Consider the following 57,100-nt stretch of genomic DNA (forward strand, 5'->3'; position numbering starts at 1 on the left):
GGTGAGGCCATCAACGTCACGGAGGACCGCGCGGTCCTGCACACGGCGCTGCGGCTGCCGCGGGACGCCGACCTGGTCGTCGACGGCCAGGACGTGGTCGCCGACGTGCACGAGGTGCTCGACCGGGTCTACGCGTTCGCGCGCCAGGTGCGCTCCGGCGAGTGGACCGGCGCGACCGGCCTCCCGGTGCGCACGGTCGTCAACATCGGCATCGGCGGCTCCGACCTCGGGCCGGTGATGGCCTACGAGGCGCTGCGCCCCTACGTGCAGGACGGGATCGAGTGCCGCTTCATCAGCAACATCGACCCCACGGACGCCGCGACCACCCTCCAGGGCCTCGACCCGGCCACGACGATCTTCATCGTGGCCAGCAAGACCTTCGGCACCCTCGAGACGCTCACCAACGCCCGTCTGTGCCGCTCCTGGCTGCTGGAGGGGCTCGGCCCCGACGTGGACGCGGCCGACGCGGTGGCCCGCCACTTCGTGGCGGTCTCCACCGCGCTGGACAAGGTCGCCGAGTTCGGCATCGACCCCGAGAACGCCTTCGGCTTCTGGGACTGGGTGGGCGGTCGCTACTCGCTGGACTCCGCGATCGGCACCTCGCTGGTCGTCGCGATCGGCCCCGAGCGGTTCACCGAGCTGCTCGAGGGCATGCACGCCGTCGACGAGCACTTCCGCACCGCGGAGCCGCGCCGCAACGTGCCGCTCCTCATGGGGCTGCTCAACATCTGGTACGCCAGCTTCCTGGGCGCCGAGACCCATGCCGTGCTGCCCTACTCCCAGCTCCTGCACCGGTTCCCGGCCTACCTGCAGCAGCTGACGATGGAGTCCAACGGCAAGGGCGTGCGCTGGGACGGCGCCGAGGTCACCACCGACACCGGTGAGGTGTTCTGGGGCGAGCCCGGCACCAACGGCCAGCACGCCTTCTACCAGCTCCTGCACCAGGGGACCCGGCTGGTGCCGGCCGACTTCATCGCCGTCGCCAACCCGGCCCACGAGCTGCGCGACGGTGACCAGGACGTCCATGAGCTGCTGCTGGCCAACTTCTTCGCCCAGACCCGGGCGCTGGCGTTCGGCAAGACCGCTGAGGAGGTCCGTGCCGAGGGCACCGAGGAGTCGGTCGTCCCGGCGCGGGTCTTCGGCGGCGACCGGCCCACCACGTCGATCATGGCCCCGGCCCTGACGCCCTCGGTGCTGGGCCAGCTCGTGGCGCTCTACGAGCACATCACCTTCACCCAGGGTGTGGTCTGGGGCATCGACAGCTTCGACCAGTGGGGCGTCGAGCTCGGCAAGCAGCTGGCCCAGGAGGTCGGGCCGGCCGTCGCCGGGGACGCCGACAGCCTCGCCGAGCAGGACGCCTCGACCCGCTCCCTCATCGATTACTACCGCGCGCAGCGGCGTACGGCAGGAGGTTCCTGATGGCCACCGAACCCCTCATCGAGGTGCACGACGACGCAGCCACGCTGGCGACCGCGGTGGCCGGCGAGCTGCTCACCCGGCTCGCCGACGCCCAGTCGGCCGGTCGCGTCCCCCACGTGGTCCTGACCGGTGGTTCCATCGCCGGCGCGATCCACGCCGAGGTCGCCCGGCTCTCCTCGGGGACCGAGAGCCCGCCGGTGGACTGGACCCAGGTCGCGCTGTGGTGGGGCGACGACCGCTTCGTGCCCGCCGCCTCCGAGGACCGCAACGCGCTCCAGGCCAGGACCGCCTTCATCGAGGCGCTCGCGATCCCCGCCGCGCACGTCCACGAGGTGCCCTCCACCGACGACGTCGCCACCGCCGAGGAGGCGGCCCAGCGCTATGCGGACGCCCTGGTCGAGCACGGGGCCGACCAGTTCGAGGTGCTGATGCTGGGTGTCGGTCCCGACGGGCACGTGGCCTCGCTGTTCCCCGGCTTCGAGCAGCTCGACGTCCGCGACCGCGACGTCGCCGCCGTCCACGACTCCCCCAAGCCACCGCCCGACCGCGTCACGCTGACCTTCGCGGCCCTGGAGCGGGCCCGGAGCACGTGGTTCCTGGTCAGCGGCGAGGAGAAGGCCGAGGCCGTAGCCCGGGCCCTGTCCCCCGCGACCACGAGCGGCGCGGAGACGCCGGCCAGCGTCCCGCGCGGGCGTGAGGAGACCACCTGGTTCCTCGACCGCGCGGCCGCGTCCCGCCTCTGATCCGCGACTCGGCTGGCTTTTCCGGGCCAAGTCGCGAGCCGGCTGGTCTTTTCAGGCCGGGTCGCGGTTGTCCACAGGTGGCTTGGTTCCTGGGTTGAGGCAGAGCACTCCGGGCAGCCTCGCCGCATGGACATCGATGAAACGCTCGACGCCGGCACGCTCGACCCCGCCTGGGGTCTCCCGCTCGACCGGCCGTTCCTCAGCCGCGCGGCCACCGAGGCCGGCTGCTCGCGCCGCCAGCTGGACCAGCTCGTCGCCCTCGGACTGCTGCGCCGTCCGGTCAAGGGCGTGCTCGTGTGCGCCGACGTCACTGAAGACGTCGCTCTTCGGGCCGAGTCGCTGCGCCTCATCGCTCCACCGGACGCTGTGGTCACCGACCGGCACGCGGCCTGGCTGCACGGGGCTGAAGGAGCCCTGGCGCCCGGCGAGCACCTGGCGCTGCAACCCATCTCCGTCGTCCTCCCGCCCCGCCGCGGTCGGCTGCGCAACTCCATCACGGCCGGCGGTGAGCGGGACCTGGCCGAGCATGACGTCACGAGGATCCGCGGCCTGGCTGTCACCACCCGCTTGCGCACGGCTCACGACCTCGGGCGGCGCCGGTGGCCGGACGAGGCCCTGGCGGGCGTCGACGCCATGCACCGGCTGCCCGGCTTCGACCACGCCGCGTTCCTGGCCGGCATCGAGCGGTACGCCGGCCGGCGATGGATCCGCACCCTCCGGGAGGTCGGTCCCCTGGCAGACGGCCGCGCCGAGTCGCCGGCCGAGTCGATCCTCCGCTTGCGGTGCCTGGAGTGCGGGATCGACGTGGTGCCGCAGTTCGACCTGTGGGACGGCGACCACCACGTGGCACGCTTCGACCTCGCCGTTCCCGAGCTGCGCATCGCCTTCGAGTACGACGGCGAGGAGTGGCACTCCACCCCGGAGCAGCGCGAACACGACCGGCTCAGACGCGAGGCCGCCCGGCGGCTCGGCTGGCTGATCGTGGTGATCCGCAAGGAGCACCTGTTCGGCCAGAGCCGCACGGCCGAGACGAGGATTCGCGAGGGCTACGCAGAAGCACTCCGCCGGGCCGGTCGATCGCCGTACTGGCGCCTGGAGCCGTCTCGAGAAAACCGGCCGCATCGCGACCCGGCCTGAAAACCAGCCGGCTCGCGGAGGGTCAGAAGATCAGGTCGCCGGACTTGCGGCGGCTGCGGAGCAGCTTGAGGGCCTCGGCGAGGATGCTGGCCGCCTCCTCCTCGGAGCGACGCTCCTTCACGTAGGCCAGGTGCGTCTTGTACGGCTCCACCTTGCGCGCCGGCGGCGGGTTGTCGGCGTCCGTGCTCGCCGGGAGACCGCACTTGGGGCAGTCCCACGACTCGGGGGCCACCGCCTCGACCGCGAACGCGATCACCGAGTGGTGCTGACGGGCGCAGAAGTACGTCACGGTCTGGCGCGGGGCGGCATCGCCGCGCTCCGCCTCACCGATCGGTCCGGCACCGACCCGGCTGCCCCGGATCGCGCTTCCTCCACCAGCCACGAGCTCTCCTTCAAAGACGGTCGATCAGGGTGGGCGGATCAGTACGCGAGCACGAGCCCCATGGAGATCACGGTGGCGAACCAGACGACCCCGGTGCCGACGGTGAGCCGGTCGAGGTTCTTCTCGGCGATCGACGAGCCGCCGAGCGAGCTCGACACACCGCCACCGAACATGTCGGAGAGACCACCGCCGCGACCCTTGTGCAGGAGCACGAGAAGGATCATCGCGGAGCTGGTGAGGACGAGGATGATGGTGAGGAACGTTTCCACGGTCGCGAATCCTACGTCACGTCGCCGGAGGTCACAGGACCGGCATGTCGTAGAAGCGGCAGATGCCGCCGAACTCGTCGGCCTGCAGGCTCGCGCCGCCGACGAGCGCGCCGTCGACGTCGTCCTTGGCCATGATGCCGGCGATGTTGGCGGCCTTCACGGACCCGCCGTAGAGCACGCGCACCGCGTCCGCGGCCTCGTCGCCGTGCGAGGAGCGCACGGTCTCCCGGATGGCGGCACAGACCTCCTGGGCGTCCTCGGGGGTGGCCACCTCGCCGGTGCCGATCGCCCAGACGGGCTCGTAGGCGACGACCAGGCCCGCGACCTGCTCGGGTGTGAAGCCCGCCAGCGAGCCCTGGACCTGGGCGACGCAGTAGTCGACGTGCTCGCGCGCCTGGCGGGTCTCGAGGCCCTCGCCGACGCACACGATCGGAGTCATCCCCGCCGCCAGCGCGCGGTGCGCCTTCGCGTTGACGACCTCGTCGCTCTCGCCGTGGTGCTCACGGCGCTCGGAGTGGCCGACGACGACGTAGGAGCACCCGAGCTTGGCCAGCATGCCGGCCGAGATCTCGCCGGTGTAGGCGCCGGACTCGTGCACCGAGACGTCCTGGGCGCCGTAGCGCACCGAGAGCCGGTCACCGTCGACGATGGTCTGCACGGAGCGCAGGTCGGTGAACGGCGGCACCACGACCACCTCGACGCGGCGGTAGTCGTGCTTCTTGTCCGAGAGCGTCCACGCGAGCTTCTGGACCAGGACCACCGCTTCCTGGTGGTTCAGGTTCATCTTCCAGTTGCCCGCCATCAGCGGGGTGCGCCCGGGGGCGGGGGTCGTGCTGGCCATGGTCGTCAGTCCTCCAGGACGTCGATGCCGGGCAGGTCCTTGCCCTCGAGGTACTCGAGGGAGGCACCGCCACCGGTGGAGATGTGGCCGAAGTCGGCCTCATCGAAGCCGAGCGTGCGCACCGCGGCCGCGGAGTCGCCGCCGCCGACGACGGACAGGCCGTCGATGCCGGTCAGGGCGCTGGCGACGGCACGGGTGCCGTCGGCGAACTGCGGCACCTCGAACACGCCCATCGGGCCGTTCCAGAACACCGTCCGCGCGTCGGCCAGGGCCGCCGCGAAGTCGGCGCCGGAGGCCGGGCCGATGTCGAGACCGAGGCAGTCCGCCGGGATGTCGGTGGCCGGGACCACCCGCGGCTCGGGCTGGCGCCCGCCGCCGGGGAACGCGGTGTCGACCACGATGTCGCCCGGCAGCAGGATCTGCACGCCCGACGCCTCCGCGCGCTCGAGGTAGGCGCGGCAGACGTCGAGCTGGTCCTCCTCGAGCAGGCTCTTGCCGACCTCGTGGCCCTGGGCCTTGAGGAAGGTGAAGACCATCCCGCCGCCGATGAGCAGCTTGTCCGCCTTGTCGAGCAGGTTGTCGATGACCCCGAGCTTGTCGGACACCTTCGACCCGCCGAGGACGACGACGTAGGGCCGCTCCGGGGTCTCGGTCAGGCGACGCAGCACCTCGATCTCGGTGGCCACCAGCCCGCCCATGGCGTGCGGCAGCCGCTTCGCGACGTCGTACACCGAGGCCTGCTTGCGGTGGACGACACCGAACCCGTCGGAGACGAAGACGTCGGCGAGCTCCGCCAGCCGACCGGCGAAGGCCTCGCGCTCGGCGTCGACCTTGCTGGTCTCACCGGCGTTGAAGCGGACGTTCTCGAGGACCGCGACCTGGCCGTCCTCGAGACCGGCGACGGTCTCGTGGGCCGACTCGCCCACGGTGTCACGGGCGAAGGCCACGTCGGCACCGAGCAGCTGACCGAGCCGGGCCGCCACCGGGGCCAGCGAGTACGCCGGATCCGGCGCCCCCTGGGGACGACCCAGGTGGGCCGCGACCACCACCCGGGCGCCGGCCTCGGCCAGCGCCCGGATGGTGGGCAGGCTCGCCCGGATCCGGCCGTCGTCGGTGATGGTGGCGCCGTCGAGCGGGACGTTGAGGTCGGAGCGAACCAGGACCCGCTTCCCAGCGACGCCCTGCTCCAGCAGCTGCTCCAGGTTCGCGTGCGTCGTCACTGTCAGAGCGTCTCGCCGATGTAGTCGATCAGGTCGGCGAGGCGGTTGGAGTAGCCCCACTCGTTGTCGTACCAGCCGACGACCTTGACCTGGTTGCCGATGACCTTGGTCAGCGGGGCGTCGAAGATGCACGAGGCCGGGTCCGTGACGATGTCGGAGGACACCAGCGGGTCGGTCGAGTAGCGCAGGAACTTGCCGTCGGCGGCCTTCTCCATGACGGCGTTGACCTCCTCGACGGTGGTCTCACGGCCTGCCTCGAAGGTCAGGTCGGTGGCCGAGCCGGTGGGCACGGGCACGCGCAGCGCGTAGCCGTCGAGCTTGCCCTTGAGCTCGGGCAGCACCAGGCCGATGGCCTTGGCCGCACCGGTCGAGGTGGGCACCACGTTGATCGCGGCGGCGCGGGCGCGGCGCAGGTCGGAGTGGATGTTGTCCTGCAGGTTCTGGTCCGCGGTGTAGGCGTGCACCGTGGTCATCAGGCCCTTGACGATGCCGAACTCGTCGTTGAGCGCCTTGGCCATGGGGGCCAGGCAGTTCGTGGTGCAGGACGCGTTCGAGATCACGTGGTGCTGCGCGGGGTCGTACAGCTCGTGGTTGACGCCCATCACGACCGTGATGTCCTCGTTCTTGGCGGGCGCCGAGATGATGACCTTCTTGGCGCCGGCGTCGATGTGCGCGCGGGCCTTGGTGGCGTCGGTGAAGAACCCGGTGGACTCGACGACCACGTCGACGCCCAGGTCGCCCCAGCGCAGGTTGGCCGGGTCGCGCTCGGCGAAGGTCTTGATGACCTGGTCACCGACGTGGATCGCGTCCTCGGTCGCCGTCACGTCGGCGTCGAGACGGCCCAGGATCGAGTCGAACTTCAGCAGGGGCGCGAGCGCCTTGTTGTCGGTCAGGTCGTTGACGGCCACGATCTCGATGTCGAGGCCCGAGGCCCGGACGGCGCGGAAGAAGTTGCGGCCGATCCGGCCGAACCCGTTGATACCTACTCGAACGGTCACTGCTGCTCCTGCTCTGTGGGCTGACGGCTCCACCCCGGGACGGGGGTGGCGTGCAGGTCGACCCTATCGCCAACCCGCGGGTCGGCACCGACCCGTCCCGACGTACGTGCGGGTAACCCGCGTACGTCGACGCCTCAGGAGTCCTCGACCATCATCTCCGGCGTCAGCGACGACTCGGTGTCGGGGATGCCGAGGTCCTCGGCACGCTTGTCGGCCATCGCGAGCAGCCGGCGGATCCGCCCGGCGATCGCGTCCTTGGTCAGCACCGGCTCGTGCAGCTGGCCCAGCTCCTCGAGGGAGGCCTGCTTGTGCTCGAGCCGCAGCGTGCCGGCCATGCGGAGGTGGTCGGGCACGTCGTCGCCGAGGATCTCCATGGCCCGGTCGACCCGGGCGCCGGCGGCGACCGCGGCGCGGGCGGAGCGGCGCAGGTTGGCGTCGTCGAAGTTGGCCAGGCGGTTCGCGGTGGCCCGGACCTCACGGCGCATCCGGCGCTCCTCCCAGGCCATCAGCGACTCGTGGGCGCCGAGGCGGGTCAGCAGCTGGCCGATGGCGTCGCCGTCGCGGATCACGACCCGGTCCACGCCACGCACCTCGCGGGCCTTGGCCTGGATGCCGAGACGACGGGCGACTCCGACGAGTGCCAGCGCGGCCTCGGAACCGGGGCAGGTGACCTCGAGGGAGGACGAGCGACCCGGCTCGGTGAGCGAGCCGTGCGCCAGGAACGCACCCCGCCAGGCGGCGACCGAGTCGCAGCCGCTGCCGGCGACCACCGCGGGAGGCAGGCCGCGCACGGGGCGTCCGCGCTGGTCGAGCAGCCCGGTCTGGCGGGCCAGGGACTCGCCGTCCTTGACCACGCGCACCAGGTAGCGGCTGCCCTTGCGGATGCCGCTGCCCTGGACCACCACGACGTCGGACTGGGCGCCGTACACCTCGGAGACGTCGCGACGCAGGCGACGGGCGGCCGCACCCGTGTCGAGCTCGGCCTCGACGACGATGCGTCCGCTGACGATGTGCAGCCCGCCCGCGAAGCGCAGCAGGGAGGCCACCTCGGCCTTGCGGCAGCAGGTCTTCGTGATCTGGGTGGAGGCCAGCTCTGCCTTCACCTGTGCCGTCATCGCCATGATCGGCATCCTCCCACGCGGGTCAACGTCCGTCCTGCTCGGCGTCGACGGCTCCCAGCAGGATCGACTCGTACGCCGCTGCCAGCCTCGCGGGGTCGTGGCGCGGGGTGCCGTCGTCGGAGGCGACGTCGGCGACGACCAGCCGAGCCCCCGCGGCCGCGGTCACCTCGCGCAGGTGGGCGAGCTCGTCGGGGTCCATCCGGGTGTCGGCGAGGACGGTGTGCACGGCCAGCTCGGGCGCGTGCTCGACGAGCACCGCCAGGTGGTCGGCGGGACCGAAGCCACCGGTCTCCCCCGGCTGCTCGTCCAAGTTGAGGACCACCACCGTGCGCGCGTCGGTCTCGATGAGGGCTCGGCGCAGGTCGGGGACGAGCAGGTGCGGGATGACCGAGCTGAACCACGACCCGGGGCCCAGCACGACCCAGTCGGCCGCGGCGAGGGCGGTCAGCGCCTCGGGGCAGGCCACGGGGCTGGCGGGCTCGAGGTCGACCCGGGTGATCACTCCCCCGGTGGTGGCGACCTCGACCTGGCCGCGGACCAGGGTGAGGGCGTCCTCGTCCGCCGGGTCGAGACCCCGGACCTGGGCGGTGATGTCGAGCGGGGTCAGTGCCATCGGCAGCACCCGGCCGGCCGAGCCGAGCAGGCGACCGACCAGGTCGAGCGCCTGCACGTGGTCGCCGAGCTGCTCCCACAGCGCGACGATGAGCAGGTTCCCCACGGCGTGCCCGTGCATCTCACCGTCGCCCGCGAACCGGTGCTGCAGCACCCGCTCCCAGGTCTGGCCCCACTGGTCCTCGCCGCAGAGCGCGGCCAGCGCCATGCGCAGGTCGCCGGGCGGCAGCACCCCGAACTCCCCGCGCAGCCGCCCCGAGGAACCTCCGTTGTCGGCGACGGTGACGACGGCGGTCAGGTCGTCGACGACCACCTCGTCCACGAGCTGGCGCAGCGCCCGGAGGGAGGCGTGCAGTCCGTGCCCGCCGCCGAGGGCCACCACCGACTGGGCACGATCGGCGCTCCGGTGGCTCCCCGGCATCACTCGCGACCCAGGTCGCGGTGGGTCGCGGTGGCCTGGTGCCCGAGCTCGACGAGCCTGCGGGTGATCTCCTCGGTCATCGCGACGCTGCGGTGCTTGCCGCCGGTGCAACCGATCGCGACCCGCATGAAGCGCTTGCCTTCACGGAGGTACCCCTCGGTGACGCCCGTCAGCACCGGGAGGTAGCCGTCGAGGAACTCGGCGGCACCGGGCTGGGACAGCACGTAGTCGGAGACCTCGGGGTCGCGGCCGGTGTGCGGGCGCAGGTCGGGGATCCAGTGCGGGTTGGGCAGGAAGCGCATGTCGGCGAGGTAGTCGGCGTCGACCGGGATGCCGTACTTGAACCCGAAGCTGACCACGCGGATCCGCAGGTCGGTGGAGTCCGGGGAACCGAAGGAGTCACGGATGCGACGGGTGAGCTGGTGGACGTTCAGCGAGGTGGTGTCGATGACCAGGTCGGCGTCGCCGCGCAGGTCGGCGAGCACCTCCCGCTCGCGCTCGAGGCCGTCCAGCAGCCGGCCGCTGCCCTGCAGCGGGTGCGGGCGACGGGCGGCCTCCTGGCGCCGGACCAGGACGTCGTCGGTCGCCTCCAGGAAGACCAGGGTGGCCCGGCGCCCCGTCGCGCCCTGGCCGAGGTTGGCCTGCAGGGATCCGAAGAAGGAGCCGGACCGGACGTCGACGACGACGGCGATCGGCTGGCCGGCGCCCTGCGTCTCGTCGACGAGGCGGACCACGTCGCGCAGCAGGCTGGGCGGCAGGTTGTCGACGACGTAGTAGCCGAGGTCCTCCAGCTCCTTGGCGGCGGTGCTGCGGCCGGCGCCGGTCATCCCGGTCACCACCACCAGCGGCCCGTGGGGCACCTGACGCTCGTTCATGACTCCTCGATCTCTCCCGTGGCGGTGTTCACGGACACGATGACGGGCTCGGTGCCGGACCCGGTGCCGCCGCCGCGGGGTGCCGGGGTGACGGCGGTCTTGATGGACAGGGCGGTGCGGGCGCCGATGCCGGGGACCTCGGCGATCTCGTCGGCCGTGGCCTCGCGCAGCTTCTTCAGGGACCCGAAGTGCTTGAGCAGCGTGCGCCGGCGGACCTCTCCCAGCCCCGGCACGTCGTCGAGGGCGCTCTCGACCATCGTCTTCGAACGCCGGCTGCGGTGGTGGGTGATCGCGAAGCGGTGCGCCTCGTCGCGGATCCGCTGGAGCAGGTAGAGACCCTCCGAGGAGCGCGCCAGGATGACGGGGTCCTCCTGGCCGGGCACCCAGACCTCCTCGAGCCGCTTCGCGAGGCCGCAGACCGGGATGTCGTCGATGCCCAGCTCCTCGAGGGCGCGCTGGGCGGCCGCGACCTGCGGGGGTCCCCCGTCGACGACCACCAGCCCCGGCGAGTAGGCGAACTTGCGCGGGCGACCGGTCTCGGGGTCGACCAGCATCGGTCCGTCCTGGCCCTCGACCGTCTTGGACCGCGCCTGCTCGTCGAGCAGGCGCCGGAACCGCCGGGTGATGACCTCGTGCATCGAGGCGACGTCGTTCTGCCCCTCGACGTCCTTGATGATGAACCGGCGGTACTCGCCCTTGCGCGCCAAGCCGTCCTCGAAGACCACCATCGAGGCCACGACCTCGGTGCCCTGGAGGTTGGAGACGTCGTAGCACTCGATGCGCAGCGGCACGTCGTCGAGCTCGAGGGCGTCCTGGATCTCCTCCAGCGCCCGGTTGCGCGTCGTCAGGTCGCTGGCGCGCTTGGTCTTGTGCAGCACGAGCGCCTGCTTGGCGTTGGACGCGACGGTCTCCTGCAGCGTCTTCTTGTCGCCGCGCTGCGGCACCCGGATCTGCACCCGTGAGCCGCGCAGCTCGCTGAGCAGCTCCTCGAACGTCGCATGGTCCGGCGGGATGGCCGGGACCAGGATCTCGCGCGGGATCGACTCGGAGTCCCCGGCGTAGAGCTGGAGCAGGAAGTGCTCGACGAGCTCGGCGGTGCCGCCCTCCTCGACCCGGTCGGCGACCCAGCCGCGTTGTCCGCGGATCCGGCCACCGCGGACGTAGAAGATCTGCACCGCGACCTCGAGCGGGTCCTCGGCCAGGGCGATGACGTCGGCGTCGGCGCCGTCGCCGAGCACCACCGCCTGCTTCTCGAGGGCTCGCTGCATCGCGCCGAGGTCGTCCCGGAGCCGGGCGGCCTTCTCGAAGTCCATCGCGTCGGAGGCGGCGTACATCTGCTTCTCGATGCGGCGCAGGAACGGCCGGGTCTGCCCGCCCATGAAGTCGCAGAAGTCGTCGACGATGGCCCGGTGCTCCTCGGCGCTCACCTGGCCCACGCACGGTGCCGAGCACTTGTCGATGTAGCCCAGCAGGCAGGGCCGCCCGATCTGCGCGGACCGCTTGAAGACGCCGTTGCTGCACGAGCGCATCGGGAAGACCCGCAGCAGCACGTCGACGGTCTCGCGGATCGCCCAGGCGTGGCTGTAGGGGCCGAAGTAGCGGGTGCCGCGGCGCTTGGCGCCGCGACCGACCATCACCCGGGGGAACTCCTCGCCCACGGTGACCGCCAGCCAGGGGTAGGACTTGTCGTCGCGGTACTTGACGTTGAAGCGGGGGTCGAACTCCTTGATCCAGGAGTACTCCAGCTGCAGGGCCTCGACCTCGGTGTTGACCAGGGTCCACTCGACGCTGGTCGCGGTGGTGACCATCGTGGCGGTGCGCTGGTGCAGGTGGGCGATGTCCTGGAAGTACGACGACAGCCGCGCGCGCAGGTTCTTCGCCTTGCCGACGTAGACGACACGGCCCTGGGAGTCACGGAACCGGTAGACGCCCGGGCCCGTGGGGATCGAGCCCGGTTCGGGACGGTAGGACAACGGTCCCCGAGAGCTGCGGCGGGCTGGTCGGTCGGGCACGTCACCAGCCTACGAGTCGCTGGGGACACCCCCGCCGATCGGGCCGGTCAGGCGAGGGTGATCTCGTCGCCGTCGACGTTCAGCAGCACCTCGGTCAGGGAGCTCGACGCGGGTCCGGCGGTCGGCTCGCCGGTGGCGACGTCGAAGACCGACCCGTGGCACGGGCACCTGATGCCCTCGGGACTGATGCTCTCCAGCGCGCAGCCCTGGTGGGTGCAGACGTTGGTCCAGGCCTTGAACTCGCCCTCGGTGGGCTGGGTGACCACCACCTCGGCGTCGGCCAGGATCACACCGCTGCCGACCGGCACGTCGCCGGTGCTGGTGAGCACCTCCCCCGGCGAGGCGGCCGGGGACGCCGGGGCGGGATCCGTGGCCGTGGACCCGTCGCCGCCGCAGGCGGCGAGCAGCGGCAGGCCCAGACCGAGGCCCGCAGCACCGCCCAGGGCGTGACGACGGCTGACCGGGACTGACGGGCGTTGGCTCATTCCGCCAGCCTAGCCAGCGGTCCGGCGCGCCACCGGCTTGGTCGCCGCCTTCTTCGCCGCCTTGGCGGCCGTGGGCTTGGTCGCCGCCTTCTTGGCCGACTTCGCGGGGGCCTTCGCGGGGGCCTTGGCAGGGGCGGCGGTCTTGTGCGTGCTCGCGGCCCGGGCGTTGGCGGAGCGGGCAGCCGCCTGGCGCCGCGTGGCCCGCACCAGGGTCGGCGCCGACTCGGCGGCCAGCATCCCGGTGGGCTGCTCGGCGTGCTTGCCCTCCAGCAGCGGCGCCAGGTAGCGGCCGGTGTGGCTCTCGGGCACCGCCGCCACCTGCTCGGGCGTGCCCTCGGCGACCACCAGACCGCCGCGCGAGCCGCCCTCCGGTCCCATGTCGACCAGCCAGTCGGCGGTCTTGATGACGTCGAGGTTGTGCTCGATCACCAGCACGGAGTTACCGGCGTCGACGAGCCGGCCCAGCACCAGCAGCAGCTTGCGGATGTCCTCGAAGTGCAGACCGGTGGTCGGCTCGTCGAGCACGTAGACGGTGCGACCGGTCGACCGCTTCTGCAGCTCGGCCGAGAGCTTGACGCGCTGTGCCTCGCCGCCCGAGAGCGTCGTGGCCGGCTGGCCGAGCCGCACGTAGCCCAGGCCCACCTCGACCAGGGTGGTGAGGTGGCGCGAGATCGCCGGCACCGCGGCGAAGAAGTCCACGGCCTCCTCGATCGGCATGTCGAGGACCTCGGCGATGGTCTTGCCCTTGTAGTGCACCTCGAGCGTCTCGCGGTTGTAGCGGGCCCCGTGGCAGACCTCGCACGGCACGTAGACGTCGGGCAGGAAGTTCATCTCGATCTTCAAGGTGCCGTCGCCCGAGCAGGCCTCGCAGCGTCCGCCCTTGACGTTGAACGAGAAGCGACCCTGCAGGTAGCCGCGCATCTTGGCCTCGGGCGTGGCCGCGAAGAGCTTGCGCACGTGGTCGAAGACCCCGGTGTAGGTCGCCGGGTTGGACCGCGGCGTGCGCCCGATCGGCGACTGGTCGACGTGGATGACCTTGTCGACGTGCTCGGTGCCGGTGATGGCGCGGTGTCGCCCGGGCAGCGTGCGGGCGTTGTAGATCTGCTTGGCCAGGGAGGTGTAGAGGATGTCGTTGACCAGCGTCGACTTGCCCGAGCCCGAGACCCCGGTGACCGCGACGAAGAGCCCCAGCGGGAAGGAGACGTCGACCTCCTGCAGGTTGTGCTCGCGCGCGCCCAGGACGGTGAGCTCGCGGCCCACGGTGCGCGGGCGGCGTACGGCCGGCACCGGGATCTCGCGACGTCCGGAGAGGTACTGCCCGGTCATCGAGTCCGGGTGGTCGTAGAGGCCCTGCACGGTGCCGCTGTGCACGACCTGCCCGCCGTGCTCTCCGGCCCCGGGGCCGATGTCGACGACCCAGTCGGCGACCTTGATGGTGTCCTCGTCGTGCTCGACCACGATCAGGGTGTTGCCCAGGTCCCGCAGCCGCAGCAGCGTCTCGATGAGGCGCTGGTTGTCGCGCTGGTGGAGGCCGATGGACGGCTCGTCGAGCACGTAGAGGACGCCGACCAGGCCCGCGCCGATCTGGGTCGCGAGCCGGATGCGCTGCGCCTCGCCGCCCGACAGGGAGCCCGACGGCCGGTCCAGGGAGAGGTAGTCGAGTCCGACGTCGAGCAGGAACTGCAGCCGCTCGTGGATCTCCTTGAGGACCCGCTCACCGATCTGGCGCTCCCGGCTGGTCATGTCGAGCTCGCTGAGGAACGCCCACGCCTCGTTGATCGGCAGGGCGCAGACCTCGGCGATGCTCGCCGCGACCGGCTCCCCCTGAGCCACCGAGGTCAGGGTCACCGACCGCGAGACGGACTTCAGCCTCGACCCGTCGCAGGTCGGGCACGGCACCTCGCGCATGAAGCTCTCGAAGCGCTCGCGGCTGGTGTCCGACTCCGCCTCGCGGTGCCGGCGCGCGACGTAGGCACGCACGCCCTCGAACGCCGCGTCGTAGGCGCGCTCGCGCCCGTAGCGGTTGCGGGTGACCACGTGCACCTTGCGGGAGTGGCCGTCGAGGATCGCCGCGCGAGCCGAGGACGGCAGCTCCTCCCAGGGCGTGTTGAGGTCGAAGCCGAGCTCGCCGCCGAGCGCCCCGAGCAGGCGCAGGAAGTAGTCCGAGACGTGCGCGTGGCTCCACGGCTGGATGGCACCCTCCCCGAGGGTGGCCGCCGGGTTCGGCACCACGAGCTCGCCGTCGACCTCCATCCGGGTGCCCAGCCCGGCACAGGCCGGGCAGGCGCCGAACGGGGAGTTGAAGGAGAACGAGCGCGGCTCCAGCTCGTCGACGTCGATGGGGTGCTCGTTGGGACAGGCCATCTTCTCGCTGAAGCGCACCTCGCGGTCCGCGTCACCCGCCGGCAGGTCGACGAAGTCGAACACCACCAGGCCACCGGCCAGGGACAGAGCGGTCTCCACGGAGTCGGTGAGCCGACGCTTGCTGGTCTGCTTGACCGACAGGCGGTCGACGACGACCTCGATGGTGTGCTTCTTCTGCTTGTCGAGCTGGGGCGGCGCGTCGAGCGTGTAGGTCTCGCCGTTGACCCGGGCCCGGGAGAAGCCCTGGGTCTGGAGCTGGGAGAACAGCTCGACGTACTCGCCCTTGCGGCCGCGGATCACGGGTGCGAGCACCTGGAAGCGTCGCCCCTCCTCGAGACCCAGCACGCGGTCGACGATCTGCTGCGGGGTCTGGCGCTCGATCGGGGCGCCGCAGGTCGGGCAGTGCGGGCGCCCGGCGCGGGCGTAGAGCAGGCGCAGGTAGTCGTAGACCTCGGTGATGGTGCCGACGGTCGAGCGCGGGTTCTTGGACGTGGACTTCTGGTCGATCGAGACCGCGGGCGACAGGCCCTCGATGAAGTCGACGTCGGGCTTGTCCATCTGCCCCAGGAACTGGCGGGCGTACGCCGACAGCGACTCGACGTAGCGGCGCTGGCCCTCGGCGAAGATGGTGTCGAAGGCCAGGGACGACTTGCCGGAGCCGGACAGCCCGGTGAAGACGATGAGGGAGTCCCGGGGCAGGTCGAGGGACACGTCCTTGAGGTTGTGCTCCCGGGCGCCCCGGATGATGAGCTGGTCCTGCACAGAGTCTCCCTGGTCGATCGAACACGCGTTCGCGATAGTACGTCGGCACCCCTGACGGCGCCTGCCCTGGCACGATCTCACGCACCACCGACAACGGTGCCAGCGTGGACGCGGTCGGCACACACCCGCCCGGTGCGCCGTTGGTCACGCCCGGCGCGGCATGCTGGAGACCATGACCTACACCGGAGACGTCCGCCCCGGGGGCGAGCCCGACGTCCGCGAGCTGTCCTGCCTGAGCATCACCAAGGTGGCCGTGGACCCCGAGATGTCGAACAACTGCTACCTGCTGCGCTGCCTCGAGACCGGCGAGCAGGTGCTGGTCGACGCGGCAGCCGAGGCGGAGACCCTCCTCCCCCTCGTCGGGGACGCCGGGCTCGCCGCCGTCGTCACCACGCACCAGCACTGGGACCACCACCGGGCCCTGGCGGCGGTCGTCGGGGCCACCGGCGCGGCGGTGCTCGTGGGCACCCCGGACGCCGACGCGGTCACCGAGCAGACCGGGGTCGAGGTCACCCGGCGCGTCGAGCACGGCGACACCGTGCAGGTCGGCCGGTGCAGCCTCACGGTGCTGGCCCTGGCCGGACACACGCCCGGCTCGGTGGCCCTGAGGTACGACGACCCCGACGGGCACCCGCACCTGTTCACCGGCGACTCGTTGTTCCCCGGCGGCGTGGGCAGCACGTTCGGCGACGACGCCGCGTTCCGCCAGCTCGTGGACGAGGTGGAGACCAAGGTCTTCGCCACCCTGCCCGACGAGACCTGGTTCTACCCCGGCCACGGCGGCGACTCGACGCTCGGCGTCGAGCGCCCGCAGCTGCCGCAGTGGCGCGAGCGCGGGTGGTGAGCCCTCAGGCGGCGCTGCCGCCGAGGATGTCGCGGATGTCGCCGTAGGGCCACGTCCCGGGCGCGACCACGGGCGGGAGCGCGCCGGGCGCCACGTCGTGTCGCGCGGTCACGGAGGGTGCGGCAGGCCGCGCCGACGGAGCCACGGCCGCGGCGGTCACGACGACCGGGCGGGTCGGCTCGGCGGCCGACCGGGTCAGTCCGTTCAGGGCGGCGAAGACCTCGAGCTCGGCCAGGTCGGGGACCGTGCCGTGGGCGAGGTGGCTGATGAGCGCCTCGTGGCTGAGGTCGGCGGCCACGACGACGGCCAGGGTGTGCACCCCGCGCTGCTGGACCCACATCCACATCGTCAGCGGACGGATGCCTCGACTGCGCGCCTTCGCCGTGAGCAGCCGGATCTCGTCCTCCGGCATCTCGTGGGCACGCATCAGCGACTCGATGTCTCCGAGGTTGACCCGCTGCGGGTGCCGCTCGACGTAGCGCAGCCGCCGGCTCAGGTCCCGTGCCCGACGGCGCTCGGTGGCGGGACCGGAGGCCAGCGCACCGATGGCGCACACGACGGCGACCGTGACGAGGAGCACGACGGTGGAGACCATGAGGGTCATCTCCTGGGGTGGGATTCAGACGGGGGGACGCCCATCTCAACGTGTGTCCTACCCCGACGTCACCGGTGTCCCACTCTCGACCCTGCCGGTCTAGACCAGCAGGGTCGTCGTCCGGCTCAGTGGTACGTCGCCCGCACGGTGTCCGTCACCGGCTGCGACTGGCAGGCCAGCCGGATGCCGTCGGCGAGGTCCTCGTCGTCGAGGACGTCGTTGTACACCATCTTCACGTCGCCCTCGAGCAGGCGGACCGCACACGCCGAGCACTCGCCCTCGCGGCAGGAGAACGGCGCCGGCACCCCCTTGGACTCGAGGTGGTCGAGCATCATCGTCCCGGGCTGCCAGTCGTCGAAGGCGTAGGTCTCACCGTCGAGCTCGACCTCGAGCCGGACCGCCCCCTGCGAGGGCGCCGCGTCGGTGATCTCGTCGGGCGCGTCCTCGTCGGCCTCGGCCGAGGCGATCTCGCTCTCGCTCTGCTCGACCTGGTCGTGGTCCCCGAAGGGGTTGCCGCCGAGGGAGATGAACTTCTCCTGGTGGCGCCGCTCGCGGGGGAAGTCCAGCTCCCGCAGCGCCGCGACGGTCGCCTTCATGAACGGCGCCGGTCCGCAGACGAACGCGTCGCGGTCGACGTACTGCGCGGCGAACGCCTTGAGCTGGGCCTGGTCGGGCAGACCCTGCACCGACTCCAGCCAGTGCACGACGCTGAGCCGCTCCGGGTGGTCGGCGGCCAGGCGCCGCAGCTCCGCGGCGAAGATCACCGAGCGCTCGTCGCGGTTGGCGTAGAAGAGCACGATGCGGCCGGTCCCCTGAGCCAGGGCGGTGCGCAGGATCGACATCACGGGAGTCACCCCGCTGCCACCGGCGAGGAGCAGCAGGTCCGAGTCCAGCGACGAGGGCGTGAAGATGCCGCTGGGCGAGAGCGAGCGGATCGTCGTGCCCGGGCGCAGGTTGTCGCAGATCCAGTTGGACGCGTAGCCGTCGGCGGTCCGCTTGACCGTCACCGTCAGCGGTCCGTCGTCGTGCGGGCTCGACGACAGCGAGTAGCACCGAGCCGCCACCCCGGTCCGGTCCGAGGGCACGGCCAGGGTCAGGAACTGGCCCGGGCGGTAGCGGAAGTGCTCCTGCGCGCCGTCGGGCACGCGGAACGAGACGGAGTGCGCGTCGGCGGTCTCCTCGACCACGTCGACGACCTCGAGGTCGAAGGATTCGGTGTCCACGTGCTCAGTATCCGTCCTCGGCCCCGACGGGGACCGCTCCGTCCCGCACAGCGGCGTCGACGCTGTCCGCCAGCCGGGTGCAGCCCTGCTGCAGCCCACGTCCGGACGGGTCCGGCGCTCGTCGCGAGAGCTCGGGACAGTGCTTCCGGGCCGCGGCGTCCCACTGCACCGACGTGTGGTGCTGGCTGTTCTTCTTCACGCGCACCTCGGCGAGGCAGTCCAGGCAGGCGACGCGGGTCAGCCTGGCCGAGGTGTAGAGCCGCTGGTCCTCGAGAGTCTCGGGACGGGTGGGGAGGAAGGACGCCATCAGGCGCCCGTCTCGGCCTTGCGACGCTCGAGGTTATCGGCGACCTCCTGGTGCCAGTACTCGTTCGCCTTGGTCGTGTCGACCTCGAACTCGAACCGGTCGGTCATGTCGGGGCTCACGTCGGCCGCGTCGACGTAGAACTGCTCGTACCAGCGACGCAGCTGGTAGACGGGCCCGTCCTCCTCGCACAGCAGCGGGTTCTGCACCGGCACCTTGTTCTTCCAGATGGCGACGTCCTGCAGGAAGCCGCTGCCGAACATGTCGGCGTACTTGGTCGCGATGTACTGGGCGGTCTCCTCGTCCAGGCCCTCGGGCTTCTTGACCGTGATGCCGTACTGCAGCGTGAACGAGTCGGGCCCGGTGGGGACGTGGCAGTTGATCAGGACGACCTCGGTGCGGAAGCCCTTGTAGTCCACGTCGAGCCAGTTGATCATGTACGACGGCCCGTAGTAGGTGGCCTCGGACTTGAGGAAGAGATCCTCGTCGCCGTAGCCGCCACTGACGTCGGGGCGTCCCTTGGACTCCATGAACTGCGTGGCCCGGTGGCCCTCGAAGACGTTGCGGAAGCTGGTCGGGAACGACAGGTGCACGTAGTAGAAGTGCGCCATGTCAACGACGTTGTCGACGACCTCGCGGCAGTTCGACCCCTCGATCGGGACCACCTCCCAGGCCCAGTCGGTGTACTCGTCGGTGCCCACGCCCGGCAGCTCCGGCGGCAGGACGTCGTGGTCGGGGGCCGAGCCCTCGGCGTCGTGCCAGACCAGGAGCTGGCCGTTGCGGATGGCCGTCGGGTACTTCTGGGTGCGGGCGCGCAGCGGGACGCGACGGGCGTAGGGGATCGACTTGCACTTGCCGTCACCGCCCCAGCGCCAGTCGTGGAACGGGCAGGCGATCTCGTCGCCCTTCACCGTGCCCTGCGAGAGGTCGCCGCCCATGTGCCGGCAGAAGGAGTCGAGGACGTTGAGCCCACCCTGGGTGTCCTGCCAGACGACCAGCTGGCCGCCGAACCCGGAGACGCGGTGCGGCTTGCCGTCGGCGAACGTGCTGGCCAGGCCGAGGCAGTGCCAGCCGCGCGCGAACCGCTCCGGTGCCGTGCCCCGGTCGAGGACGCGAGGTGTGGTGGACGTCGTGGAGCCGTGTTCCGTGCCGCTCATGGTGACTCTCCAGTCGTGACGGTGGACCAAAACGAGAACAGGTTATAGTTTTCTGGCAGGTGGCGCCAGCCACACCCGCCGGTCCTCGGCGTTCTGCACCCCGATCGATTCGGAGATCTCCATGCACCTGGCTCTCGAGCCCGAGCAGCTCGCCCTGCGCGAGGAGCTGCGCGAGTACTTCGCCGCCCTGGTCACACCGGAGGTGCGCGCGGGGCTGTCCTCCGCCACCGGCGAGTTCGGCGAGACCGGCGTCTACAAGCAGGTCATCCGTCAGCTCGGCTCCGACGGCTGGCTGGGCATCGGCTGGCCCACCGAGTACGGCGGCCAGGCGCGCTCGATGGTGGACCAGCTCATCTTCACCGACGTGGCGGCCGACTTCGGGGTGCCGATCCCCTACCTGACGCTGAACACCGTCGGACCCACGATCATGCGCTACGGCACCGAGGAGCAGAAGGCCTACTTCCTGCCCAAGATCCTCGCCGGCGAGATGCACTTCTCCATCGGCTACTCCGAGCCCGGGTCGGGGACTGACCTGGCTTCGCTGCGGACCAAGGCGGTGCGCGAGGGCGACGAGTTCGTCATCAACGGCCAGAAGATGTGGACGTCGCTGATCCAGTACGCCGACTGGCTCTGGCTGGCCTGCCGCACCGACCCCGACCTGCCGCGCCACAAGGGCCTGTCGATGATCCTGATCCCCGCCGACGCCCCCGGGTTCTCCTACACGCCGGTGCACACCGTCGCCGGCGTCGGGACGAGCGCGACGTACTACGAGGACGTCCGGGTGCCGGTCAGCAACCTGGTCGGCGAGCTCAACGGCGGCTGGTCGCTGATGACCAACCAGCTCAACGCCGAGCGGGTCGCTCTCACCTCGGCCGCCCCGCTCACCCAGTCCCTGGCACAGGTGCGCGCCTGGGCGCAGGAGACCAAGAACCCCGACGGTCAGCGGGTCATCGACACCGAGTGGGTGCAGATCGCCCTCGGCCGGGCCCACGCCCGCATCGAGATGCTCACCCTCCTGAACTGGAAGCTGGCCTCCGACGCCGACCTCGGCATCGACCTCTCCCCCGCGGAGGCGTCCGCCACCAAGATCTACGGCTCGGAGCTGGCCACCGAGGTCTACCGCTCCCTCATGGAGGTCGTGGGACCCCAGGCCGGGCTCACGGCCGACTCCGCGGGCGCCGTGCTCGCCGGGCGCCTCGAGCGGTTCCACCGCTCGTCGCTGGTGATGACCTTCGGTGGCGGCACCAACGAGATCCAGCGCGACATCATCGGCTACGTGGGCCTCGGCCTGCCGGCAGCGAAGAGGTAATCAGATGGACTTCACCTTCACCCCCGAGCAGGACGAGGCGGCCGAGCTGGCCGCACGCATCCTGGGCGACCGCACCACCAACGACCGGCTCAAGCAGGTCGAGCAGGCGGGCGACCGCTTCGACCGCGACCTCTGGTCGGCCCTCGGTGACGCGGGGCTCCTCTCCCTCGCCGTCCCGGAGGAGCACGACGGGGCCGGTCTCGGGCTCCTCGAGCTCTGCCGCGTCCTCGTGGAGGTAGGACGTCGGGTCGCCCCGGTGCCGCTGGCCGTCCACGGAGCCACTGCGCTGCTGCTCGCCGAGCAGGGCACCGCCGCCCAGCAGGCCCAGTGGCTGCCGGGCGCGGCCAGCGGCGCGCGGGTGCTCAGCGCCGCCGTCTCGGAGGAGCGCAGCCACCTGCCGGCACGTCCCGTGGTCACCGCGGTGCGCAGCGACGAGGGCTGGTCGTTGTCCGGGGCCAAGACGATGGTGCGCGCCGGCGCCGCCGCGGACGCTTTCCTGGTCAGCGCCACCACCGAGGACGGCGTCGGCGTCTTCCTGATCGACGCGCGCGCCGCCGGCCTCGAGCGGACCCCGGGCCGCACCAGCGACGGCGACGTCGTGGTCCGCCTGGACCTGGACGCCGCCCCGGCCCAGGCCGTCGGCGCCCCCGGCGACGACACCGCGACGCGGCTCGGGCAGCTGCTGACGGTGACCGTCGCCGCCGAGCTGCTCGGCGTCACCGAGGGTGCCCTGCGCCTGACCGCCGGCTACGCCAAGACCCGCGAGCAGTTCGGTCGTCCGATCGGGACCTTCCAGGCGGTCTCGCAGCGACTGGCCGACGGTTTCATCGACGTGCTCGGCCAGCGCCTCGTCCTGTGGGCGGCAGCCTGGCGCCTGGCCGAGGGCCTGCCCGCCGAGACCGCGGTCGCGACCGCGAAACTCTGGGCCGCCGACGCCGCACACCGGCTGGCGCACACCACCGTGCACGTGCACGGCGGGGTCGGTATCGACCTCGATGGCGAGGCGCACCGGTACTTCACGACGGCGAAGCGCTTCGAGTTCGCCTTCGGCAGTGCCACGGAGCAGGCCCTGAGCATCGGGCGTGCGCTGGCCGCCGAGCCCGCCTGAGCGCTCGGCCGGCATTGACCCGTGCTGGCCGGAGCCCTAGATTGACGCGTGTCAACTAGAACGTGTTCCAACTAGGGGGTCCCGTGTCCGAAACCGTCCAGCAGCTGCTTCGCGAGCGCGTCGAGGACGACTCCACGGCCGTCCTGCACGGTGACCGGTCGTGGACCTGGCGCGAGCACCTGGCAGAGGCCTCGGCCGAGGCTGCCGCGCTGGTGGCGACCATCGACCCCGAGCGTCCGGCGCACATCGGTGCGCTGCTGGAGAACGGCCCCGAGATGCTCCGGGCGATGGCCGGAGCCGGGCTGGGCGGCTACGTGCTCTGCGGCATCAACACCACCCGGCGCGGCGATTCCCTCGGGGCCGACGTACGACGCGCGAACTGCCAGGTGCTGCTGACCGACCAGGCGCACCTGCCGCTGCTGGAGGGGCTCGACCTCGGTGGTGCCCGGGTCGTCGACGTCGAGTCCGAGGCGTGGGCGACCGAGGTGGCGGCCTCCGGGGAGCTGGTGCCGCATCGCGAGGCGGGCGCCATGGACACCTTCATGATGATCTTCACCAGCGGCACCAGCGGGGACCCGAAGGCCGTGCAGGTCCCCCACATCATGGTCGTCTTCGCCGGGGCCGACCTGGTCGGCCGGTTCTCGCTGACCTCGCAGGACGTGTGCTACCTGGCGATGCCGCTGTTCCACTCCAACGCGGTCGCAGCGGGCTGGGCGGTGGCCGTCACGAGCGGCGCCGCCATGGTCCCGGCGACGTTCTCCGCGTCGCGCTTCCTCACCGACGTGCGACGCCACGGCGTGACCTACATGAACTACGTCGGCAAGCCGCTGGCCTACGTGTTGGCGACACCCGCGAGCGACGACGACGCCGACAACACCCTCCGGGCAGCCTTCGGCAACGAGGCCAGCGACCACGACATCGACGAGTTCGCGCGCCGCTTCGGCTGCCGCGTCGTCGACGCCTTCGGCTCCACCGAGCTGGCCATCATCATCCAGCGCGAGGACGGCACCCCCCGGGGCTCGATCGGGAAGGGCGCCGCGGACGTCGCCATCTACGACTCCACGACCGTCACCGAGTGCGCGGTCGCCACCTTCGACGAGCACGGTGCGCTGGCGAACGCCGACCAGGCGGTCGGCGAGCTGGTCAACACCCAGGGTCGCGGCTACTTCTCCGGCTACTACAACGACCCCGTGGCCGATGACGAGCGGATGCGCCACGGAATGTTCTGGTCCGGCGACCTGGCCTACCGCGACGCCGACGGCTGGATCTACCTGGCCGGGCGTACCGCTGACTGGATGCGTGTCGACGGCGAGAACCTCGCGGCAGGCCCGATCGAGCGGATCCTCCAGAGGCTCCCGGGCCTGAGCAGGGTGGCGGTGTACGCCGTCCCGGACGCGCGGGTCGGTGACCAGGTCATGGCCGCCATCGTGCTCGAGGACGGCGCCGACCTGACCCCGGCACAGCTCGAGGGGTTCCTGGCCGCCCAGCCCGACCTCTCCCCCAAGGCCTGGCCGCGCTACGTGCGCCTCAACTCCGACCTGCCCGCCACCGCGACCAACAAGGTCCTCAAGCGGGCCCTGGTCGCCGAGGGGATCAGCGCGGCCGACGGCACCCTGTGGACGCGCGAGGAGCGCGGGCAGCGCTACTCCTGACCTCGTCGACCCGGACGTGCGTCCCTGCTACCGGCGCGCGAGGACGTACCTGAGACTCGAGAGCATGTCGACCGTGCCGTGCTTGATCTGCTTGGGCTCGTCCTCGGGGAACTCGCGCGCCGTCTCCTGCAGGGCCTTCTCCCGGTCGCCCGGATCCGCACCCGCGGCGATGAGCAGCGCCAGCTGGCCGCTCACCTGGGGAGCGGCCATCGAGGTCCCGGCCCACGTGGCGAAGCCCCGCGCCGGGACCGGGCCCCGGACCCGGCTGGCGGGCGCCGCGACGTCCACCCAGCCGCCCCAGTTGGCGAACTGGGAGACCGAGTCGCGGCCCACCGAGACCGAGGTGACGCTCAGGACGTGCTTGTTCTGAGCCGGGTAGGCCTTCTTGTCCTGGGCAGAGTTGCCTGCAGCCGCCACCACCTCGACGCCCTGGTCGTGCGCGTGCTTGATCGCCAGGTCGAGCAGGTCGGACTCGATCCGGCCCGGGGTCCCGAGGCTGAGGTTGATGATGTCCACGCCGAGGTCGGTGGCGTCCCAGATCGCCTGCGCCACGAGGTAGACGCTGCCGGCGCCGTCGCTGTCCAGGACCCGCATCGGCACGACCCGGGCATCCGGAGCCACCAGCGCGACCAGGCCCGCGACGAAGGTGCCGTGACCGAAGGCCTCGTCCACCACCCCGTTCGCGTTGCCGTCCAGGCCGCGGGCGCGGTCGACCGGCCTGCCGTCGTCGTCCACGTAGTCGTAGCCCTGGCGCAGGCGCCCCTGGAGGACGGGGTGGCGTCGGGCCACACCGGTGTCCAGCACTGCGACGGCCACTCCGGCTCCCCTGCTGATCCGGTGCACCCGGTTGAGCTTGAACTGCCGGGCCAGCGGCTGACGGAGGAACTTCCTGGAGCGTGGGCCCACCTTCTCCGGCGTTCCCGCGGGCCAGCTGTGGTAGTGGTCGTCGGCCAGCAGGGTGCGCAGGTCGGGCTCGGCGAAGAGGACGCCCGGGTGCTTCTCGATGTCGTCGGCGAGCTCCTCGACCTCGTCGTCGTCGTCCCAGTCCTCGGGGCCCGTGGGCCGGTAGAGGTAGATCTGCCGCGACGCCAGCACGTCGTCCTGCAGGCGGACCGGGAAGTCACGGGTCACGTCCTCGGCGGTGTAGCCGCTGGCCGGGTCGAGCTTCACCACGATGTCGGCGCCCTGCACGTCCTCGGGGTCGGCCTTCGAGTCCGGTGAGCCGGGTGCGGCGGGCGAGGCCGCCGAGAGCGGCAGCGCGGTGCCGGAGGCGGCCAGGACCGCGGCCGCGAGGGCGGTCGCGACCGACAGGCGTCGGGTCTGGGGGCTGGTGCTCATGAGGACTCCTCGATGTGCAGCTCGATCTCGGCGACGATCGCCATCTCTCCGTTGCTGACGCGCAGCTCGGAGGCACTCCGCGGGGCCAGGACGCTGAACCGTCCCAGGTCGTCCGCGTCCACCGACACCGCTGCGTGGTCCGGCCCGGTGACCTCGGCGGTGAAGACCGGCGAGCCGCTGTCGTGCGACAGCAGCACCTGCCCACGCAGGTCGACGAGTCCCGCCTCGTCGGTCGCTCTGGCCTCGACCATGAGGTCCGCCAGCTCGCAGTGCCACATCAGGTGCACCGCGTCCCCGTCCATGCCCGCCGCCGCCCCGCGGGTGGCCAGGCCGAGCTGGTGTCGACGGCTGTCGAACACCAGCGACGCGACCACCTCCAGCACCCGGGTGGGCCGGCACGAGGGTGCCCGGTGCCACTGCTGGAAGGACTGGCGCAGCCGCTGGCGCAGCACCGGGGGTGGGTCGACCAGTGGCAGGTCCCGACCGGCCGCGACGACCATGCGCACGAACTGGACCTCGGCCCGGAAGACGGGGTCCGAGACCGCCCTCTCTGCGGCGCGGTCCGCGTCCTCGGGTGCGAGCCGCCCCTCGACCCAGTCGGCCGCCAGGCGCAGGGCCGGACGCGGGGAGGGTCTGTTCACGACGCCTCCTCCATCGTCTGGCGCAGCGTGGCCAGGCACCGCCCGCGCAACGGGCCGATGCCGCCCACGGACCGGCCGAGCGTGCGGGCGATCTGGGTGTACGTCGGCTGCCGGGCGTCGAAGTACAGGGCTCGGATCAGCTCCCGGCACGGACTGCCGAGCTGCTCGACCGCGGTGTGCAGCACGGTGAGCTGCTCCCACTCCAGCAGTCCTCCGCTGTCGAGGGGCTCGTCGGGCTCGAGAGCGAGCGGCTGGGCCGCCGGGCGCTCGCGGTGCCGCCGCTCGCGGACCCGCCAGGCCTGCCTGCGGGTGATCGTCACGAGCCAGCCCACGAGCCGCTCCTCGTCCCGCAGCGAGTCCTGGGACTCGAGCAGGGTGAGGAACGCCGTCTGGGCGACGTCGACCGCGTCCTCCGGGTCCAGCCCGCTGCGCAGCGCCACGCTGTACACCAGCCCTTGGTAGCGGTCGATGAGGACGTCCCACGACTCCGTGTGGCCGGCCCGGATCCGGTGCAGCAGCTCGGCGTCCGAGGTCAGCGTCCGGCCGTGGTCGCCCGAGGGGTCGGACGGAGTCGCGAGTTCGGTCATCGATCAGGTCCTTCTCAGGCGCGGGAGCACGCGTCGTCAGGTCCACCTTCCCCCCGGGTGCCGCCAGGTCACCACCTGTCTGGACCAGTGGAGCCGCTGGGATCAGACTGCCGTCCCCGCGACACCGTGCGCGCCCCGGACCGGGCTCGCGACGAGCGCGAAGGCGCCCCAGAAGTAGGGGTGCAGCTCGGAGGCGGCGGCCTCGCGCTGAGCCGAGCGCAGGGCCTCGTCCGCGGGCAGGCCCGCAGCGAGACCCGAGTGCAGCGAGGCCATGACCGTGGCGGTGGCCGCGTCGGCGACGTGCCACTGGCAGACCACGGCGCCGGCCGCTCCGGCGGCGAGGAAGGCCCAGGCCAGCCCGACCGGTTCCCGGTGCCGGCCGTGGGTGCCCGACTGGCACGCGCTCAGGACCACCAGGGCGTCTGCGAGGTCGAGCTGGACGATCTCCGCCGACGGCATCCACCGGTCGTGCAGCCGCAGGCGCGAGAACAGGGGGTTGAGCGGCTGGTGCAGCCCGTGGCAGGCCACGTGCACCACGTCGGCGCCGGGCACCGACTTCGTGAACGCCCCGACCGTGGCGTCGAGACCTTCCAGCAGGACCGCGCCGGGGTGGTGCTCACCGACGGCGTGCGCCTCCCCGGCGGCACCCGGCGCGTCCTCGTCGGGCACCGCGACGATCGTGACGCGCGGTGCGGGCGGCACGGCCAGGACCGGCGCTCCGGCGGGCAGCAGGCTCGGCGCCAGGGTGATGGTCCAGCGCTCGAACAGGTGGCCCTCGCCGTCGAAGAGGGCTGGGAAGGGCACCGTGCCCATCTCACCGTCGGGCACCACGCACAGCCGGGGGCCCAGGTCGACCAGGGTCTCCTCGACCGGCTCCACCAGCAGGCCGTGCAGGGCTCGCAGGGTGGCCCTGGCGGACCGGGCCAACCCGGCCGACCCGACCCTGCCGTGGGTCGCTGCGATCGCGGCGCGGCTCCACTGGTCGTCCAGGTCGTCGAGCAGGCGGTGCAGCCGCCCCACCGCGGCCGGCAGCCGCCGGACCAGGACCCCGTCGTCCCGGTGGACGAAGACGAGCAGGTCGTCCCCCGAGACGTGGTAGGCGAGCGTGGGCACCTGGACGCCCCTGCTCGCGGGCTGGTCCGGGGACCCGTCCGGGAGCGGGACACCTGCGAGGTGCCTCGTCCGGAGGCTGCTGACGCGGCGTTCCAGCTCCTGCGTCCGCTGACGCGTGTGCGCGGACGCGCCCGACTCCTCGGCGAGGTACTGCTCGCTCAGCTCGGCGAAGGCCTCCCCCAGGCTCCGACCTGCCGCGGCGAGCACCGGGCCCTTGCCCGCGGCCCTCGCGAGCAGGTCCGCGAGCGTGCGGGCGCGTACGTCGTCGGCGATGCGGCTCGCGGACTCGACGTCGTGCGGCCCTGCTCGCTCCAGGAGCACCTCGACCAGCTCTCCGTGGGCCTGGGTGCGGTGCGTGCGGAAGGACGTCAGCAGCGCGTAGTCGGGCAGCGCCCCCGCGGCGCGCTCCAGCTCGGCCAGGGCACGGGCCAGCTGGGCGACGGCGAGGTCCAGCGCCCCTCGTGAGCGCAGGAGGCGTGCGGTGCGCAGCGCGTGCTCGTAGCTGAGCTCGGGGAGGTCGAGACGGGTCACCAGGTCGGCGACCCCGGCCAGACGTGCCTCCGCCTCGACCGGGTCGTCGGCGAGGTCGGCCTGGAGCAACCGGGCCGACACCATCGGCACCTGCCAACCGCCCTCCTCCAGGTCTGCGACGCACCGCTCCGCCAGGTCACGGGCCTGCTCCCGGCGCCCCGACCGGAACAGGGCCTCGGCACGTGCCAACGCCACGCGAGCCAGGTGCTGCCGGTCGTCGACCTCCACGAACAGGTCCCGCGCCGCCGCGAGCTCGTCGAGGGCCGGCGCGCACCGGTCCTCCGCGAGGTCGCACAACGACAGCAGGAAGCGGGCTCTCGCCTCGTCGTGGCGCAGGCCCGACCGGGCCGCATCGGTGGCGGCCGACGACGCTGCGTCACGTGCCTCGCCCCAGAGCCCCACCGCGAGGTGGGTCTGTGCGAGCGCGAGCCTCAACCGCACGGCCTCGGTGGCCGCCCCCAACCGGTCGAGGGTGTCGCGCGCCTGCTCGAGCAGCCGCAGCGCCTCCCCGACCTGGCCCAGCTGTCGGTGCGCCTGGGCGGCGTCACCGCGGCACTGCGCCGCGAAGGACAGGTCGTCGGCGTCCTCGAAGATCTCGATGGCCTGGTCGAAGGCCACCAGCGCCTCGCCCGGTCTGCCCAGGGCCAGCAGCTCCAGGCCCGTGTTCGCCAGCGGTAGCGCCGTCTCGTGGTGCTTGCCGAGCGCGGCGTACTCGGCGGTGGCGCGGGCGTACGCCTGCAGCGCCTCGACGTGGCGTCCGACCAGGCCGTAGGCCACCCCGAGGTTCTTGACCGCGTGGGCGCGCAGGTAGCGAGGCTCCTCGTCCGCCCCTGCCACGCACAGCTCCTCCAGGCCGGTCACGAGGTGCTCGCCGACGTCGATGGCCTCCTGGTGCCGACCGAGGTCGTCGAGCACGTGCATGCGACCGAGGTCGGTGCGCAGCGCTGCAAGGGCGTGCCCGTCCTCGGCCCACAGCGCACGAGCGTCGGCTATGAGCCGCAACGCACCGTCGAGCTCACCACGTTCGGTGAGGATCTGAGCCCGGACGTACCTCGCGCGGGCCCGGACCGCCCGCGCTGCGTCCGGAACGGCGCGCCGGTCGACCCACACGGCCAGCCGCTCCGCCCGCCGCGGGTGTCGGTGCACGAGCTCGGCGGCCCGGTCCAGGACCGCGGCGAGCAGGCGGGCGGGATCGTCCGGGACCGGGTCTGGCACGCCTCCGAAGGTACGCGAGATCCTCGCGCTCCGGACCCGTCCGGGGATATGCTCGAGCGCCGCAGCGCGTCCGCCCGGCCGCGTCCGGCCCCGTCCGAGATTTTACCTTCGGGCCGGATCAAGGTCCTCGCCCGGCGACACCGCACGCACGCGGATACCGCCGCAGCGGCCTCCGCAACAGTCTTGTGATCGCGTCCGAGGCGCGGCAGTGTCGTCCTCGGCGGCAGGAGACATCCCCCCTCTCTCCAGGCCGTCACCCTGGCGGCGGCCGGCGACCATTCCCCCCAGGTCCTGCCGGCCGCCCCAGAGCCCTCCCCGGAGGGCTGGGTGCGTCAGCCCCGGATCCGGTCGAGGGACGAGACGGCGCGGCCGAACTCCTCGACGAGGTCGGCCATCACGTCGGCGACGGGACGGACCTCGTTCATCCGGCCGACGATCTGCCCGACCGGCATGGCGATGACGTCGGGGTCGCCCGAGGCGTTGATCCGGTTGTGCGCATCGGCGACCAGCAGGTTCTGCAACGGCATCGGCAGCGGGTCCGGCGCACCCTCCTCGGCCCAGGCCTCCGTCCACCTGGTCTTGAGCAGCCGCGCCGGCTTGCCCGTGTAGACGCGCGTCCGGACGGTGTCGCTGGAGGTGGCTCGGGTGAACGCGGCCTCCCAGCCGGAGCTGCCGGTCAGCGAGCGGTACTCCTCGGTCCCGAGCCAGATCGACCCGGTCCACACGCCCTGGGCGCCCAGCGCGAGCGAGGCCGCCACCTGGCGGCCCGAGCCGATCCCCCCGGCGCCCAGCACCGGCACGTCCGGGCCGACGGCGTCCACGATGTCGGGGGTCAGCACCATGCTGGCGATCTCGCCGGTGTGGCCCCCGGCCTCGTAGCCCTGGGCGATGATGATGTCGACGCCGTTGGCGACGTGGCTCAGGGCGTGCTTGGCGGCGCCGGCCAGCGCCGCGACCTGCACCCCGTGCGCGTGGCACTGCTCGATGACGTCGACGGGCGGGGAGCCCAGCGCGTTGGCGATCAGCACCGGACGGTGCGCCAGCGCGATGTCGAGGTGGGACCGGGCGACCGAGTGCAACCAGCCCAGCACGCCCTCGCGCCCCTCCCCCTCCGCCAGTGGCGGGACACCGAGACGGAGGAGCGTCTCGTCGACGAAGCGACGGTGCTCCTCGGGGATCCGCGACCCGAGGTCGACCGAGGTGCCCTCGGTCGGCACCTTCATCGGCATCACGATGTCGACGCCGTACGGCTTGCCGTCTGTGTGGTCGTCGAGCCAGGTCAGGGTCCGGTCGAGCTCGGCCGGGTCGTTGAAGCGCACGCACCCCAGCACCCCGAGACCCCCGGCGCGCGACACCGCAGCGGCGACGTGCTCCGAGGGGGTGAAGGCGAAGATCGGGTGCTCGATGCCGAACACGTCGCAGAGCGGGGTGCGCACAGGGCCCTCCTGGGGTCCGGTCGGGGGTCGGCCGCCTCAGGCCGGGGCGGTGCTGCTGTCCGTGATCATCTGCTTCGCCGCGACGTACTGCGCCTTGCCGGTGGCGTTGCGCGGGATCTCGTCGACGATCGTCAGGTGCCGGGGCAGCTTGTAGCCGCTCAGGTGCTCGCGCAGGTGGTCGCGCAGCTCGTCGAGCTCCAGGGACGCGCCCTCGCGCAGCTCGCACACGGCGGCGACCGCCTGGCCGAACTTCTCGTCCGGGATGCCGACCACGAGGACGTCGTACACGGCCGGGTGGCCCTTGATCGCCATCTCGACCTCCTCGGGGAAGACCTTCTCGCCGCCGGTGTTGACGCAGTTGGAGCCGCGGCCCAGCAGGGTGATCCGGTTGTCGGTCTCGATGCGGGCGAAGTCGCCGGGCACCGCGTAGCGCTCGCCGTCGATCTCGATGAAGGTCTCCGCCGACTTCACGGGGTCCTTGTAGTAGCCGACAGGCACGGAGCCGCCACGGCCCAGGCGCCCGGTCCTGCCGACGTTCGTCGCCATGTCCAGCAGAGCGCCGTCCTCGCCGATCACCACGCTGCGGGGGCCGAGCGCCACCACGGGTCCATCGGTGCTGATCTTGCCCTTGTCCTGCATGCCCATGCCCTGGAAGCCGGTCTCCGAGGCGCCCACCGAGTCGGTGAAGATCGCGTCGGGGAACGCCTGCACCCAGCGCTCCTTGATGGGGTGGCTGAAGATCGCGGCGCTGCTGGAGATCGCGAACAGGCTCGACCCGTCGTACGGCGTGCCGGTGGCGGCCTGGCGCTCGAACTCCTCGATGAGCGGGCGGGCCATCGCGTCACCGGTCATGAAGATGAGCTGCACCCGCTCCTTCTCGATGATCTCCCAGGTGCGCTGGGCGTCGAACCGGGGCTCGAGGATCGTGAGGTGGCCGGCGAACAGGTGCATGAGCAGGCCGGCCTGCGCGCCACCGTGCATGAGGGGGCTGAGCGGGAAGGTGACCATCCGCGGGTCCGTGGCCTGCGCCGACTGGTCGTACTCCTCGAGCTCGGCACCGGAGTAGAAGTCGATGCCGCCGCCGAGGACCCGCCAGAAGTCCTCGTGGCGCCACATGACGCCCTTGGGGAACCCGGTGGTGCCGCCGGTGTAGATGATGTGGAGGTCGTCGGGGCTGCGCTCGGCGAAGTCGCGCTCGGCGCTCTGGTCGGCCACGGCGTCCGCCAGGGTCACGCCGCCGAAGGACGACAGGTCGCTCAGGTCGTCGGGAGCGGTGATGTCGGGCAGCGCGACGTACGTCGTCAGCCGCTCGTGGTTCGGGGCGCAGGTCGCCACCAGGGGCGCGTAGGTGCGGTCGTGCACCAGGGCCACCAGGTCGGCGTTGTCGAAGAGGTAGTTCAGCTCGCCCTCGACGTAGCGGTAGTTGACGTTGATGCTGACAGCGCGGATCTTGACGATCGCCAGCACCGTGACGACGTGGTCGATCGAGTTCTTGGCGTAGACGCCGACGTGCTGACCGGGCTTCACCCCCTGGCTCTGCAGGTAGTGCGCCAGGCGGTTCGCCCGGGCCTCCAGGTCTGCGAAGGTCGCCACCTCGTCGCCCACCTTGAGGGCAGGGTTCTCGGGGACGATGTCGACGGCGTGCTCGAAGAGGTCTGCGATGTTCTTGGCCACGCCCGGAGACTAGAACACGTTCTCGTTTTTGGCTAGGCTTTCGCGACATGACCGCAGACCCGTCGACCTCGACCCCCTCGGACCCCGCTGCGGAGCAGCCGCACTGCCTCGTGGAGCAGGTCGGGCACACGCTGGTGGTGACCATGAACCGGCCTGCGTCGCGCAACGCGTTGTCGGGCGAGATGCTCGCGATCATGGAGGACGCCTGGGACCGGGTGAACACCGATGACGAGATCCGCGTGTGCATCCTCACCGGGGCCGGCGGCTACTTCTGCGCCGGGGCGGACCTGAAGTCGATGTCGAGGAAGGCGCCCTCCGAGAGCTTCGAGTCGGGCGAGTACGACCCCACGCGGATCAAGGGGCTGCTCAAGGGCTTCCGGCTGACCAAGCCGCTGGTCGCAGCGGTGGAGGGACCCGCGATCGCGGGCGGCACCGAGATCCTGCAGGGCACCGACATCCGCGTCGCGGGCGAGTCCGCGAAGTTCGGGGTCTCCGAGGCCCGCTGGTCGCTCTACCCGATGGGCGGCTCGGCGGTCCGTCTGGCACGCCAGATCCCCTACACCGTGGCCGCCGAGCTGCTGCTCACCGGTCGCACCCTCGGCGCCGCCGAGGCCAAGGAGATCGGACTCATCGGCCAGGTCGTCCCCGACGGCGAGGCGCTGGCCAGGGCCCACGAGATCGCCGAGCGGATCAGCGCCAACGGACCGGTGGCCGTGCAGGCCATCCTCCGGACGTTGCGCGACTCCGAGGGCAAGCACGAGGACGACTGCTGGGCCGACGACGCCCGCGTCGGTGCTGCCGTCTTCGCCTCCGACGACGCCAAGGAGGGGCCGCGCGCCTTCGCCGAGAAGCGCGCGCCCCGCTTCACCGGTCGCTGACCCGGCCCAGATGTCCCGCCGAGCCGGCCCAGATGTCTCGCCGGGTCAGAGGGACATCTGGGCCGGGTGAGCGCGATATTTGGGCCGGGTCAGCCGATGGAGCGCTCCCCCGTCCAGTAGGTCGCACGCAGGGCCTTCTTGTCCGGCTTGCCGAGCCCGGTGAGCGGCAGGGCGTCAGTGGCGATCACCTGCTTGGGCGCCTGGACCGACCCCTTGCGCTCCCTGACCATGGCCTGGATCTCGGTGACGACCTCGTCGGTGAGCTCGTGGCCCTCGCGCAGCACCACGACGGCGGTGACGGCCTCGCCGAACTTCTCGTGCGGGGTGCCGATGACCCCGACCTGGGCGATGGCCGGGTGCTCTGCGACGACGTCCTCGACCTCGCGCGGGAACACGTTGAACCCGCCCGTCACGATCATGTCCTTGGTGCGGTCGACGATGTACCAGAACCCGTCCTCGTCCTCGCGGGCCACGTCACCGGTGTGCATCCAGCCGTCGTCCCTGAAGGTCTGCGCCGTCTCCTCCGGCAGCCTCCAGTAGCCGTCGGCCAGCAGCGGTCCGGCCACGCAGATCTCCCCCGGCTCACCGGGCGCGACGGGCAGGCCGTCCTCACCCAGCAGCGCCGTGCGCACGAGCGCCGCGGGGCGCCCGCAGGAGGCCAGCCGCCGGTCGTCGCCGACGTGGTCGGCCTTGGCGAGGTAGCTGATCGCCATCGGGGCCTCGGACTGGCCGTAGTACTGCGCGAAGATCGGGCCGAACCGTTGGACGGCCTCCTTCAGCCGCACCGGGTTGATCGCCGAGGCGCCGTAGTAGACGGTCTCGAGCGAGGACAGGTCGCGGGTGCGGGAGTCCGGGTGGTCCATCAGCGCGTAGAGCATCGAGGGCACCAGCATCGTCGCGGTGATGCGCTGCTCCTCGATGGTGCGCAGCACCTCGGCCGGGTCGAACCTCGCCAGCACGAACAGGGTGCCGCCCTTGATCACCACCGGCACGAAGAAGGCCGCCCCGGCGTGCGAGAGCGGCGTGCACATCAGGAAGCGCGGCGACTCCGGCCACTCCCACTCCGAGAGCTGGATCTGGGTCATGGTCGCGAAGGCCTGCGCGGTGCCGATGACGCCCTTGGGACGCCCGGTGGTGCCGCCGGTGTACGTGATCGTGGTGACGTGGTCGTGCGGGAGGAGCGCGGCCTCCAGGCGGCGCGGCTCGAAGCCGGCTGCGGCCTCGGCCAGGTCGTGGCCGACCTCGGCGAGCTCCGGCGGGACGGGGCCGAGGGTGAGCACCTTCGTCAGGCGCGGACAGCGGGCGACGAGGGCCGCGGCCCGCTCGACGAACATCGGCACCGGGTCGATGGTCAGCGTGGTGATCTCAGCGTCGTCGATGACGTACGCGTGGTCGTCGAGCGAGCCCAGCGGGTGCAGCGAGGTGCGCTGGAAGCCTTGGGTCTGTCCCGCCCCGATCACGAACAGGACCTCGGGGCGGTTGAGAGCGAGCAGCGCCCCGGCGGTCCCCCGGCCGGCGCCGAGCGCCTCGTAGGCCTGGGCGTACTGGCTGATGCGGTCGGCCGTCTCGCCGCCGGTGAGGGCGGTCTCCCCCAGGTGCATCACGGGCCGGTCCCGGTGCCGCTGCAGGGCCGCGACCATCAGGTGGCCGTTGTGGGTGCCGGTGCGGAGCAGGTCGACTGAGGCGGTCATGGCCGCAGACTAGAACGTGTTCCAATTATCCGCTAGGTCAGCCCAGGAGCTCGGCGACGGCGCGGACCTCCTCGGGCGTGTGCAGCGAGAGCATCAGCGTGCTGACGCCGGTCTCCTCCCACTGGGCCACCCGCTCCTTGACCTCACCGGCCGTGCCGATGATGTGCATGTCGTCGACGAGGTCGTCGGGGATCAGGGCTGTGGCCTGGTCCTTCTTGCCGGCCAGGTACAGCTCCTGGACCTCCGCGGCCAGCGACTCGTAGCCCATCCGGACGAAGACCTGGTTGTGGAAGTTCGCCTCCTTCGCGCCCATTCCGCCCATGTAGAGCGCCACCACGGGCTTCATCGCATCCACGACGACCTGCTTCTCGGCGGCGTCGGCGACGACCTGGAAGTGGCAGGTCGCCGCGATCTCGAAGGTCTCGCGCGTACGCCGGGCACCGGGGCGGGCGAAGCCCTCGTCGAGCCAGGGCTGGTACATGCCCGCCGACTTCGGCGTGTAGAAGATCGGGATCCAGCCGTCGGCGATCTCGGCGGTCTGGGCGACGTTCTTCGGTCCCTCGGCGCCGAGCCAGATCGGCAGGTCGTCGCGCAGGGGGTGGGTGATCGACTTCAGCGGCTTGCCCAGACCGACCGAGCCCTCGCCGCCGTAGGGCAGCGGGTAGTGCGGCCCGGCGTTGGTGACGGGTCCCTCGCGGCGCAGCACCTGGCGGATGATGTCGACGACCTCGCGGGTGCGAGCCAGCGGCTTCGCGAAGGGCACGCCGTACCAGCCCTCGACGACCTGGGGGCCGCTCACGCCCATGCCCAGCACCATCCGACCGCCGCTGAGGTGGTCCAGCGTGAGGGCGTGCATGGCGATCGAGGTGGGCGTGCGCCCCGACATCTGCACGATCGAGGTGCCCAGCCGGACGTTGGTCGTCTCCCGACCCCACCAGGCGAGCGGGGTGAACGCGTCGGAGCCCCACGCCTCGGCGGTGAAGATCGCATCGAAGCCCGACTCGTCGGCGGCCCGGACGATCTCGGCGTGGTGGACGGGCGGCTGTGCGCCCCAGTAACCCAGCTGCAGTCCCAACTTCATGAGCACCACCTTGCCAGAACCCTTGCCCCATTCGTAGAACGTGTTCTAGTTTGCGGACATGCCCCGCACCCTCTCCGCCCCGGTCACCGTCGCGTTCGACTACACCCGGTCGACCGGGCCCGTGCTGGGCCGCTTCTTCACCGGCCTCCGCGACGGTGTCCTGGTCGCCGGCCGCACCACTGACGGCGAGGTCGTCGTCCCGCCGCCGGAGTACGACCCGGTGACCCACGAGCCCACCACCGAGTTCGTGGAGGTCTCCCCCGTCGGCAGCGTGACGAGCTGGACGTGGGTCTCCGAGCCGGTGGCCGGCCAGCCCTTCGACCGCCCGTTCGCCTTCGCCCTGGTCCTGCTCGACGGGGCCACCAGGCCGTTCCTGCACGCGCTCGACGTCGCCTCGCCCGCCGAGGTCACCACGGGCATGCGGGTGCAGGTGCGCTGGCGCGCCGAGCGGACCGGCTCGATCACCGACATCGAGGCCTTCGAGCCCGCAGCCGACGGCGACGGCGACGGCGACGAACGAGCCGACGGCGTCCCGGGCACGCCGCGCACCACGCTCGACCCCGTCACCCGGATCGTGACGCCTGTCGCCCTCGACTACACCTACGCCGCCTCGCCGGAGGAGTCCGCGTTCTACCGCGGCCTGGCCGAGGGCCGGATCCTGGGCCAGCGCTGCCCCACCTGCGCCAAGGTCTACGTGCCGCCGCGCAGCGCCTGCCCGGCCGACGGCACCCCGACCACCGACGAGGTCGAGCTGGCGCAGACCGGCACCGTGACGACCTTCTGCATCGTCAACGTCCCCTTCCTGGGCCAGCGCATCAAGCCGCCCTACGTGTCGGCGTACGTGCTCCTCGACGGCGCCGACATCGCCTTCCTGCACCTCATCCTGGAGGTCCCGGCCGAGGAGGTCCGGATGGGCATGCGGGTGGAGGCGGTCTGGAAGCCCCGCGAGGAGTGGGGCACCACGATCGAGAACATCAGCCACTTCAAGCCCACCGGCGAGCCGGACGCGGCGTACGACACCTACAGCCAGCACCTCTGAGCCGGGAAGAGAGACGCAGCAGATGAGAGACGTCGCCGTCGTCGGGTTCGCCCAGCGACAGATGCAGGACTTCGACGGGTCGCCGACCTGTGTCGAGCTCCTCGTGCCCGTGTTCAAGGAGTGCTACGAGCAGACGGGGTGGACCCGTCGCGACATCGGCTTCTGGTGCTCCGGCTCCTCGGACTACCTCGCCGGACGGTCCTTCTCGTTCGTGCAGGCCGTCGACGCCATCGGGGTCATCCCGCCCGTCAACGAGTCGCACGTCGAGATGGACCTGGCCTGGGCGATGTACGAGGCGTGGCTGAAGATCCAGACAGGGGAGGTGGACACCGCCCTGGTCTACGCCTTCGGCAAGAGCTCGGCCGGCGTGCTGCGCCGCACCCTGGGCCTGCAGCTGGACCCCTACACGATGACGCCGCTGTGGCCGGACACCGTGTCGCTGGCCGGTCTCCAGGCCCGCGCCGGCATCGACGCCGGGCTGTGGGACGAGCAGGCGATGGCCGAGGTCGCGCTGCGCTCGCTGACGGACGCGGAGAAGAACGAGCACGCCGTGCGCCGAGGCGGCTCCTCGGTGCCGGAGCTCCTCGCCCGTCCCCTGTACGCCGACCCGCTGCGCAAGCACGACTGCGCGCCGGTGACCGACGGGGCGGCCGCGATCGTGCTGGCCGCCGGCGACCGTGCCCGCGAGGTGCGTGACCGACCGGCCTGGCTCTCGGGCATCTCTCACCACATCGACCCGATGAGCATGGGCACCCGTGACCTGACCCGCTCCCCCTCGGCGGCCCGATCCGCTGCCGCCCTGGACCTCACCGGGGTGGACGTCGCCGAGCTGCACGCCCCGTTCAGCCACCAGGAGCTGGTGCTGCACCGCGAGCTCGCGCTGGCCGACGACGTCCGGATCAACCCCTCCGGCGGCGCCCTGACCGGCAACCCGATGTTCTCGGCCGGCGGCATCCGCGTCGGCGAGGCCGCCCGTCGGATCTGGGCGGGCGAGTCGGACAAGGCGCTGGCGCACGCGACCAGCGGCCCGGCCCTGCAGCAGAACCTCGTGTGCACCCTGGGTGCCGCGACCGGCTCGACCACCGGAGGACACCGATGAGCAAGCTGCCCGCCGCGGTGATCGGCGTGGGCCAGACCCACCACCGCGCCAAGCGCGAGGACGTCTCGATGGCGGGGCTGTGCCGCGAGGCCATCGACCGGGCCCTCGAGGACGCCCAGATGACCCTCGACGAGATCGACGCCATCGTCGTCGGCAAGGCGCCCGACCTGTTCGAGGGCGTGATGATGCCCGAGCTGTTCCTCGCCGAGGCGCTCGGCGCCGCCGGCAAGCCGCTGCTGCGCGTGCACACCGCCGGCTCGGTGGGCGGCTCGACCGCCATCGTGGCCGCCTCGCTGGTGCAGGCCGGGGTGCATCGCAAGGTGCTGGCCGTCGCGTACGAGAAGCAGTCGGAGTCGAACGCCATGTGGGCGCTCTCGGTGCCGGTGCCGTTCAACATGCCCGTGCACGCGGGCGCGGGCGGCTACTTCGCCCCGCACGTGCGCTCCTACATCCGCCGCTCGGGCGCCCCTTCGCACATCGGCGCCGTCGTGGCCGCGAAGGACCGCACCAATGCGCTGAAGAACCCCTATGCGCACCTCCACAACGAGGGCACCACCGTGGAGACGGTGCTGGCCTCGCAGATGCTGTGGGACCCGATCCGCTACGACGAGACCTGCCCGTCCTCCGACGGCGCCTGCGCCGTCGTCGTGGCCGCCGAGGACATCGCGGACACCCGCCCGGACGCGGCCTGGATCCACGGCACGGTGATGCGCTCGGAGGCCACCACCGCCGCCGAGCGCGACCAGGTGAACCCGCAGGCCAGCCGCGACGCGGCCGCCTCGCTGTGGAAGCAGGCCGGGATCACGAACCCCCTCGAGCAGATCGACGTCGCTGAGATCTACGTGCCGTTCAGCTGGTTCGAGCCGATGTGGCTGGAGTCGTTGGGCTTCGCCGAGGAGGGCACAGGGTGGCAGCTCACCGAGTCCGGCGCCACCGCGATGGACGGCCGGCTGCCGGTCAACTGCTCCGGCGGCGTGCTGTCCTCGAACCCGATCGGCGCGTCCGGGATGCTGCGCTTCGCCGAGGCGGCCCTGCAGGTCCGCGGGCGCGCAGGCGAGCACCAGGTCGACGGCGCGCGCCGGGCCCTGGGGCACGCCTACGGCGGCGGCTCGCAGTTCTTCTCGATGTGGGTCGTCGCCGCCGACAAGCCCCGGAACTGAGGGTGCCGCGCACGCCCGTAGGGTCGGGTGCATGATCGAGCTGCGCACCCCCACCCAGATCGAGCAGATGAAGCCGGCCGGCCGCTTCGTCGCCGACGTCATCACCCGCCTCTCCGAGGTCGCCGACGTGGGCATGAACCTGCTCGAGCTCGACGAGGTCGCGCACCAGATGATCCGCGAGCGCGGGGCGGAGTCCTGCTACATCGACTACCACCCCTCGTTCGGGGCCTCCCCGTTCGGCAAGGTGCTGTGCACCTCCGTCAACGACGCGGTGCTGCACGGCCTGCCCCGTGACTACGTGCTCGCCGACGGCGACCTGCTCAGCGTCGACTTCGCCGCGAGCGTGGACGGGTGGGTCTCCGACTCCGCCTTCAGCATGGTCGTGGGTACGCCGCGCCCCGAGGACCTGCACCTGATCGAGGTGACCGACCGGGCGCTGGCGGCCGGCATCGCCGCCACGCGGGTGGGCAACCGGATCGGCGACATCTCGGCTGCGATCGGCGAGGTCGCCCGCGCCGAGGGCCTGAAGGTCAATCTGCAGTTCGGCGGGCACGGGGTCGGTCGCACCATGCACGGCGACCCGCACGTGCCCAACGACGGCCGCGCCGGGCGCGGCTTCAAGCTCAAGGCCGGCCTGGTCATCGCGATCGAGCCGTGGTTCGTGCACACCACCGACGAGATCTACACCGACGCCGACGGCTGGACGTTGCGCAGCGCCGACGGGGCCCGCGGGGCCCACATGGAGCACACCGTGGCCGTCACCGACGACGGCCCGCTGGTGCTCACCGCACGCGGCTGAAGACCCGCGCGCGGCGAGCGCTCAGGCGTAGGCGACCTGGAGCTCCTTGATCCCGTTGATCCAGGTGTGGCGCAGGCGCCGCCCGTCGGCGAGCCGGCGGATGCCGGGCGCGTGCTCGGCCAGGGCCTCGAAGATCACCCGGACCTCGAGCCGGGCCAGGTTCGCACCGATGCAGTAGTGCGCACCGTGCCCACCGAACGACAGGTGCGGGTTGGGGTCGCGGGTGATGTCGAAGACGAACGGGTCGGTGAAGACGTCCTCGTCGAAGTTCCCCGAGGCGTAGAACAGGCCGACCCGCTGGCCCTGGCGCACGGTCACGTCCCCGACCTCCACGTCGCGCAGGGCGGTGCGCTGGAAGGCGCACACCGGCGTGGCCCACCGGATCACCTCGTCGATCATCGTGGCGGGCCGCTCGCTCTTCCACAGCTCCCACTGCTCGGGGTGCTCGAGGAAGGCCATCATCCCGTGGGTGATGGCGTTGCGGGTGGTCTCGTTGCCGGCCACGGTGAGCAGGATGACGAAGTACCCGAACTCGTCGTCGGTCAGGCCCCGACCGTCCTTCTCGGCTGCGAGCAGCTTCGTGATCAGGTCGTCGCGGGGGTTCTCCCGACGCTCCGCGGCCAGGCCCATGGCGTAGCCGAGGATCTCGGCGGCCGCGACGTCCGGCTCGCCGGCGTAGTCGGGGTCGTCGCTGGCGAGCATCTCGTTGGACCAGTCGAAGAGCTTGCGACGGTCCTCCTGCGGCACCCCGAGCAGGTCGGCGATCGCCTGCAGCGGCAGCTCGGCCGCGACCTCCTCCACGAAGTTGCCCGAACCGCGCTGGACGGCGTCCTGCACGATCTGGTGGGCCCGCCGCTCCATGATCTCCTCGAGGGCGCCGATCGCCCGCGGCGTGAAGCCCCGGGAGATGATCTGGCGGGTGGAGGTGTGCTCGGGCGCGTCCTGGTTGATCAGGATGACCCGCTGCATCTCCACCATCTCGCGCTCCATCCCCTCCGCGAAGCGGATGATGGCGCCGTTCTCGGAGGCCGAGAAGTCCTTGCTGTTCTTGGACACCGCGGCGACGTCGGCGTGCTTCGACAACGCCCAGTAGCCGGTCCCCGACTCCTCCGACATGCCGTCCCGTGCCGACTGCGGCTGCTCGACCCAGTGCACCGGGTCGGTGCGCCGCATCGCCTTGAACTCGGCGTGCGGCAGCGCCCTCCACAGCACGTCGGGGTCCGTGGGGTCGAAGCCTTCGGGGATGAGCTCGCTCGCGGTCACGGTCGGGTCCTCTCGATCACTGGTCGACGCTGTAGGAGACCTGCATGTCCTTGACCCCGTTGAGCCAGCCGCTGCGCAGCCGGTCGGGCTCGCCGAGCTGGGTCACGCGCAGGCCACGGTCCGCCATCGCATTGAACATCAGGTCCACCTCGAGGCGGGCGAGATTGGCACCGATGCAGTAGTGGGCGCCGTGTCCGCCGAAGGCCTGGTGGGGGTTCGGGTTGCGCAGGATGTCGAAGGTGAAGGGGTCGGTGAAGACGTCCTCGTCGAAGTTCGCGCTGGAGTAGAGCAGACCCACGCGGTCGCCCTTCGACACCTGGACGCCGCCGACCTCCACGTCGTTCAGCGCGGTGCGCTGGAAGGCCGTGACGGGCGTGGCCCAGCGGATGATCTCGTCGGTGGCGGTGCTGGGACGCTCGCGACAGAACAGCTCCCAGCTCTCGGGGTTGTTCATGAAGGCGTGCTGGCCCCACGTGATGGCGTTGCGCGTGGTCTCGTTGCCGGCCACGGCGAGCAGGATGACGAAGAAGCCGAACTCGTCGTCGGAGAGACCGCGGCCGTCGACGTCGGCGCTGATCAGCTTGGTGACCAGGTCCTCACGCGGGCTCGTGCGGCGCTCGTCGGCCAGGGCCATGGAGTAGCCCAGGATCTCGGCGTAGGCGACCATCTGGTCACCCTCGACCGACGGGTCGTCGTACGACATCAGCTGGTTGGACCACTCGAAGAGCTTGCCGCGGTCCTCCTGCGGCACCCCGAGGAGGTCCGCGATCGCCTGCAGCGGGAGCTCGGCGGCGACGTCCTCGACGAAGTTGCCCTGTCCCTTGGCGACGGCGTCGTCGATGATCTTCTCGGCGCGCACCTTGAGGCTGTCGTGCAGGGCGCTGATGGAGCGCGGTGTGAAGGCCCGCGACACGATCTGGCGCAGCTTGGTGTGGTCGGGCGCGTCGTGGTTGATGAGCAGCGCGCTGGAGGCCTCGACCTCGTCGCGGGTCATGTCCGGCCCGAAGCGGATGACCACGCCGTTCTCGCGCGCGGAGAAGTCGGTCTGGTTCTTCGAGACCGCGGCGACGTCGGCGTGCTTGGTCACCGCCCAGTAGCCCGCGTGGTCCGGGAACCCGCCCCGGGCCTCGGGCTCCTGGGTGATGAACGAGACGGGGGCGGTACGACGCAGCAGCAGCAGCTCGTCGTGCGGGACCCGGTCCGCCAGGATGTCGGGGTCGGTGGGGTCGAAGGCCGTGGCGCGGGTGTCGAGCTGGGTCACTGGGGCGTCTCCATCGAAGGTGGCGGGGGTGGAACGTGTTCTAGTGGGCCAGATTACATACCGCCGGTACGCCGAGGAAGCCATACCGTGAGATTTCTTCCCGGACGCCGAGAACCTGTTCTATTTTGGTCGCATGGGCACCCCTGTGATCGTCGACGCCGTCCGCACCCCCCTCGGCAAGCGCAACGGCTGGTTGGCCGGCGCGCACCCCGCTCAGCTGCTCGCCTTCGTGCAGCGCGAGGTGATCGAGCGCTCGGGGATCGACCCCGAGCTCGTCGAGCAGGTGGTCGGGGGCTGCGTCACCCAGGCAGGTGAGCAGTCGAACGACATGGTGCGTCGGGCCTGGCTCTACGCCGGCCTCCCCCAGCACACCGGCGGCACCGTGATCGACGCCCAGTGCGGCTCCGGCCAGCAGTCGGCCCACCTGGTCGCCGACATGATCGCGGCGGGCACCATCGACGTGGGCATCGCCTGCGGCGTCGAGGCCATGTCGCGCATCCCGCTGGGCAGCAACGTGCCCGCGGGCCTCGGCGACCCGCGGCCCGACGACTGGGCGATCGACCTGCCCAACCAGTTCGAGGCTGCCGACCGGATCGCCCGCAACCGTGGTCTGAGCCGCGCCGACCTCGAGGCGTTCGGTCTCGCCAGCCAGCAGAAGGCCCGCGTCGCGGTCGACGAGGGGCGCTTCAAGCGCGAGATCGCGGCGTACGACGCCCCGGTGCTGGGTGAGGACGGCGAGCCGACCGGCGAGACGCGCCTCGTCGACACCGACCAGGGCCTGCGCGAGACGACCCTCGAGGGCCTCGCCTCGCTGCGCACCGTGCTGCCCGAGGGGCTGCACACCGCCGGCACGTCCTCGCAGATCTCCGACGGCGCCTCCGCCGTGCTGATCATGGACGAGTCGAAGGCCCGGGCCCTGGGCCTGCGCCCCCGCGCCCGGTTCGTGACGCACTGCCTGGTCGGCTCCAACCCCTACTACCACCTCGACGGCCCCATCGACGCCACCCAGCGCGTCCTCGACCGCACCGGCATGTCGATCTCCGACATCGACCTCTTCGAGGTCAACGAGGCCTTCGCCTCCGTCGTCCTGTCGTGGGCCGGCCAGCACCAGGTCGACCTCGACAAGGTCAACGTCAACGGCGGTGCGATCGCCCTGGGCCACCCCGTCGGCTCCACCGGCACCCGCCTGATCACCACCGCCCTGCACGAGCTGGAGCGCCGCGAGCTCTCCACCGCCCTGATCTCCATGTGCGCCGGCGGCGCCATGGCCACCGGCACCCTGCTCGAGCTCATCTGAGCCCCGCCTCGGGGAGTTTCATCGGCCGGCCGATGAAGGTCCTGGGTGGACGATGAAGTTTCAGCGTCCACCCGAGAGGTACGTCGGCCGGCCGATGAAACTCCCCGGCAGGTTATCCACAGGCGGCCGCGGGGCGCGTGCAGGCGGGTGTCGGGCGAGGCAGGCTGCCGGGATGATGATCAACGTGCCGGCCGACGACCTCGGGGTCGTCCTGCGGCGAGACCTGGTGGCCGCAGGCATCCATGACAACGCCATCGCCCGACTGGTGCGGGCCGGTGAGCTCGTGCGGATGCGGCACGGCGTGTACGCCGTCGCCCAGCAGTGGAACCAGGCCACTGCCCGCGAGCGGCACGTGATGCTCAGCCGCGGGGTCGTGCGCCTCTACGGCCAGGACGTCGCGCTGTCCCACGTGAGCGCCGCACTGGTCTACGGGGCGCCGGACCACGGCCTGCCGCTGACCCACGTGCACCTCACCGATCTGGCCGGCGCGGGCGAGCGCACCCAGGCCTCCGTACGACACCACCGCGGCGGCTGTCGCGTCGACGAGCTGAGCCGGCGCGGCGAGTGCTGGATCACCGCTCCTACCCGGACCGCGCTCGACACCGCCGCGATCGTCGACCGTGACGCGGCGGTGTGTGTGCTCGACTGGTTCTTCCAGCAGGGGCTGAGCAGCCCCGAGGAGTGCCAGTACCAGCTGGACGCCCGCAGCGTGTGGAGCGACCACCTCGACCTGGCGCTCAAGCTCGGGTACGCCCGGGTCGGGTCCGACAGCGTCGCCGAGACCCTGGCGCGGCTCGCCTTCCTCGATGCCGGGCTGCCCGAGCCCGAGCTGCAGCTGGAGGTGCGGGACCAGCGCGGCTGGCTGATCGGGCGCGTCGACTTCGCCTGGCCCGAGCACCGGCTGATCGTGGAGTTCGACGGCCGGCAGAAGTACCACTCGATGCGCCGGCCCGGGGAGAGCATCGAGGAGATGGTGCTGCGCGAGAAGCAGCGCGAGGACCGGATCCGTGAGGCCACGGGCTGGACGGTCATCCGGATCACCTGGGCCGACCTCCAGCAGCCGAGCCTGCTCATCGCGCGCCTGCGCCGGTACCTGAAACCGGCCGCCTGAGCAGTGCCTCTCCCCGCCCGGAACCGCGGCCTACCTGCGCGGCGTAGACAGAACTGACGGGTGGACGATGAAGTTTCAGCGTCCACCCAGGAGTTTCATCGGCCGGCCGATGAAACTCCTGCCGGGCGGCCAGCGAGGGCAGCAGACCAGTCAGGAAGCGGGGCGGTACCCGGGGGGCACGGCCCAGTTGCCGCCAGCAGCGCGGAGGTGCTCGTAGATGTCGTACTCGGGGGCGTAGTGCTCGAGGAGCCGTCCGCGCATGGTGTCGGAGAGGGTGGTGGCGGCGCTGGAGGTGGACCAGTTCTTGGTGACCAGGTCGACCTGCTGGCCCAGCTGCTGGGCGATCCAGCCCTGCCAGACGTCGGTGGCCTCGAGGGCCAGGATCCGGTCGACGCCGATGGTCAGGTCGTCGTCGAGGGAGACGAAGCGGGCCTGGCGCCCGGTGATCGCGCCGGGGGCGCCGTCGATGTGAGCGCCGACGAAGTCGTCGAAGCTGATGTCACCGGTCCACTTGCCGTCGTCCTTCTCCTTCAGCGCCGGCCGCTGTCGGTAGCGCCACCAGGACTCCAGCCAGGACACCGGCTCGCGGAAGAGCGTGACGAGCTCGTAGTCGGTGCGCTCGTAGCCTGCGCCCTGCAGCACCGGCGCCATCCGGTGGGTGAAGGTGCGGCAGTTCATGTGCTTGAGCCGCGGGTTGACCCGCATCAGGATCTCGGCGTGCCCCTTGAGCGTGGTGACCAGCGTCGTGGAGGCGCACTTGGGCATCGAGAGCATCACGAACCCGTGGGCAGGCAGAGCGATCACGGACCCGAACCTACCGTTCACCTGCCCGACCGGAACTCGACGCCCCCGCATGCGTTGATACGGCCATGTGCGACGACCACCCTGCGCCCGACCACGCGCCCCATCACCTGCCCCACCGTGAGCTCTCCGCCCCCGACGCCGCGACCCGCGCTCGGCTGACGCGCCGCAGCGCGCTGGGCGGGGCCGGGGCGGGGCTGCTGGTGGCCGGTGCCGCCGGCTCGCTCCTCGGCACCCCCACCGGCGCGGCGGCCGCCCCCGGCTCGCCGGCCGCCGCCACCGGCGCGGCACGCACCTCGCGGCTGACCCGCGGCACCCACCTGCTGCACGCCGACCTGCACAACCACACGCTGCTCAGCGACGGCGACGGCGACCCGGCCGACGCCTTCGACTCGATGCGAGAGGCCGGGCTCGACGTGGCGGCGCTGACCGACCACGCCACCCTGTCCGACAACCTGCTGGGCGACGTGCTCACCGACCTGCTGCCCCCGGAGTACACCCAGGTCGGCGGCCTGACCCGGCGCGGCTGGCGCGCCACCGGGGCGTACGCCGATGCCGCGAACGTCGACGGTGCCTTCACCGCCATCCGCGGCTTCGAGTGGTCCGAGCCGCTGATCGGCCACGTCAACGTCTGGTTCAGCGAGCACTACACCGACGTGCTGCAGGCGGGGCTGATGCAGCCCCTGCTGTCGTGGCTGCGGCGCGAGCCGGGCCTGGTGCTCGACGGTGGGGCCGGCGCACTGGCCGGATTCAACCACCCGGGCCGCGAGCCGGGTCGCTTCCAGGAGTTCGTCTACGACGAGCGGGTCCGCGACCAGGTCGTGGGCCTGGAGATGTTCAACCGCCGCGACGACTACCTCTTCGAGGGCTACGCCGACGGGCGCGACTCGCCGCTGTGCGTGTGCCTCAACAACGGCTGGCGCACCGGCCTGACCGGCGTCACCGACGAGCACGGCACCGACTGGGGCTTCCCCGAGGGCAAGGGCCGCACCGGTCTGTGGGTGCGCGAGCACAGCCGCCAGGGGGTCAAGCGCGCGATGCGCCAGCGGCGCTTCTTCGCCACCCGCACCTCGGGCCTGCGCCTCGACGCCACCGCCACCCCGCGCCGGGGGCGATCGGTGCGGATGGGCGGGGTGGTCCCCCTCCCGCCCCGCGCCCGTACGACGCTGACGCTGCGGCTGGACCTGGCGCGGGACCGGTCGTGGCGCGGGCGGCGCCTGGCCGCGCAGGTGCTGCGTCCCGGCACCGACGCCCCGGTGGTGGCCGAGGTCGTCGACTTCGAGGTCGGCCCGGTGCTGGAGGTGCCGGTCAAGGTCGACCTGGCTGACGGCGACTGGGTGGTGGTGCGCGTCTCGGACCCCGCCGAGCCGAACGCCACGCCCGGCCCCCAGGACCACCCGTGCAACGACCTCGCGATCGCCTACACCAGCCCGTGGTGGCTGGAGACCCGCTGAGGGCTCCGCTACGTCATCCGGATGTCGATGACGTGACCGGCCGCACTGGAGTTGGGTCCGCCGTCACACCCACGGTGCCACCTCTGTCCGGACGACGCATCAGCCCGGTCAGTCGGTCGCGGTCGTGCGGTACTGCCCCCGGAAGAACAGCAAGGGGTCGCCCGGCTCGTCGCCGACCTGCAGGTCGAGGGCACGGCCGATGACGACGTAGTGGTCGCCGGCCTCGTGCACCGCGTGGATCGCGCAGTCGATGTGGGCGAGCGTGCCGGCCAGCACCGGCGAGCCCGTGTGCGGCGACGCCTCCCAGTCGACCCCGGCGAACTTGTCGGCACCCCGGCTGGCCATCTGGTTGGACAGCTCGGCCTGGTCACCGCCGAGCACGTTGACGCAGAACCGGCCGGCCCGCTGGATCAGCGGCCAGGCCCGGGAGGACTTCGCGGGCACGAACAGCACCAGCGGCGGGTCGAGGGAGACGCTGGAGAACGACTGGCAGGTCATCCCGACCGGCTCCCCGCCACTCATCGTCGTCACCACGGTGACCCCGGAGCCGAACTGGCTCAGCACGTCACGGAAGCGACGCGCGGCCGCCAGGGCCTCCGGGTCGTCGGCCGCCACGGTGACGTCGTTGCCGGGCCCGAGGTGCAGGTCGTAGCGGGAGTCACCCAGGAACGACTCGATGAGCTCGGCGCTGGGCCAGGTCTCGGCGGCGTTGGGGTTCATCCCCTCGGGGATCTCCGGGGTCTCGGTCATGGGCTCGACCCTAGACATCATCGACCGACGGAGAAGTCGTGCCCCCAGTACGAGACCGCGGTCGACTCGCGGGCCACCCAGCGCGCGTCGTCGACCTCCATGCCGTCGGTGCCGAACTCGATGTCGAAGCCGCCCGGCGAGCGGACGTAGAAGGAGACCATCTCGTCGTTCATGTGCCGGCCCAGGGTCGAGGAGAGCGGGGCGTCGTGCTTGCGGACGCGCTCCAGGGCGCGGCCCACGTCGTCGAGGGAGTCGACCTCGAGCATGATGTGCACGCACTTGGCGGGGTTCGGCATCGGCAGGAACGCCAGCGAGTGGTGGCGCGGGTTGACCCCGAGGAAGCGCAGCCACACCTTCGAGCCGGGCTCCTTGCCGACGAACTCGCCGGGCATGCTCATCGAGTCGCGCAGGCGGAAGCCGAGCACCTCGGTGTAGAAGCGCAGCGCCTCGACGTCGTCGAGGACGGGCACGACGATGTGGCCCATGCCCTGGTCGCCGGTGACGAACTTCGCGCCGTACGGCGTCACGACCGGGTGCGACTCGTAGGTGATGCCGTGGAAGAGCTCGAAGACGTTGCCCCACGGGTCCTCGAAGCGCACCAGGTCCTGGACCCGGCGGTCGGCGAGCTCCTCGGCGGTGGCGTCCTGGAAGTCGACACCGGCAGCCTGCAGGTGCTCGCGCGCCGCCTGCAGGGCCCGGTGGTCCGCGACCTCCCAGCCGGTGCAGGCGAGCTGGTCGACGTCACCGGGCACCACGACGAGCCGCGCGGAGACGGCGTCGATCTGGAAGTAGAGGTGCTCCGGGTTCGGGCCGCGGCCCTCGGCGAGCCCGAGGACCTTGGTGGCGAAGTGGCGCCACTGCTCGAGGTCGGTGCTGGACACGCGGACGTAGCCCATCGAGCGGATGTCGATCGTCATCAGGGTTCCTCAGTGGCTCTCGTGGTGGTTCTGGTGGTCTGGATCAGGCGCTGGTACGGCGGGGCCGCTCGACGTGGCGGCCCAGGAAGGCGGTCGCCACCTCGCGGAACTCCTCGGCGGCCTCGATCTGCGCCCAGTGGCCGCAGTTCGGGAACACGTGCAGCCGTGCGCGCGGGATCAGCTTCAGCGCCGCCATGGCACCGTCGAGGGGGTTGACGCGGTCCTCGCGGCCCCAGGTCAACAGGGTGTGCTGGCGCAACCGGTGGGCCTCACGCCAGAGCATCCCGTCCTCTGCGGTCTCAGGATTCCAGAAGGACATGCCCATCGACCGCATCGCGTCCTGCGCACCGGGACTGGTGGCGTCGGCGAAGCGCGCCGCCACCAGCTCGTCGGTGACCAGCGACTGGTCGACGACCATGGTGGAGATGAAGGCGCGCAGCCGCTCGGGGGTCGGGTCGCCGCCGAACTCCATCAGGCGCTGCACGCCCTCGGTGGGGTCGGCGTGGAACAGGTTGAGCGACAGGCCGCCGGGACCCATCAGGACCAGTCGACCGACCCGGTCGGGGTGCGACAGCGCCAGGCGTACGGCGGTGCCGCCGCCCAGGCTGTTGCCGAGCAGGTGGACCCGCTCGATGCCGAGCTCGTCGAGCAGCGCGACGACCGCGTCGGCGGCGAAGCGGTAGTAGTTGCCCACCACCGGCGGCTTGTCGGAGCCCCCGAAGCCGGGCTGGTCGACCAGCAGGGTCCGGAAGGACTCGGCGAAGCCGGGCAGCGCCGGGCCGAAGTTCGACCACGACGAGGCGCCGGGCCCACCGCCGTGCAGCATCACCAGCGGCAGCCCGGCGCCCACGTCGGTGGGCTCCCCCGCCTCGTAGTAGGTCAGGGAGATCTGGCCGGTCGCCTCGGTGTGGACGGAGGCGGAGCGGCGTACGGAGTCAGGGGTCACGCTCAGTACATCCCCGGGTCGACCTTGTGGCCGAACTCGTGGGCACCGAACATCTGCAGCGCCCGCTCGGGGTCGTTGGCGGCGTGCACGCGTCCGGCGTGCGCGTCGCGCCAGGCGCGCTGGAGGTAGGTGCCCTGCGTCAGCGCCCGCCCGCCGGAGGCCTCGAAGAGCTCGTCGATCGCGTCGATCGCGCGCTGGCTGCCGATGACCTGGTCGCGGCGCACCTTCAGGCGCAGGCGCAGCGGGATCTGCTCGCCCTTGGCCACGTGCGCCTGCTCCTCGCGGATGTTGTTGACCAGCAGCGCCCAGGCGGCGTCGATCTCGCTGGAGGCCCGCGCGATCCGGACCATGGCGAAGGGGTCCTTCGACGCCTTCTCCCCCAGGTACGCCGCGCGGCTGCGCTGCTGCTGCATCTCGACGTGCTCGGCGTAGGCACCCATCGCCATGCCGATGATCGGCGTGGTGATGGTGCCGGTGAAGATCGAGTGGAAGGGCAGCTTGTAGAGGTCGCTGGTGTTCTGCGCCTGTCCGGGGCCGCGGCACGAGCCGGTCTCGCCCATCGACAGGGTGAAGGCCTCCGGGATGAAGACGTCGTCGACGACGATGTCGTTCGAGCCGGTGCCCGAGAGCCCGACCATGTGCCACACGTCGTTGATGGTGTAGTCCGACCGCGGCACCATGAAGGTCTTGAAGTCGACGACGTTGCCCTCGGCGTCGAAGACCAGGCCGCCCAGCAGCACCCAGCTGCAGTGGTCGGCACCGGAGGAGAAGCTCCACTTGCCGGAGAGCCGGTAGCCGCCCTCGGCGACGACGGCCTTGCCGGTGGGGGCGTACGACGAGCTCAGCCGGGTGTCGGTGCTCTCGCCCCACACGGCCTGCTGGGCCTCGTCGGCGAACAGCGCCACCTGCCAGGGGTGCACGCCCACGACACTGCTGACCCACCCGGTCGAACCGCAGGCCGAGGCGATGTCGCGCACCGCGGTGTAGAAGTCCACGGGGTCGGCCTCGAAGCCGTCGAACCTCTTGGGCTGCAGGAGCCGGAAGAAGCCGGTCTCCTCCAGCTCCTTGATGTTGGCGTCCGGGACCACCCGGAGACGCTCAGCCTCGTCCGCTCGGTCCCGGAGGCCGGGGAGCAGGTCACGGACGGCGTCGAGCACGGCCTGGGTCATGGGGATCTCCTGTCGGTGGATCAGTTGCTCAATACTAGAACACGTTCTAGTTAGGGACAAGGTCGGCCTGCTCAGCCGTTCGCTCTCGCCTCGTCCTGCTCGGCCTGGAGCATCAGGGCGATGTCGACGAGCTGGTCCTCCTGGCCGCCGATGAGCTTGCGCCGGCCGGCCTCCAGCAGGATCTTGGCACCGGGCACGCCGTAGCGCTCCGCGGCGTTGCCGGCGTGCTTGAGGAAGCTCGAGTAGACCCCGGCGTAGCCCATCATCAGCGTCATCCGGTCGAGCTGGCACTCCTCGGGCATCACCGGCTTGATGACGTCCTCCGAGGCGTCGACGATCTTGAGGAAGTCGACCCCGGTGCTCCAGCCGAGCTTGTCGCAGACGCCGATGAACGCCTCCAGGGGCGTGTTCCCGGCCCCCGCGCCGAAGCGGCGCACGGACCCGTCGATCTGGGTGGCACCCGCGCGCGCGGCGATGACGGTGTTGGCCACGCCCAGACCGAGGTTCTCGTGGCCGTGGAAGCCCACGTCGGCGACGTCGCCGATCTCGGCCACGAGCGCCGAGACGCGGTCGGCGGTCTGCTCCATCACCAGCGCACCCGCGGAGTCGACGACGTAGACGCACTGGCAGCCGGCGTCGACCATGATCCGGGCCTGCCGGGCCAGCACCTCGGGCGGCTGGGTGTGGCTCATCATCAGGAAGCCGACGGTCTCGAGACCGAGCTCGCGGGCCAGCCCGAAGTGCTGGTTCGAGGTGTCCGCCTCGGTGCAGTGGGTGGCGATGCGACAGATCTGGCCGCCGTTGTCCTGCGCCGCCCGGATGTCGTCCTTGGTGCCGACGCCCGGGAGCATCAGGAACGCGATGCGCGCCCGCGTGGCCGTCTCGGCCGCGGTGCGGATCAGGTCCTGCTCCGGCGTGCGCGAGAAGCCGTAGTTGAACGACGAGCCGCCCAGCCCGTCGCCGTGCGCCACCTCGATCACCGGCACGCCGGAGGCGTCGAGGGCGGCGACGACGTCGCGCACCTCGGCGGTGGTGAACTGGTGCCGCTTGTGGTGCGAGCCGTCGCGCAGGCAGGTGTCGGTCAGGCGCAGGTCGAGGTCGCCGCCGTGCGCTCCACTCCAGGTGCGGGTCAGGTGGTCGAGGTCGGTCGTGCTCATCGGAGGTCCCCCTGGATCGATCGGGCGATGGTGTCGCCGACACGGGCGGCTGCGGCGGTCATGATGTCGAGGTTGCCGGCGTACGGCGGCAGGAAGTCCCCGGCGCCCTCGACCTCGACGAAGACCGAGACCTTGAGCTGGCCCTGCGTGGCGGCCGAGGGCTCGTCGAGCTGGGGCTCCTGGAGGAGCCGGTAGCCGGGCACGTACTCCTGCACGGACCGCTCCATCGCCAGCACCGAGGCCACGATCGCGTCGCGGTCGGCATCGGGGGCGACGGCGCAGTAGATCGTGTCGCGCATGATCATCGGCGGCTCGGCCGGGTTCAGGATGATGATGGCCTTGCCGCGGGCGGCGCCGCCGATGGTCTCGACGCCGGCAGCGGTGGTGCGGGTGAACTCGTCGATGTTGGCGCGGGTGCCGGGGCCCGCCGACATCGACGAGACCGAGGCGACGATCTCGGCGTAGGAGACCCGGGCGGCGCGGGAGACCGCGGCCACCATCGGGATGGTGGCCTGGCCGCCGCAGGTGATCATGTTGACGTTGGGCGCGCCCACGTGCTCCTCGCCGTTGACCGGCGGGATGACGGCGGGACCCACCGCGGCCGGCGTGAGGTCGACGGCACGGATGCCGGCCTCCTCGTAGCGCGGCGCGTACGCGCGGTGCACGGAGGCCGAGGTCGCCTCGAAGACCAGGTCGGGCAGCTCGTCCTGCCCCAGCAGCCAGTCGACCCCCTCGGGCGAGGCCTCGAGGCCCTGCTCGGCGGCCAGGCGCAGGCCCTCGGAGGCGGGATCCACCCCGATCATCCAGCGGGGCTCCACGTGCCGGCTGCGCAGCAGCTTGTACATGAGGTCGGTGCCGATGTTCCCGGGTCCGACGATGGCGGCGGTCAGCTTCTCGATGCTCACGGGGTCAGAGTAGAACCTGTTACAGTTTTGTGCCATGACCGGTACGTCGCGAGCCCCCCGAGCCGCCTCCAGCGCCCCCTCGAGCGTCACTGCCCTGCCGACCGAGGTCGACGTCGTCGTCGTGGGCGCCGGCGGCGCCGGGATGACCGCCGCCCTGGCCGCGGGCGCGGCCGGCCTGGACACCCTCCTGGTCGAGAAGAGCGCCTACTTCGGCGGCTCCACCGCCCGCTCCGGCGGCGGCGTGTGGATCCCCGGCAACTACGCGCTGCGCGAGGCCGGCCAGGTCGACCCCGACGACGACGCGCGGTCCCGCGAGTACCTCCAGGCCATCGTGGGCGACGCGGTCCCGGCCGTGCGCCGCGAGACCTACCTGCGCCGCGGGCCCGAGGTCATGGACTTCCTGCGCGAGCGCACCCCGCTGCGCTTCACCTGGGTGCCGCAGTACGCCGACTACCTGCCCGAGCAGCCCGGCGGCCGGCCCGCGGGCCGCAGCTGCGAGCCGGTGCCGCTGGACGCGTCCTTCCTCGGCGACGAGCTCGAGCGCCTGCACCCGCCGTACACCAAGGCCCCGGCGAACCTGATCGTCACGCAGGCCGACTTCCGCAAGATCAGCCTCGGGCTGCGCACCTGGCGCGGGCCGGTCACGATGGCCAAGGTGCTCGTCAAGCGCCTCATCGCCGGGCTGCGCCGACGCCGGATGTACGCGATGGGCGGCGCGATCGCGGTCGGCCTGCGCCAGGGGCTCATCGACGCCGGCGTGCCGGTGGCCTACGAGACCGCCCTCGACGAGCTGCTGCTCGAGCGGGGCCGGGTCGTCGGGGTGCGGGTCACCCGCGACGGGCGGTCCCACGAGATCCGGGCGCGGCGCGGCGTCGTGCTCGGCAGCGGCGGCTTCGAGCGCAACCTGGAGCTGCGCGAGAAGTACCAGCCGCAGCCCACCTCGGTCGAGTGGACCACCGGATCGGAGTTCAACACCGGCGGCGGGCTGCTGGCCGGCATCGCGGCCGGCGCCGGCACCGACCTGCTCGACGACTCCTGGTGGGGTCCCACGATCCCGCTCCCGGGCCGTCCGTGGTTCTGCCTGGCCGAGCGCAACCTGCCCGGCTCGATGATCGTCAACGGCGCGGGCCGCCGGTTCATGAACGAGGCGCTGCCCTACGTCGAGGCGGTCCACGAGATCTACGCGGGCGAGGCCAGCGGCGTCCAGCACGTCCCGGCCTGGATGATCATCGACCAGCGCTACCGCAACCGCTACCTCTTCGCAGGCCTCAGCCCGCGCCAGCCCTTCCCGGGGCGTTGGTACAAGGAGGGCGTGGTGCGCAAGGCCGCGACCCTCGAGGAGCTCGCCGCCGAGATCGGCGTCCCGGCCACGGCGCTGAGCGCCACGGTGGAGCGCTTCAACGGCTTCGCCGAGACCGGGGTCGACGAGGACTTCCACCGCGGTGAGTCGGCGTACGACAAGTACTACTCCGACCCGACCGTGAAGCCGAACCCGTCGCTGCACCGCATCGACCAGGGCCCGTTCTACGCGGTCAAGATCGTCCCGGGCGACCTGGGCACCAAGGGCGGCCTGGTCACCGACGAGCACGCCCGCGTGCTGCGCACCGACGGTGAGCCGATCCCCGGCCTGTACGCCGCCGGCAACGTCTCGTCGGCCGTGATGGGACGCACCTACGCGGGACCGGGAGCGACCATCGGCCCGGCGCTGACTTTCGGCTACCTTGCGGTCGAGCACCTGGCTGCGGACCACACCGACGCAGCCGTCCCCACCGGAGAGGCCTCCTGATGCCCATCGATCCCGACATCGCGATCGGCGCCGACCTCGGCGTCCGCACGTTCACCTGGGACGCCAGCGACGTGCTGCTCTACCACCTCGGCGTCGGCGCCGGCTCCCACCCGGGCGACCAGGTCGACCCCGCAGCACTGCGCTGGACCCTCGACGGGCCGGGCCTGCAGGTGCTGCCGTCGTTCGGCGTCGTCGCGCCCACCTTCCACGCGACCGACCCGCCGCCGCTGGACCTGCCGGGCTGCGACATCGACCTCGCCCAGGTGGTCCACGGCTCGCAGTCGATCACCGTGCACGCCCCGCTGCCGACCTCCGGCTCGGCGAGCGTCTCCACCCGGATCAGCGACGTCTGGGACAAGACCAAGGCCGCCGTGATCTGGCAGGAGGCGACCGCCACCTCCGCCGACGGCGAGGCGCTGTGGACCACCCGCTCCTCGATCTTCGTGCGCGGCGAGGGCGGCTGGGGCGGCGACCGTGGCTCCTCGCAGGCCGTCGAGCTGCCCGAGCGGGCCCCCGACACCGAGACGGCGTACGACGTCACCCCGCAGCAGGCGCTGCTCTACCGGCTCTGCGGCGACCGCAACCCGCTGCACGCGGACCCCGACTTCGCGAAGGCCGCCGGCTTCCCGGCCCCGATCCTGCACGGGCTCTGCTCCTACGGCATCGTCCTGCGCGAGCTGACCGAGACGCTGCTCGCCGGCGACGCCACCCGGGTCGGCGGCTTCTCCGCACGCTTCGCCGGGGTGGTCTTCCCGGGCGAGACGATCGGGGCCAAGGGATGGCTCGAGGACGGCCGGATCGTGGCCTCGGCGACCATCATGGGCGGCGAGCGCGACGGCTCCCCCGTGCTGGCCGACTGCGTCCTCGACCTGGCCTGACGCCCGGCCCCGTCAGCGGGCGGCCCGTTGCTCGCGCACCCACGCGAGCGACGGGTTCGCCTTGACGCTGCCGCGCGAGAAGACGGTCGGCACGGTCTCGTTGCCCCCGTTGACGCTGCGCACCCGGGCGGAGGCGTCGGGGTCCTTCGAGATGTCGACCCAGATCACCCGCTGCCGCAGGAGCAGCAGGCCCAGGCGCAGCTTGAGGCAGTAGTGGCAGCCCGGTCGCCAGTAGACCACCGGGACGCCCTCCTCGCGACCGCGCCGGCGCCCGGCGAGGTCGCCGGGCGAGCTCGGGAACAGCAGCGGCGAGAGCAGGAACGCGAACACCGCGAGCAGCACCGCCGCGAGGATCGAGCCGACGCCGGGCTCGTTGCCCAGCATCACCCCGGCCGCGACGAGCAGCGCGGCCGAGCCGCCCCACCGGCCCATCAGGCCCGCCGACCCAGGACGTAGAGCCGCGAGGAGCTCTCGCCCAGCCGGGTGTGGGCGCCGCGCACGTACCACTCGACGTCGACGAGCCCGGCCGCCTCGACCGCCGCCACCACGTCCGTCGGGTCGTGGCCCACGACGTCGAGACCGCCGTGGCCCGAGACGTCGACGTCGCACCAGGTGTCGACGTGGCGCACCTCCTGGCCGGCGTGCAGGCCGAGCACGAGCAGCCCGCCCGGTGCCAGCGGCCGCGCGAGCGCGGCGAGCGCGTCGGGCAGCTCGGAGCCGGCGAGGTGGATGAGGGAGTACCAGCCGAGGACGGCCCCCCACCCGACCGCGGACTCGGGTCGGATCAGCCGCCGCAGGTCCCCGACGTCGTAGCGCACGCCCGGGTGCCGCTCGCGGGCCTCGGCGACCATCTCGGGGGTCAGGTCGAGACCCCGCGCGTCTGCCCCGAGCCCCACCAGGTGGGCGGCCAGGTGACCCGGGCCGCAGCCGGCGTCGACGACCGGCAGCCCGTCCGCGGCCTGGACCGCGCGCTCCAGCAGCCAGCGCTCGAAGGGGAGGTCGGCCAGCTCGTCGCTGAACCGGTCCGCGTAGGCCGTGGCCACGGCGGCGTACGTCGCGCGCACCCGGTCGTCGCGGCGCTCCGGGCCGTCGACCAACGGGGCCTCGCGGTCCACCGTGCCGCCGGGGGCCGTCGCGCCCGCCGGGGGCGCCTGGGCCGCGGCCGGGCCCAGCAGGTGCACCCACCGGTGGTCCTGCTCGCGGGGTCGGCGCTCGAGCCGCTCGACCAACGGCTGCTCGCGCCCGGCGAGTCGGGCCAGCACCTCGGCCA

General features: G+C 71.8%; 51 protein-coding genes (2 of these 51 running past the window's edge). 17 read left to right on the plus strand and 34 right to left on the minus strand.

All coding sequences use genetic code 11. The features are described from left to right. From pgi to I601_RS16975, 3 genes are all read left to right on the plus strand, one after another. On the plus strand, positions 1-1,419 hold the 3' portion of the coding sequence (gene pgi / locus I601_RS16965) for a glucose-6-phosphate isomerase (protein ID WP_068112323.1). It extends 255 nt beyond the left edge of the window; the window shows 1,419 of its 1,674 coding nt (coding positions 256-1,674); its start codon lies beyond the left edge, outside the window; the stop codon is at positions 1,417-1,419. Then, a complete protein-coding gene (gene pgl / locus I601_RS16970) occupies positions 1,419-2,162 on the plus strand; it encodes a 6-phosphogluconolactonase (RefSeq protein ID WP_068112326.1) in 744 nt (247 codons plus the stop codon). The genes pgi and pgl overlap by 1 nt, the downstream gene beginning before the upstream one ends. A 126-nt stretch (positions 2,163-2,288) precedes the next feature. Further along, positions 2,289-3,299 (plus strand): hypothetical protein, encoded by a 1,011-nt coding sequence (locus I601_RS16975; protein WP_068112329.1) that lies wholly within the window; start codon positions 2,289-2,291, stop codon positions 3,297-3,299. 22 nt (positions 3,300-3,321) lie between these two features. Here the strand turns inward: I601_RS16975 and I601_RS16980 are convergent, their stop codons facing one another. The 11 genes from I601_RS16980 to uvrA form a co-directional block, all read right to left on the minus strand. Further along, positions 3,322-3,681: an RNA polymerase-binding protein RbpA gene (locus I601_RS16980; RefSeq protein WP_068112332.1), complete on the minus strand. Its 360-nt coding sequence runs from the start codon at positions 3,679-3,681 to the stop codon at positions 3,322-3,324. 38 nt (positions 3,682-3,719) lie between these two features. After that, positions 3,720-3,950, minus strand: coding sequence for a preprotein translocase subunit SecG (gene secG, locus I601_RS16985; RefSeq protein WP_084527749.1), 231 nt, complete (start codon positions 3,948-3,950; stop codon positions 3,720-3,722). Between the two features lie 31 nt (positions 3,951-3,981). Then, a complete protein-coding gene (tpiA, locus tag I601_RS16990) occupies positions 3,982-4,791 on the minus strand; it encodes a triose-phosphate isomerase (protein WP_068112334.1) in 810 nt (269 codons plus the stop codon). 5 nt (positions 4,792-4,796) lie between these two features. After that, entirely contained in the window at positions 4,797-6,011 is a 1,215-nt protein-coding gene (locus I601_RS16995) for a phosphoglycerate kinase (RefSeq protein WP_418303070.1), read from the minus strand. Positions 6,012-6,013: 2 nt separating this feature from the next. Beyond that, a complete protein-coding gene (gene gap / locus I601_RS17000; protein WP_068112340.1) occupies positions 6,014-7,009 on the minus strand; it encodes a type I glyceraldehyde-3-phosphate dehydrogenase in 996 nt (331 codons plus the stop codon). A 134-nt stretch (positions 7,010-7,143) separates the two neighbouring features. Then, complete coding sequence (whiA, locus tag I601_RS17005; RefSeq protein ID WP_068115163.1) at positions 7,144-8,130, minus strand: DNA-binding protein WhiA; 987 nt, start codon at positions 8,128-8,130, stop codon at positions 7,144-7,146. Positions 8,131-8,152: 22 nt separating this feature from the next. Further along, positions 8,153-9,163: a gluconeogenesis factor YvcK family protein gene (locus I601_RS17010; protein ID WP_084527751.1), complete on the minus strand. Its 1,011-nt coding sequence runs from the start codon at positions 9,161-9,163 to the stop codon at positions 8,153-8,155. Beyond that, positions 9,163-10,038, minus strand: a complete 876-nt coding sequence (gene rapZ / locus I601_RS17015) for an RNase adapter RapZ (protein ID WP_068112346.1) — start codon at positions 10,036-10,038, stop codon at positions 9,163-9,165. Before rapZ ends, I601_RS17010 begins: the two co-directional genes overlap by 1 nt. Next, positions 10,035-12,050 carry an excinuclease ABC subunit UvrC gene (gene uvrC, locus I601_RS17020; RefSeq protein WP_068112350.1) on the minus strand — a complete coding sequence of 672 codons (2,016 nt, stop codon included), beginning with the start codon at positions 12,048-12,050 and terminating at the stop codon, positions 10,035-10,037. Before uvrC ends, rapZ begins: the two co-directional genes overlap by 4 nt. A gap of 47 nt (positions 12,051-12,097) precedes the next feature. Beyond that, the gene (locus tag I601_RS17025) at positions 12,098-12,535 is read right to left on the minus strand and encodes a Rieske (2Fe-2S) protein (RefSeq protein WP_068112353.1); all 438 of its coding nucleotides are present in this window, start codon (positions 12,533-12,535) and stop codon (positions 12,098-12,100) included. 9 nt (positions 12,536-12,544) lie between these two features. Beyond that, on the minus strand, positions 12,545-15,661 hold the full coding sequence (gene uvrA, locus I601_RS17030; protein ID WP_068112355.1) for an excinuclease ABC subunit UvrA: 3,117 nt from the start codon (positions 15,659-15,661) through the stop codon (positions 12,545-12,547). 172 nt (positions 15,662-15,833) lie between these two features. Here uvrA and I601_RS17035 point away from each other — a divergent pair, with 172 nt between their 5' ends. Next, positions 15,834-16,505: an MBL fold metallo-hydrolase gene (locus I601_RS17035; protein WP_068115165.1), complete on the plus strand. Its 672-nt coding sequence runs from the start codon at positions 15,834-15,836 to the stop codon at positions 16,503-16,505. Between the two features lie 4 nt (positions 16,506-16,509). Here the strand turns inward: I601_RS17035 and I601_RS17040 are convergent, their stop codons facing one another. The 4 genes from I601_RS17040 to I601_RS17055 all read right to left on the minus strand — a co-directional run bounded on the left by I601_RS17040 (position 16,510) and on the right by I601_RS17055 (position 19,784). Beyond that, positions 16,510-17,100 (minus strand): hypothetical protein, encoded by a 591-nt coding sequence (locus tag I601_RS17040; RefSeq protein ID WP_157520242.1) that lies wholly within the window; start codon positions 17,098-17,100, stop codon positions 16,510-16,512. 125 nt (positions 17,101-17,225) lie between these two features. Beyond that, positions 17,226-18,323, minus strand: coding sequence for a ferredoxin--NADP reductase (locus tag I601_RS17045; RefSeq protein ID WP_068112361.1), 1,098 nt, complete (start codon positions 18,321-18,323; stop codon positions 17,226-17,228). A 4-nt stretch (positions 18,324-18,327) separates the two neighbouring features. Continuing rightward, positions 18,328-18,630, minus strand: coding sequence for a hypothetical protein (locus I601_RS17050; protein ID WP_068112364.1), 303 nt, complete (start codon positions 18,628-18,630; stop codon positions 18,328-18,330). Continuing rightward, the gene (locus I601_RS17055; RefSeq protein ID WP_068112366.1) at positions 18,630-19,784 is read right to left on the minus strand and encodes a Rieske 2Fe-2S domain-containing protein; all 1,155 of its coding nucleotides are present in this window, start codon (positions 19,782-19,784) and stop codon (positions 18,630-18,632) included. Before I601_RS17055 ends, I601_RS17050 begins: the two co-directional genes overlap by 1 nt. 121 nt (positions 19,785-19,905) lie before the next feature. Here I601_RS17055 and I601_RS17060 point away from each other — a divergent pair, with 121 nt between their 5' ends. The 3 genes from I601_RS17060 to fadD1 all read left to right on the plus strand — a co-directional run bounded on the left by I601_RS17060 (position 19,906) and on the right by fadD1 (position 23,853). Continuing rightward, entirely contained in the window at positions 19,906-21,093 is a 1,188-nt protein-coding gene (locus tag I601_RS17060; RefSeq protein ID WP_068112370.1) for an acyl-CoA dehydrogenase family protein, read from the plus strand. A 4-nt stretch (positions 21,094-21,097) separates the two neighbouring features. Further along, on the plus strand, positions 21,098-22,201 hold the full coding sequence (locus tag I601_RS17065) for an acyl-CoA dehydrogenase family protein (protein WP_068112372.1): 1,104 nt from the start codon (positions 21,098-21,100) through the stop codon (positions 22,199-22,201). A gap of 83 nt (positions 22,202-22,284) precedes the next feature. Beyond that, positions 22,285-23,853, plus strand: coding sequence for a fatty-acid--CoA ligase FadD1 (fadD1, locus tag I601_RS17070; protein ID WP_068112375.1), 1,569 nt, complete (start codon positions 22,285-22,287; stop codon positions 23,851-23,853). 27 nt (positions 23,854-23,880) lie between these two features. On the opposite strand, the gene I601_RS17075 is transcribed toward fadD1, so the two are convergent. From I601_RS17075 to I601_RS17100, 6 genes are all read right to left on the minus strand, one after another. Next, positions 23,881-25,191: a S8 family peptidase gene (locus I601_RS17075; RefSeq protein WP_068112378.1), complete on the minus strand. Its 1,311-nt coding sequence runs from the start codon at positions 25,189-25,191 to the stop codon at positions 23,881-23,883. After that, the gene (locus I601_RS17080) at positions 25,188-25,832 is read right to left on the minus strand and encodes a hypothetical protein (RefSeq protein WP_068112380.1); all 645 of its coding nucleotides are present in this window, start codon (positions 25,830-25,832) and stop codon (positions 25,188-25,190) included. Before I601_RS17080 ends, I601_RS17075 begins: the two co-directional genes overlap by 4 nt. Further along, entirely contained in the window at positions 25,829-26,419 is a 591-nt protein-coding gene (locus I601_RS17085; protein WP_084527753.1) for an RNA polymerase sigma factor, read from the minus strand. Before I601_RS17085 ends, I601_RS17080 begins: the two co-directional genes overlap by 4 nt. Positions 26,420-26,521: 102 nt before the next feature. Continuing rightward, positions 26,522-29,278, minus strand: a complete 2,757-nt coding sequence (locus I601_RS17090) for a CHAT domain-containing tetratricopeptide repeat protein (protein ID WP_068112383.1) — start codon at positions 29,276-29,278, stop codon at positions 26,522-26,524. 332 nt (positions 29,279-29,610) lie between these two features. Continuing rightward, on the minus strand, positions 29,611-30,714 hold the full coding sequence (locus tag I601_RS17095) for an NAD(P)H-dependent flavin oxidoreductase (protein ID WP_068112385.1): 1,104 nt from the start codon (positions 30,712-30,714) through the stop codon (positions 29,611-29,613). Positions 30,715-30,750: 36 nt separating this feature from the next. After that, positions 30,751-32,388: an acyl-CoA synthetase gene (locus I601_RS17100; RefSeq protein ID WP_068112388.1), complete on the minus strand. Its 1,638-nt coding sequence runs from the start codon at positions 32,386-32,388 to the stop codon at positions 30,751-30,753. 47 nt (positions 32,389-32,435) lie between these two features. On the opposite strand from I601_RS17100, the gene I601_RS17105 reads away from it, so the two are divergent. After that, the gene (locus I601_RS17105) at positions 32,436-33,266 is read left to right on the plus strand and encodes a crotonase/enoyl-CoA hydratase family protein (RefSeq protein WP_068112391.1); all 831 of its coding nucleotides are present in this window, start codon (positions 32,436-32,438) and stop codon (positions 33,264-33,266) included. Between the two features lie 89 nt (positions 33,267-33,355). Here the strand turns inward: I601_RS17105 and fadD8 are convergent, their stop codons facing one another. Beyond that, positions 33,356-34,957 (minus strand): fatty-acid--CoA ligase FadD8, encoded by a 1,602-nt coding sequence (fadD8, locus tag I601_RS17110; protein WP_068112393.1) that lies wholly within the window; start codon positions 34,955-34,957, stop codon positions 33,356-33,358. 37 nt (positions 34,958-34,994) lie between these two features. Beyond that, entirely contained in the window at positions 34,995-36,038 is a 1,044-nt protein-coding gene (locus tag I601_RS17115) for an LLM class F420-dependent oxidoreductase (protein ID WP_068112396.1), read from the minus strand. 58 nt (positions 36,039-36,096) lie between these two features. Here I601_RS17115 and I601_RS17120 point away from each other — a divergent pair, with 58 nt between their 5' ends. The 4 genes from I601_RS17120 to map are packed head-to-tail and all read left to right on the plus strand — an operon-like array spanning position 36,097 to position 40,135. Then, a complete protein-coding gene (locus I601_RS17120; RefSeq protein ID WP_068112400.1) occupies positions 36,097-37,077 on the plus strand; it encodes a Zn-ribbon domain-containing OB-fold protein in 981 nt (326 codons plus the stop codon). A gap of 22 nt (positions 37,078-37,099) precedes the next feature. Continuing rightward, positions 37,100-38,176, plus strand: a complete 1,077-nt coding sequence (locus I601_RS17125) for a thiolase domain-containing protein (protein ID WP_068112403.1) — start codon at positions 37,100-37,102, stop codon at positions 38,174-38,176. Next, positions 38,173-39,336, plus strand: coding sequence for a thiolase domain-containing protein (locus tag I601_RS17130; RefSeq protein ID WP_068112408.1), 1,164 nt, complete (start codon positions 38,173-38,175; stop codon positions 39,334-39,336). Before I601_RS17125 ends, I601_RS17130 begins: the two co-directional genes overlap by 4 nt. Positions 39,337-39,367: 31 nt before the next feature. Then, positions 39,368-40,135 carry a type I methionyl aminopeptidase gene (gene map, locus I601_RS17135; RefSeq protein WP_068112409.1) on the plus strand — a complete coding sequence of 256 codons (768 nt, stop codon included), beginning with the start codon at positions 39,368-39,370 and terminating at the stop codon, positions 40,133-40,135. Between the two features lie 21 nt (positions 40,136-40,156). On the opposite strand, the gene I601_RS17140 is transcribed toward map, so the two are convergent. Together I601_RS17140 and I601_RS17145 are read right to left on the minus strand one after the other, a co-directional pair. Further along, entirely contained in the window at positions 40,157-41,398 is a 1,242-nt protein-coding gene (locus tag I601_RS17140; protein WP_068112412.1) for a cytochrome P450, read from the minus strand. Between the two features lie 16 nt (positions 41,399-41,414). Next, positions 41,415-42,659 carry a cytochrome P450 gene (locus I601_RS17145; protein ID WP_068112415.1) on the minus strand — a complete coding sequence of 415 codons (1,245 nt, stop codon included), beginning with the start codon at positions 42,657-42,659 and terminating at the stop codon, positions 41,415-41,417. Positions 42,660-42,792: 133 nt separating this feature from the next. On the opposite strand from I601_RS17145, the gene I601_RS17150 reads away from it, so the two are divergent. Then, entirely contained in the window at positions 42,793-43,956 is a 1,164-nt protein-coding gene (locus tag I601_RS17150; protein WP_068112418.1) for a steroid 3-ketoacyl-CoA thiolase, read from the plus strand. Between the two features lie 172 nt (positions 43,957-44,128). After that, a complete protein-coding gene (locus I601_RS17155; RefSeq protein WP_068112421.1) occupies positions 44,129-45,067 on the plus strand; it encodes a type IV toxin-antitoxin system AbiEi family antitoxin domain-containing protein in 939 nt (312 codons plus the stop codon). A gap of 150 nt (positions 45,068-45,217) precedes the next feature. Here the strand turns inward: I601_RS17155 and I601_RS17160 are convergent, their stop codons facing one another. Beyond that, positions 45,218-45,871 (minus strand): sulfotransferase family protein, encoded by a 654-nt coding sequence (locus I601_RS17160; RefSeq protein WP_068112423.1) that lies wholly within the window; start codon positions 45,869-45,871, stop codon positions 45,218-45,220. A gap of 65 nt (positions 45,872-45,936) precedes the next feature. Between I601_RS17160 and I601_RS17165 the strand changes: the two genes are divergently transcribed. After that, positions 45,937-47,322, plus strand: coding sequence for a CehA/McbA family metallohydrolase domain-containing protein (locus tag I601_RS17165; RefSeq protein WP_237089449.1), 1,386 nt, complete (start codon positions 45,937-45,939; stop codon positions 47,320-47,322). A gap of 108 nt (positions 47,323-47,430) precedes the next feature. On the opposite strand, the gene I601_RS17170 is transcribed toward I601_RS17165, so the two are convergent. The 6 genes from I601_RS17170 to I601_RS17195 all read right to left on the minus strand — a co-directional run bounded on the left by I601_RS17170 (position 47,431) and on the right by I601_RS17195 (position 53,166). Continuing rightward, entirely contained in the window at positions 47,431-48,072 is a 642-nt protein-coding gene (locus I601_RS17170) for a flavin reductase family protein (RefSeq protein WP_237089450.1), read from the minus strand. A gap of 17 nt (positions 48,073-48,089) precedes the next feature. Beyond that, entirely contained in the window at positions 48,090-48,989 is a 900-nt protein-coding gene (gene hsaC, locus I601_RS17175) for an iron-dependent extradiol dioxygenase HsaC (RefSeq protein WP_157520245.1), read from the minus strand. 43 nt (positions 48,990-49,032) lie between these two features. Beyond that, a complete protein-coding gene (gene hsaD, locus I601_RS17180; RefSeq protein ID WP_068112426.1) occupies positions 49,033-49,935 on the minus strand; it encodes a 4,5:9,10-diseco-3-hydroxy-5,9,17-trioxoandrosta-1(10),2-diene-4-oate hydrolase in 903 nt (300 codons plus the stop codon). 2 nt (positions 49,936-49,937) lie between these two features. Then, the gene (gene hsaA / locus I601_RS17185; RefSeq protein WP_068112429.1) at positions 49,938-51,104 is read right to left on the minus strand and encodes a 3-hydroxy-9,10-secoandrosta-1,3,5(10)-triene-9,17-dione monooxygenase oxygenase subunit; all 1,167 of its coding nucleotides are present in this window, start codon (positions 51,102-51,104) and stop codon (positions 49,938-49,940) included. Positions 51,105-51,175: 71 nt separating this feature from the next. Next, on the minus strand, positions 51,176-52,261 hold the full coding sequence (gene dmpG / locus I601_RS17190; protein WP_068112431.1) for a 4-hydroxy-2-oxovalerate aldolase: 1,086 nt from the start codon (positions 52,259-52,261) through the stop codon (positions 51,176-51,178). Next, the gene (locus tag I601_RS17195; RefSeq protein ID WP_269465739.1) at positions 52,258-53,166 is read right to left on the minus strand and encodes an acetaldehyde dehydrogenase (acetylating); all 909 of its coding nucleotides are present in this window, start codon (positions 53,164-53,166) and stop codon (positions 52,258-52,260) included. The genes dmpG and I601_RS17195 overlap by 4 nt, the downstream gene beginning before the upstream one ends. 34 nt (positions 53,167-53,200) lie before the next feature. On the opposite strand from I601_RS17195, the gene kstD reads away from it, so the two are divergent. Then, positions 53,201-54,952: a 3-oxosteroid 1-dehydrogenase gene (gene kstD, locus I601_RS17200; protein WP_084527759.1), complete on the plus strand. Its 1,752-nt coding sequence runs from the start codon at positions 53,201-53,203 to the stop codon at positions 54,950-54,952. Next, positions 54,952-55,830: a MaoC/PaaZ C-terminal domain-containing protein gene (locus I601_RS17205; protein ID WP_068112436.1), complete on the plus strand. Its 879-nt coding sequence runs from the start codon at positions 54,952-54,954 to the stop codon at positions 55,828-55,830. Before kstD ends, I601_RS17205 begins: the two co-directional genes overlap by 1 nt. A gap of 12 nt (positions 55,831-55,842) precedes the next feature. Here I601_RS17205 and I601_RS17210 read toward each other — a convergent pair whose 3' ends face one another. Continuing rightward, a complete protein-coding gene (locus I601_RS17210) occupies positions 55,843-56,262 on the minus strand; it encodes a glutaredoxin domain-containing protein (RefSeq protein ID WP_068112439.1) in 420 nt (139 codons plus the stop codon). Further along, positions 56,262-57,100, minus strand: partial view of a DUF480 domain-containing protein gene (locus tag I601_RS17215; RefSeq protein ID WP_068112440.1) — the 3' portion only. The gene runs 391 nt beyond the window's last position; 839 of the gene's 1,230 nt are visible here — the last part of the coding sequence; its start codon lies beyond the right edge, outside the window; the stop codon is at positions 56,262-56,264. The genes I601_RS17210 and I601_RS17215 overlap by 1 nt, the downstream gene beginning before the upstream one ends.

Source organism: Nocardioides dokdonensis FR1436, from assembly GCF_001653335.1.
Taxonomy (GTDB): Bacteria; Actinomycetota; Actinomycetes; order Propionibacteriales; family Nocardioidaceae; genus Nocardioides; species Nocardioides dokdonensis.

Coding starts and splice junctions, on each gene's coding strand:
- I601_RS17010 (WP_084527751.1), bottom strand. CDS start 9,163: ATGCCGGGGAGCCACCGGAGCGCCGATCGTGCCCAGTCGGTGGTGGCC.
- hsaC (WP_157520245.1), bottom strand. CDS start 48,989: ATGACGATCGACATCCGCTCGATGGGCTACGTCCGCGTGTCCAGCACC.
- I601_RS17210 (WP_068112439.1), bottom strand. CDS start 56,262: ATGGGCCGGTGGGGCGGCTCGGCCGCGCTGCTCGTCGCGGCCGGGGTG.
- I601_RS17085 (WP_084527753.1), bottom strand. CDS start 26,419: ATGACCGAACTCGCGACTCCGTCCGACCCCTCGGGCGACCACGGCCGG.
- I601_RS17065 (WP_068112372.1), top strand. CDS start 21,098: ATGGACTTCACCTTCACCCCCGAGCAGGACGAGGCGGCCGAGCTGGCC.
- fadD8 (WP_068112393.1), bottom strand. CDS start 34,957: ATGACCGCCTCAGTCGACCTGCTCCGCACCGGCACCCACAACGGCCAC.
- I601_RS17155 (WP_068112421.1), top strand. CDS start 44,129: ATGATGATCAACGTGCCGGCCGACGACCTCGGGGTCGTCCTGCGGCGA.
- I601_RS17165 (WP_237089449.1), top strand. CDS start 45,937: ATGTGCGACGACCACCCTGCGCCCGACCACGCGCCCCATCACCTGCCC.
- I601_RS17115 (WP_068112396.1), bottom strand. CDS start 36,038: ATGAAGTTGGGACTGCAGCTGGGTTACTGGGGCGCACAGCCGCCCGTC.
- whiA (WP_068115163.1), bottom strand. CDS start 8,130: ATGGCGATGACGGCACAGGTGAAGGCAGAGCTGGCCTCCACCCAGATC.
- I601_RS17120 (WP_068112400.1), top strand. CDS start 36,097: ATGCCCCGCACCCTCTCCGCCCCGGTCACCGTCGCGTTCGACTACACC.
- map (WP_068112409.1), top strand. CDS start 39,368: ATGATCGAGCTGCGCACCCCCACCCAGATCGAGCAGATGAAGCCGGCC.
- I601_RS16975 (WP_068112329.1), top strand. CDS start 2,289: ATGGACATCGATGAAACGCTCGACGCCGGCACGCTCGACCCCGCCTGG.
- kstD (WP_084527759.1), top strand. CDS start 53,201: ATGACCGGTACGTCGCGAGCCCCCCGAGCCGCCTCCAGCGCCCCCTCG.
- I601_RS17050 (WP_068112364.1), bottom strand. CDS start 18,630: ATGGCGTCCTTCCTCCCCACCCGTCCCGAGACTCTCGAGGACCAGCGG.
- I601_RS17025 (WP_068112353.1), bottom strand. CDS start 12,535: ATGAGCCAACGCCCGTCAGTCCCGGTCAGCCGTCGTCACGCCCTGGGC.
- I601_RS17055 (WP_068112366.1), bottom strand. CDS start 19,784: ATGAGCGGCACGGAACACGGCTCCACGACGTCCACCACACCTCGCGTC.
- pgl (WP_068112326.1), top strand. CDS start 1,419: ATGGCCACCGAACCCCTCATCGAGGTGCACGACGACGCAGCCACGCTG.
- I601_RS17125 (WP_068112403.1), top strand. CDS start 37,100: ATGAGAGACGTCGCCGTCGTCGGGTTCGCCCAGCGACAGATGCAGGAC.
- I601_RS17170 (WP_237089450.1), bottom strand. CDS start 48,072: ATGACCGAGACCCCGGAGATCCCCGAGGGGATGAACCCCAACGCCGCC.
- I601_RS17130 (WP_068112408.1), top strand. CDS start 38,173: ATGAGCAAGCTGCCCGCCGCGGTGATCGGCGTGGGCCAGACCCACCAC.
- rapZ (WP_068112346.1), bottom strand. CDS start 10,038: ATGAACGAGCGTCAGGTGCCCCACGGGCCGCTGGTGGTGGTGACCGGG.
- I601_RS17205 (WP_068112436.1), top strand. CDS start 54,952: ATGCCCATCGATCCCGACATCGCGATCGGCGCCGACCTCGGCGTCCGC.
- tpiA (WP_068112334.1), bottom strand. CDS start 4,791: ATGGCCAGCACGACCCCCGCCCCCGGGCGCACCCCGCTGATGGCGGGC.
- I601_RS17035 (WP_068115165.1), top strand. CDS start 15,834: ATGACCTACACCGGAGACGTCCGCCCCGGGGGCGAGCCCGACGTCCGC.
- dmpG (WP_068112431.1), bottom strand. CDS start 52,261: ATGAGCACGACCGACCTCGACCACCTGACCCGCACCTGGAGTGGAGCG.
- I601_RS17075 (WP_068112378.1), bottom strand. CDS start 25,191: ATGAGCACCAGCCCCCAGACCCGACGCCTGTCGGTCGCGACCGCCCTC.
- I601_RS17150 (WP_068112418.1), top strand. CDS start 42,793: ATGGGCACCCCTGTGATCGTCGACGCCGTCCGCACCCCCCTCGGCAAG.
- I601_RS17105 (WP_068112391.1), top strand. CDS start 32,436: ATGACCGCAGACCCGTCGACCTCGACCCCCTCGGACCCCGCTGCGGAG.
- I601_RS17040 (WP_157520242.1), bottom strand. CDS start 17,100: ATGGTCTCCACCGTCGTGCTCCTCGTCACGGTCGCCGTCGTGTGCGCC.
- hsaA (WP_068112429.1), bottom strand. CDS start 51,104: ATGACCCAGGCCGTGCTCGACGCCGTCCGTGACCTGCTCCCCGGCCTC.
- I601_RS17060 (WP_068112370.1), top strand. CDS start 19,906: ATGCACCTGGCTCTCGAGCCCGAGCAGCTCGCCCTGCGCGAGGAGCTG.